This window comes from Methylorubrum thiocyanatum (assembly GCA_014138645.1).
Classification (GTDB): Bacteria; Pseudomonadota; Alphaproteobacteria; order Rhizobiales; family Beijerinckiaceae; genus Methylobacterium; species Methylobacterium thiocyanatum.
Window position 1 is genome coordinate 169,976 of the sequence record JACJIB010000002.1, and the last position, 55,650, is coordinate 225,625.

Sequence of the window (55,650 nt, forward strand, 5' to 3'; positions counted from 1 at the left end):
CTGGCCGGCGGCCACCTGCACGTTCTGCTCCTGCAGCGCGCTCGTGACGTCGGTGGTGGTCAGGCCGTAGGCGGCCATCTTCTGCGGGTCGATCCAGACCCGCTCGGCATACTCGTTGCCGCCGAAGATCGAGATGTCGCCGACGCCGTCCAGCCGCAGCAGCTCGTCGCGGATGTTGAGGTAGATGTAGTTGGCCAGATAGTTCTGGTCGTAGGTGCGCTTGGGCGAGAGCAGGTGCACGACCAGCATCAGGTCGGGCGAGGCCTTGCGGACGGTGACGCCGAGGTTGCGCACGTCCGGCGGCAGGCGCGGCTGCGCCACCGAGAGCCGGTTCTGCACCAGCACGTTGGCGATATCGAGGTTGGTGCCGACCTTGAAGGTCACGGTCAGCAGCATGGCGCCGTCGTTGGTCGACAACGACGTCATGTAGAGCATGTTGTCGACGCCGTTGATCTCCTGTTCCAGCGGCGTCGCGATCGTGGCCGCCACCGTCTCGGCGTTGGCGCCGGGGAAGCTCGCGCGCACGGTCACGGTCGGCGGCACGATCTCGGGATATTGCGAGACCGGCAGCTTCTCGTAGGCGACGAAGCCGAGGATCAGGAAGACGATCGACGTGACCGAGGCGAAGATCGGCCGGTCGACGAAGAAATGGGCGAAACGCATCGTTCAAACCTCTCGCCGGCCGGTGCGCGCTGGCGCGACCCGTGCGGCTTGCCGTCTGCGTCCTGGCCGGCATCCCCGGTCGGTCCGGGAGCGTCGGCGCTCGAAAATTCTCAACCTCCGCGTCCCGTCTCGCCCCCGCGACGGTGCGGCCTTACCGCGGCGTCACTTCTTCGACGGCGGCAGTTCGGTCGTCTCGGGCTTCACCTGCGCGCCGGGGCGGACCTTGGCGACGCCGTTGACGACCACGAGCTCGTCGCCCTTCAGGCCGTCGCGGACCACGCGGTAGCCGTCGACGATGGGGCCGAGCTTCACGGTCCGGGCCGCGACCTTGTCGCCTTCGCCGAGCACGTAGACGATGCGCTTGTCCTGGTTGGCCGAGACCGCCTCGTCGGGGATCAGGATGCCCTGGAAGGGCTTCGTCGCGGGCATCGAGACGATGCCGAACAGGCCCGGCTTGATGAACCCGTCCGGGTTCTCGACGGTGGCGCGCAGCAGCATCGTGCCGGTCTGGTAGTCGACCCGGTTGTCGACGAAGTCGAGCGTGCCCTTGCGGGTCGGCTTCTCCTCGCCGGACAGGGCGATCAGGACCGGGGCGCCCTTGCCGCGCTGCATCTGGCCCATGCCGATGCCGAGGCTGCCCTGGTACTTCAGGAACGAGCGCTCATCGACGTTGAAGCCGAAATAGATCGGATCGAGCGAGACGATCCGGGCCAGGATCGTCTGGTCGGTGCTGACGATGTTGCCCTCGGTGACGAGGCGCTGGCTGATCCGCCCGTTGATCGGCGATTTCACTTCCGTGAAGTCGTAGTTGAGCTGGGCGTTGCGCAGCGCGGCTTCCGCGCTGTCCACGTCGGCCTGGGCGGTCTGCGAGGCTTGGCGGCGCTGGTCGGTGACCTGCTCGGAGATGTTGCCGCCGCGCGAGAGAACCTGGGCGCGCTCCAGATCGGTCTGGGTGAAGGAGAGGCGCGCCTTGGCCGAGGTGAGCGCGGCCTGCGCCTGCTCCAGCGCCGCCTTGTAGGGGCGGCGGTCGATGACGAAGAGCACATCGCCCTTCTTCACGTTGGCGCCGTCCTGGAACTGGATCTTGTCGAGGTAGCCGGTCACGCGGGCGCGGACCTCGACGAACTCGATCGGGTCGAAGCGGCCGGTATACTGGTCCTGCTCGACGATCTCCTTCACCACCGGCTTGGCGACGGTCACGCCGGGTGGCGGCGCGCCCGGCATCTGCGCGACGGCCGGCCCGGCCCCCAGCAGCGCGGCGGCGATCAGCGGCGTGACGAGGAAAGAAGGCCTGAGACTGCGCATCATTCGGTTCCCTGCATGGCGCGGCCTAGTCCCCGCAACCTCGAGTGGGGCGTGCGCTCGCGCACATATCGCTCCGACTCGCGCGGAACTGATGCTGCGTTGCAACGCAGGCGTGCCGAAATCACGATTCAACCGGCTCGCCCGCGGCGTACCAGTCTTTGAAGGCGCCCGCGTAATGCTCGCTGAGATCAAGTCCCGCCTGCTGCGCGGCGGCGATGGCGTGGACCGAGCGCACGCCCGAGGCGCATGAGAAGACCGGCCGGCGCCCATCCGCCTCGATCAGCGCCCTCACGGCCTCCGGATCGAAGGTCGAGAGCGGGTGCGAGACCGAGCCGGGAATGCGCCCGCGGGCGAATTCATGGTCCTCGCGCACGTCGATGAGCAGCAGCGAGCCGTCCGCCAAGCCCTGCTTGACCGTCTCGCGGTCGAGGTCGACCACCTTCATCGCAATCGATCTTTCCAGAGAGTAGAGAGGGCGCCGCCGCGGGACGGGGCGGATCAAACCGGGTCCGGTTTTCTTAAGTCCTGGCGCCCGCGCGGCGCAACTGCGGCCGGCAGTGCCGCAAGTGCGGCATCGACCCGCTCGAAATGCGCGGCCCAGCTCGGCGCTTCGTAACCGGCCAGACGCCCCGCCAGCTCCGCCCGCAGCCCGGAGCCCGGCTCGCTCAGGGCCCGCACCGCCGCCGACCAGCCCGGGCCGTCGAGGGGATCGAGGAGATGGGCGAATCGCCCGCCGATCTCCCGGTGGACCGGGATGTCCGAGGCGACGACGGGCAGGCCGCTCGCCGCCGCCTCGACCACCGGCAGTCCGTAGCCTTCGATGAAGGAGGGCATCAGCAGCGCGGTGGCGCCGCGCATCAGCGCCGCGAGGCCGTGGGTCGAGAGGCCGACCACCTCGCTGACATGGGGCCGGATGGCCTCGCAGCGGTCGAGCATGTCGGCGACGTTCTCGATCTCCCAGCCGCGCCGGCCGATCAGGACGAGCCGCGGCGTGTCCGCCCCCATGCGGCCCGCCAGATCGCGCCAGAGGTTGAGCAGAAGCAGGTGATTCTTGCGCGGCTCGATGGTGCCGCAGACGAGGAAGGTCGGCCGCGCGAGGTCCGGCAAGGCCGCCGCGCCCGCGCCGTCCGAGAAGACGGGCTCGACGCCGAGGGGGGCGACGGTCACCGGCTTCGCCCCCAGGCCCCGCCGCCGCGCGTCGTCGGTGAAGCGGGCGCCGACATCGCCCGAATTGACGAGCACGTGCGCCGCGTGACGCGCCACCGTCTCCATCCGCAGGGCGTGCCGCCCGGCCTCCCCCGGCCGGCCGTATTCGGGGTGGGAGATCGGGATCAGGTCGTGGACGAAGAAGACCGGCCGCACGTCGCGCCGGGTGTAGAGCCAGTCGAAGCGCCCCGGCCGATCGAGCCGCAGATGCGAGGTGTGAAGATAGATCGTGCCCTCGGGCAGGCGCTCGACGCCGCCCGAGCGCAGCACCCGCAAGCCGGTCTCGGCCTGGAGCCGGCGCCGGTCCAGCCCGCCCTCCCCCCGACGCTTGCCGGTCTGCGGCGGCCGGTGATCGGCGGCAAGACCGACGGCAGGACCGGAACCAAGCGAGGCCGCGAGCGCCCGGTAGACCGGATCGGCCTCGGCGGCCACGTCCTCGACCCAGCCCGCCGCGACCGACTCGACGATGCCGCGGGCGGTCTCGCGGTCGAGGACGCGCGGGCCGAACGCCGTCGAGACGAGCCCGAAGCGCGTGCCCTCGGCGCCCCCGCCCAGGACGTGCCGGGCATAGGCGAGATCCACCCGGTCGATGCCCGTGGGGTTGGCGTGGCGGAGCCGGGTGATGAGGCGGGTCAGGTCGATGGCGAGGCAGGCTTGCATGGGCCGCTGCATAGACCGGATCCCGCCGTTCTGGCGACCGGCGCCGGCACGCCGTCTCCCGGTCCGTGCGAGCGGATCAGTGCGAGTGGGGCTGCGTCTCGACGCTTCGGCTCGCGATCTCGCGGGCGACCTCCAGCAGGAGCACGTCCACGAGCTGGCGCAGCCGCCGGCTGCCGCTGGCGTCGATCGCCTGGCGCGCCGCGATGAGGAGTTCGGCGGCCTCGTCGATGGCCTCGGAGGCGGCCGCCCGCTCCAGTTCGAGCAGCGTCCGCGTCTCGGCGCCGGCATCGTCGGCGTCGATCAGCGTCCCCTCTCCGCAGACCGGCTGGTGGCGCGCATCGCGATGAATCCGTCCGCGGCACAGCAGCCGGCGCGCAGGGCCCGTCGGCGAGGCGACCCATAGGTCGAGGGCGACGTCCTCCTCCTGCTCGGCGGCCTGGCGCACATCGCCGAGGAAGCGGCGGGCCTCCGGCGCGTCGAGGCCGGCCGTGGCCCGCTCGCTGCGCAGGGGGCGCCCGGCGAGGCGGACATCGCCTGCCATCAGTTCGGCGGCGCCCTCGTCGAGGATGAAGCAGCCGGTCGCCGGGTCCCATTCCCAGCTTCCGACCACTCCGGACGGTGGCAGGGTTTCCACGAATCCGGGAATGTCCGAGCGCCGGGCGTCGTTGCGTCTGTGTTTCAAGGTCCTGCTCCCCGCGCAATGCGTCAGGCCGGTGGTGTCTGGCGGTGGTGAAAGGTGCCGGTCGCACCGGTGTTCGGCGCCGCGGCGGCCGGGCCGCGGCGCGGATGGCCCGCAACGGGCGCGATGCACCCGTCGCGGGCGTGTCTCAGGAGGCGAGCCGGGCGACGCTGGCCCGCGGCGGGGCGAGTACCGAACGGATGTCGCCGCGCTTGTTCTGCAATTGGCGCAGCGACCGCCGGTCGAAGGCCGCCTCCACCGCGACGATCTCCTCGCCCTCGATCTCGTGGGGCAGGCCGAGGGGGATGGCGCGCAGATGCAACTGCAGCAGGCGCAGGATCCAGCTCGTCGGCATCTCGGAGACGAAGCTGGTGATCCCCCGCGGCAGGCCCCACTCGACGATCGCCGTCATCAGCGCGAGCGCCGTCGGGTTGAGCCGCCGGCCCGAGGTCCGCGCGCATTCGGCGACACAGATCCGGCCCCACTCGACGATGTGCGGGCCCGACGGCGCCGCTCCCTCGCAGAGCTGCGGCAGCACCATCGGCAGCAGGTAGGGCCGGGTCGTCGGCAGGAGGCGGGAATAGCCGATGACGGACTCGCTCTCATCGAGGGCGAGCAGATGGACCGCGTGCTCGTCGTCGAACTCGTCGATCTCGCGCCGGTCGGGCCGGGCGAGGTTCGACCAGCCCAGCTCCTCGACGAAGACCCGATGCCGCAGGCGGAAGGCCTGATCGATGGCACCGGCATAGTCCTGCATGTTCTCAGCGGTCACGACATGGATCATCGGAACACCTCTTCAGAAACCTGAGGTGTTCGTCCCAAATCCAAACGTGCGGCGGCACTACGAGAACCCGTAGGGTTTCGTTCGGCAAGGCTAACGCGGCCCGGAAAACAAGGCCGGCCGTACGCGCTCGCCTGAGATTCTAGGGAATCGAAGTGCCGGCATCTCTATCTTGGATTGTATGTCTAAAACAATACGGCAGATGCCGACTGTCACCAGGGGGTGATTCGACCGCTCCGCGCTTTCGGGCCGACACTCTCCCGAACGCGCCGTACGCCCGCATGACCATCATGGCTCTGCGTCATGGCTTCGCGCGTCATGCGTTCAAGCCGCGACGGTGCGTTCCGAGCGCGCGTCCGGTCCGTCTGCATTCGTTGTCCTGTGAGTCGCCCGGCAGCGATCGCGGCCGTTTGCGCTCAGACGATCAGCCCGCGCCTGAACCCCTCGGCCACCGCCTGGGTGCGCGAGACGCAGCCGAGCTTCACCCGGGCCGAGCGCAGGTGGAAATCGACGCCGTGGCGCGAAATCCCCATCAGTTCACCGATCTCCCAGTCGGTCTTGCCCTCGGCGACCCATTGCAGGCTCTCGCGCTCGCGCGGGGTCAAACCCATCCGCCGCTCGCTGGGCCCGTTGTCGATGAGCAGCGTCTGCCCGACCACGTAGGAGGCGATGAGGGTGAGCATGCCGCGCTGTCCCGGGCTGATATCGAGCTGCCGGCCGGCGAAGGTCAGGCCGCCGCGCTCCTCCTCCAGCGTCGCGAGCGGCACGGTGAAGCCGTCGCCGAGACCGAACTCGACCGCCTCGTTCATCACCTGCCGCGCCTTCGGATCCTGGAGGCCCGCCGGATCGGTCTCGGACCAGCGGAAGCCGGTCGTGCTGGACAAGGTCGCCTGCACGATCGGGTCGAAATACATGTAGCCTTTCGAAAAGTAGAGGCGGTTCCATTCGTCGGACGTGTTTTCAAGTATAACGAAGTTCTTCTGGGTTCGCGCCGGAAGCCGCTTCTGCGGGATCATCGCCGAGATGACGTATTCGATCCCCATTGCATTGAGCCGTGGCATGATCGCCCGCAGGATGTCCTCGCGCGAATGCGCTCGGTCGAGCGACTTGAGGATTTCCAACGTCAGGTCGAGCGATTTTCTGGACATGGCCGGGCGAAAAAATAACTCTCACATCACGATAAGTCGCTCGGCCGCCCTTGAGAAGGGCAACGAGAGATTTCGTTTAGGTTGCCATGCCGAGCCCGCTACGCGGTGTCCTAATGGGGAGCCCGGCCCCGCCTCGCCGACCGTACTGCTTGAGCCGGTGCTGCCAAGCAATGCGCTGGATCAAATTGCACCGGGAGACAGGCCCGGTGCGCAGGCCGCGTCCGCATCGCGCGGAAGGGCACGCAGAAGGGCGCGGAAGGGGTTGCGCTGCCCGAAGCGGACCGCTATGAGCCGCGAGCCCGTACGGGCATCGGAGTGTAGCGCAGCCCGGTAGCGCACCTGTCTGGGGGACAGGGGGTCGTCGGTTCAAGTCCGGCCACTCCGACCAACTTTTCGCGAAGACCGCCTCCGCATCGGTGGACGATCGCGCCGCACGGCCTTCCCACCGACTTCCACTCCGAGATCGCTGCCGCGTCCTTTGGGACGGCCCGGCCTCATGGCCAGGACCCGTCGGTTCGTGACCGCGGATCGGACTTGCGCAGCGTCACGATGGTCTCCCGCAGCCAGCGCTGACTCGGCACCGCGTCGTTGGAGGCATGCCAGATCATCGAGATGGAGACGTCCGGCAGCGTGATCGGCGCCGGGCTCACGGTGAGCCCCATGCTGTCGGCGAAGAAGCGCGCGAGCCGCGCATGCATCGTGGCGATGACCGGCGCCTGCCGCACCACGAAGGGCATCACCGAGAAGCGCGGCGAGGTCAGCGCGATGACCCGCTTGCGGCCGATCTTGGCCAGTGCGTCGTCCACCACGCCGTGGGCGCTCTCCACGAGGCTGGTCAGCAGGTGGGGCAGCCGCACGTAGTCGTCGAGGGAGATCGGCGCCGTCACGCCGACGAGGTCGGCGTTGAAGATGCAGAGGTAGCTCTCCTTGTTGAGGATCCGGCGCTTGTGGTGCGTCTGGCCCTGCTCGAACACGCCGATGCCGAGATCGACGCGGCCGGTATCGAGGTCGTCGAGGATGCGGTGGCGATCGACCGTGTGCAGCAGGAGCTTCACGCCGGGCGCCACCGCCTGCAGATGCGCGATGAGGGTGGGCATCAGCAGCACCTCGGTCGAGTCCGGGATGCCGAGGGTGAAGGTGATGTCGGCCGTGGCCGGATCGAAGGCGTCGGGCGGCGCGGTGATCTCTTGGATCTGCGCGAGCGCCGCCTGCACCGGCGCCATCAGCGCCAGCGCCCGCGGAGTCGGTCGCATGCCGTCGGGGCTCCGCGTCAGCAGCTCGTCCGAGAAGGTGGTCCGCAGCCGTCCCAGGGCGTGGCTCATCGCCGACTGGCTGATGCCGATCCGCCGTGCGGCCCGGGTCACGCTGCGTTCCGTCAACAGCGCGTCAAGGGCGACGAGCAGGTTGAGATCGAGCCGACCGAGATGCACGTGATCGATGCGCATTATGAAATCGATCCATTTGATTCATGGGTGTGGACCCAGCACATACAGTCTCACGAAGCGACGGGGAGCCCGCCGCCGGAAAAGAGGCTGAACACGATGTCCAAGACTCTTCGTTCGATCACCACCGCCGCCCTGGCCTTCGCCGCCCTCGGCACCCTGTCCGCCCGCGCCGGGGAGACCGCTGCCGTCCACGGCGTCAAGACGGTCGGCGCCCTCGCCCTGGAGACCCAGGGTCTGGCCACCAGCGACCTCTCGGTCCACCGCCAGGGCGGCTTCGCCCTCCCAGGTTCGGTCCAGTGGATCAAGACCCCCGTCGAGCAGGGACCGGTGCGGCAGGCCGCCTTCTAGGTGAGCCGCGTGAGCCGCGCGAACGGCCGAGACGATCCTCCGGCGCCGGACGGCGCCGGAGGTTTTTCGTGTGAGGCGGAAACGTCAGCCGTCACGCTGCGGACGCGTGGCGCTCACGGCGACGTCTGTAAGGATCTGAACCGGGCGAACCGCAGGGCCAGCATCGGCAGCACGGCGAGGTTCAGGAGCGTCGAGGTCGCCAGCCCGCCGAGGATGACCAGGGCCATCGGTCCCTCGATCTCGCGGCCCGGCTCGCCGGCGCCGAGCGCCAGAGGCAGCAGGCCGAGGCCGGTGACCAGCGAGGTCATCAGGATCGGCACCAAGCGGTCGGCGGCGCCCTCGACCGCGGCCGCCGCGTTCCAGCGGCGCCCCTCCACCAGCACCATGTGCTCGTAATGCGCGATCATCATGATGGTGTTGCGCAGCGAGATGCCGAACAGGGTCACGAACCCGACGATCGAGCCGAGCGAGACGACGGCGCCGCTCACGGCGACCGCCAGCACGCCGCCGACGAAGGCGAAGGGCAGGTTGACGAGGACGAGGGCGAGATTGGTCAGCGATCCCGTCACCATGAGGAGCAGCAGCACGATCCCGAGGCCGGCGAGGCCCGCATAGAGCGCCAGTTCCCGCCGTGCCTTCGCCTGCGTCTCGGCCGCACCGCCGAAGCCGATATCGATGCCCGAGGGCTGCGCGACCTCGCGGGCGATCTTCCGCTTCGCCGCCTCGGTGAAGGAGGCGATGTCGCGCCCCTCCACATTCGCGGTCACGACCCGCACCCGCTGCGCGCCGACATGGCCGACGGCGTAGCGGCCGGCGGTCTCGTAGATGTCCGCCACCTGGGCGAGCCGGATGTAGTTGCCGCCCTTCGTGCGCAGCGGCAGGGTGCCGAGGGTCGAGAGGCGGGTGCGCGCGGCCGGTTCGAGCACGACCACGACGTTGAACACGGCGTTGCCCTCGTAGGCTTGGCCGACGATGTCGCCCTGATAGGCGGTGCGCACGATCTCCAGCACTTCGATGGCGTCGAGGCCCCAGTGGCGCAGATCGGCCGGGCGCAGGCTCACATTGACCTGCGGCAGGCCCGGCGGCGACCGGAGCTGCACGTCGGCCGCGCCGCGCACCTCGGCGAGTTCGCGCGCCACGTCGCGGGCGGTGGCCTCGATCCGGTCGAGGTCGGTGCCGGTGACGCTGACCACGACCGGCGCGGTGAAGCCGGAGACGACCTCCTCGATCCGCTCGGTCAGGAAGGTCTTGAGCGAGAAGTTCGCGCCGGGGGTCGCCGCCATCAGCGCGCGGATACCAGCCTCCGCCCGCTCCTGCCCCTCCCCGTCGAGGCCCGGTTCGAGATCGATATGGATCTCGCTGTCGTGCGTGCCGCCGAGATCGTAGCCGGCCTCGGCGCGCCCGACCTGCTGGGCCACCGCGCGCACGCCCGGCACCGCCTTCAGCCCCGCGGTGATACGCTCGCCGAGCCGCAGGGATTCCTGCAGGGAGGTGCCTGGGACCGACGCCATGTGCAGGATCAGGTGCCCTTCCTTGAGGTCGGGCAGGAACTGGCCGCCGAAGAACGGAACCGGGATCGCCGCCGCCAGCGTCAGGGCGAGGCTGGCGGTGAAGACGAGGCGCGGGTGACGGTTGAGCCGCGCCAGGGCGCGGATATAGGCGCCGCGCACGCCGCGGCTCACCGGTGCCTCGCGGACCGGCCCGTCGGAGCGGCCGGCGAGCAGCAGGCGCGCGAGGGCGGGCGTCACGGTCAGCGCCACGGCGAGCGAGGTCAGCACGGCGAGGATGTAGGCGAGCGCCAGCGGGCCGAACAGGCGGCCGGGCACGCCGGTCAGGGCCAGCACCGGCAGGAACACCAGCAGCACCGCAAAGGTGGCGTAGGCGACCGAGACGCGCACCTCCAGGATTGCATCGAGCACCACCCGTGCGCCGGGCCGGGGCGTCTCGGCGCGGCGGTTCTCGCGCAGGCGGCGCATCACGTTCTCGACGCCGATCACCGCATCGTCCACGACCTCGCCGATGGCGATGGCGAGACCGCCCAGCGTCATGGTGTTGAGGCTCTGGCCGAACGCGCCGAGGGCCAGCACCGCGCCGATCAGGGAGAGCGGGATCGCGGTGGCGCTGATCAGCGCCGTGCGCCAGTCGGCGAGGAAGACGAACAGCACCACGACGACGAGGATGCCGCCCAGCGCGAGCGCCTGGACCACGTTGTCGGTGGCCTGCGTCACGAAGTTCGCCGGGCGGAACAGGTCGGCGCGCAGGGTGATCCCGTCACGCTCCAGGCCGGGGCGCATCTCGGCCAAGGCCGCCTCCACCTGCGCGGTCACGTCGAGGGTGTTGGCGCCGTACTGCGCGCCGACCATCAGCAGCACGCCCGGTCGGCCGTCGACCAGCGCCGCGCTGATCGCCGGCTCGGGCGCGGCGGCGACGTCGGCGACGTCGCCGAGCACCACGCTTGCCCCGCCCTCGTTGACGAGCACGGTGCGCGCCACCGCTTCCGGGGTCAGGGCTTGCCCTTCCGTCTGCAGGGTGATGCGCTGATTGACCGTGTCGACGAAGCCCGCCCCGCGCACCCCCGTGGCCTTGCGGCCGGCGGCGAGCACGTCGTTCAGGCCGATGCGGAAGCGCACCAGATCCTGCGGCCGGACTTGGATGCGCAGCGAGCGGATGTCGCCGCCATAGACCAGGACTTCGCCGACGCCGGGCGCGGCGAGCAGGCGCAGCCTCAGGCGCCAGTCGGCGACCGTGCGCAGGTCCATCAGCGAGTGCGTCGGCGAGGTCAGGCCGAGGAGGAGCACCGAACTCGTGGACGAGGTCAGCGCGGTCATGGTCGGCGGCAGGACGCCCTGGGGCAGCCGGGCGGTCACCGCGGCGAGGCGCTCGTTCACGAGCTGGCGCGCCCGGTAGATGTCGCTGCCGGTGGCGAAGGTGGCGGTGATGACCGACAGGCCCTGGATCGAGTTCGAGCGCAGGGTCGCCAGCCCCGGCAGGCCGCTGACCGCGACCTCCAGAGCCTGCGTCACCAGCACCTCGACCTGCTCCGGATTGAGGCCGGGCGCCTCGGTCTGCACCGTCACCGTGGGTGGGGCGAATTCCGGAAAGACGTCGTACTTGGCCGATCCGAGGGCGACGATGCCGTAGATGGCGATCGCCAGGACCAGCGCCAGGACGATGCCGGGCCGGCGCACCGCGAAGACGACCAGGGCGGCCTGGAGGCCCGAGGGGGCAGGCCCCGGCGGGGCCGGAGCCGGCGCGTCGTCGCGCATCGGTCGGGAGTCGGGCCGTCGGTCGGGCCGTCGGTCGAGCATGCTCAGTCGTCGTCCGCGTCGGCGGCCTGGATCTGACCCTTCAACTCCTCGGAGAGCACCGCCTGCGGTCCGGTCACGACGATCTCGGCCTCGGGGCCGAGGTCGTCGACGACGTAGGCGTCCGCCGAGATCGGCGCGTCGGCCTTGAGGGGATGGCGGGCGAAGGCGTCGTCGCCGACGCTCCGGTAGATCCAGGCATTGCCCTGCCAGTGCACCACCGCGCTCTCCGGCACCGCGATGCCGGTGGTCTCGCGCTCCGAGGTGAGGAAGGCGAGCGTGCTCATGCCGGGCAGGAGCCCGCTGTCGCCGGCCACGGTGTAGAAGGAACTGACGCCCTGGATGCGCTGGTCGGTCCGGGTCGCGGGCGAGACGTAGCGGAGCGCCACGCGCTCGCTCTGGGGCGGCACCTCGGCGGAGGCCGTGGCCGGCGGCGCCTTCAGGGTCTCGCCGGGCGGCAGCGTCACCTGCACGAGGAAGTCCGTGCGCTCGATCAGCCGGGTGATGACGGCTGAGCGCTCGATGATCGCCCGTCCGATCACCGTGCCCCATTCCTGCTGCGCGGTGGCCGCCAGCGTCCGGACCTGCGACTGCGCCGCGGCGAGTGCCGCCTCGTCGGTGCGGAAGGTGCCCTCGGCCGTCTCCAGTTGGACCTGGGTCGCGTACGGGCCGAGGCTGCGCGCCCGGACGAAGGCCGCGCGCGAGACGCCCGCCTTCGCCTCTGCGGTCTGCAACTGGGCCTTGGCGCTGGCATAGCTGTTGGTGAGTTCGGTGACCCGGGCGAGGTCGAGGACGGAGCCGAAGGCCTGCACCTCGATCCGGTGGGAGGCCTGGACGTGCCGTGCCGTGGCGACGCCGATCCGCGCCCGCTCCTCGTCGCTCAGCCGGACGACGGCGCGCCCGCCCTCGACCGCGACCCGCACCGACGGGCGGCCTTGCGCCGCCGGCTGGTGCGCCGCGGGCGTCGTGGCCCGGGACAGCCTGTCGTGGAGGTCGGAAAGGCTCGGACCGGCCGCCACGCGCAGGCCGTTGCCGGCCTCCGTCAGCATGAGCGCACCCAGCACGCCCACGCCGAGCGCCAGCCCCACGGGCAGGACGACCCGCCGCCGCATCTCTACGCCTCCACAGCCCCCGCGTTCTCCGCGCGATTTGCCACTTTTGCCCGGTTTGTTCGGCGTGGTCCACCCGGTTCTTGTGCCGGGTCGCTGCGCACCGGCGGCGCGGATCGGGAACGGTCGGCGGGTGCGGTCGGATACGTCGGTGTCGCCCCCGCACGTGAGCCGCCGCATGACCCGATTCCGCCCGATCGCCCTTCTCGCCGTCCTCCTCTTCGCGGTTGCTGCGATCACGGTCGTCGTGCTGCGCGCCACGAGCGATGCGCCGAGTACGGCGCGGGACACGGCCAAGGCCGGGACGACCCCGGCCTGCGACCCTCCCACACCCGGCGCGGAGCCCCGCTCACCCGACTGTCCCCAGTCCGCTCCGCCCACGGCGCGCACGCCGTGAGACCGGCGGACGATCCTTCGCCCGGTCTTGGTGTTGGTCCTGGTCTCGGCCTGGCACTGGACAGACCGGCGCAATCTGCTGATGAAGGGGCGTTCCGATCAAGTGGGGCTCAAAACCCGTGCGCACGGTGAAGAAGATACTGAGGAGGGCCAAGCTTGCGGCCCTGACGACGCGGCGGGCGCCGTCCTCGATCGTCCGTACGCCGTTGCCGGGCTTCGATCCGATCTATTACCTGTACTGGTATCCGGACGTGCGCGTGTTCCCACAGGGGCCGCTCGTCCACTACATCCATTACGGCTGGCGGGAGGGCCGCGACCCGAGCGCGGGCTTCAGCACCGAAGGCTACCTGAAGGCCAATCCCGACGTGCGCGAGAGCGGCTGTAACCCCCTCGTTCACTTCGTCGAATCCGGCCTGTCGGAGGGGCGGCAAGGCTGGCAGAAGAATCCGGACGCGCCGCCGCCGAAGCCGCATCCGCTGGATTACCATTCGGGCAAGCTTCTGCCGCCGCCGAACCGCGCTCCCGGCGCCTGAGTCGCCGCGGGCCTGCTGCTTGTCGGAGCCGAGCCGCCTCTGAAACGGCACCCGGCGCCTGTCCCGTTGACGGAGGGAGCCGGCTATGGCTCTAGGCGTCATCGCGTCCCATGAGGGTTGTATTCCGTCATGTCCGAAGGTGATACGCTGGCAAAGGCCCTGGCCGATGTCCGGCAGCGGATGAATGATCTCCAGGCCGAGTACGACCGTGTCTCCGTCGAGCTGGCCAAGCTTCGGGTCGCGGAGAAGTCGCTCGCGGCGATCGTCGAGGGGACGCCCCTCGAGGCTGTGATGGGTGGCGCGACGGCCGCTGCGCCGGCCTATCCGGGCGAGGCGCGTCCGGCACGCGGCGGCGGGCGGGGCAGCCGCGGGCCGCGGGCCAACTCGGCCAAGGGGCGGCTCAAGGCCCTCCTCGAGGGCGCCGGACCGCAGGGTCTGTCGCATGCCGAGATCGCGCGGCGCCTGCCCGACGTCGCGCCCAACACCCTCAACACCTATCTCAGCGTCATGGCCAATAGCGGCGAGGCCTTGCGCCGGGGCGACTTCTATGCCGCCGGAGCGCCCGACCGTGCCGCCGACGAGGCGCCGGAGGACGAGGCCGAGCCGCAGGATCCCGCCGACCGGGACGAGGAATCCGACGCGGCCGAGTGAGGCCGCGTCCACCACCTCCTCGGCATCAATCGGGGAGTGCGAACACCACGAGGGCGTCGCCGGTGCCGAAGCCGGACGCCTTGGTGAAGGAGGCGCCGCCTGCGGCCACGGCCACGTATTGGCGCCCCTCGACCGTATAGGTCACCGGCGGCCCGCCGATTCCCGCCCCGCACTGGAAGCGCCACAGGATCTCGCCGGTCTTCGCGTCGTGGGCGTCGAGATGCCCGTCCTCCTCACCCGAGAAGACGAGGCCGCCCGCGGTGGCGAGCGTGCCGCCGGAGAGGCGGCTTCCCGCCTTGCGCGACCACGCCACCGCTCCGCCCCCGGCGAGATCGACCGCGGTGAGCGTCGAGAAGGAGGGCTCCCCCTTCGCCTCGCCGGTCTCGGTGTAGCGGACCTCGCCGCGTCCGCCCGACGTCGGCGCGGTCTTCACCGTGTAGGTCGCTGCCCCGTGCCGCACCTGGGCGAAGGCGAGGCCGCTGCCCGCGTCGAAGGCCACCGGATGCCAGGACACCGCGCCGAGGGGGCCGGGGCTTACCACCGTGCCCTCCGGGCTCGGGGGCACGAACAGGTTCTTGTGCGTGATGAGGGGGGCGGATTTGCCGAGAAGCCGCCCGTCGGTGCGGTCGTGGACGTAGATCCAGCCGAGCTTGCTCGCCTGCGCCACCGCCTTCACCGGCCCTTTCTCGGTGGGATAGTCGAGCAGGAAGGGCGGGCTCGCCACGTCGTAGCCCCACTCCTCGTGCGGCACCTGCTGGAAGTGCCAACGCAAGCTGCCGGTCTTCACGTCGAGGGCGACGAGGCTCATCGTGTAGAGGTTGTCGCCGGGACGCGTCAGGCCGAAATTCTGCGGCGCCGGGTTGCCAATGCCGAGATAGATCAGGCCGAGATCGGCGTCGTAGGCCGGCGTCATCCAGAGCGAGCCGCCGCCGACCTTCCACGCCTCCCGGTGCGCGGGGGCCGCGGCCTTCTCCGCGGCGATGTCGCGGTGGAGCGGCAGGCCGTCCGCGGTCTTCTCCGCGAAGCCGCCCTCCCAGCCGTCGGCCTTGGTGACGTACCAGCGCCAGCGCTCCTCGCCGGTCTTCGCGTCGTAGGCCGCGAGCCAGCCGCGCCGGCCGTAGCCGCCCTCGATCCCGACCACCGCACCGCCGTCGAGGCCACCCTTCTCATCCTCGACATGGAGGCCGTAGCCCGCCCCCGTCACCCCGACGATGACGAGCCCGTCGGCCACGAGCGGCGGCATCTTGAAACCCAGACGGCTCGATCCCTGGACCGGCTTGTCGCTCAAGGTTGCGGCAAGCGCCGAGGCGGTCTCGGTCTCCCCCTCCTCCGGTCGCACCGCCTCCCGGTCCCAGACCAGCCGGCCGGTCTTCGCGTCGAGCGCGATGACGCGCCCGTCCATGGTCGCTTCGAAGACGAGGCCGCCCGACACCGCCACGCCGCGATTCGAGGGCGGTCCGAAGATCTTCTCCGTGCGCGCCTTGTGGGTGTAGGTCCACAGCGCCTTGCCGGATTTGGCCTCCAGCGCCGCCACGTGGTTGCCCGTGGTCGAGACATACATCACGCCATCGATCACCACCGGCTCGGCCTGGAAGTAGCCGGTGACGCCGGTCTGGAAGAGCCAGGCCGGGCGCAGGCGGGCGACGTTGCCGCGGTCGATCTGCGCCAGCGGCGAGTGGTGGGTGTTGCCCGCGTCGCGGCCGAAGGCCGGCCAGTCGCCGGAGACCTGCGCGGCCTCCTGGGCCGAGGTGCCGGTCGTCGGTAGCAGGACGGGAACGAGGAAGATCAGCGCAGCGGTCAGGCCGCCGGTTCCCCGGTCACAATGCGCGTGTCCAACCGCTGCAAGCGTATTCCTACGGCGTTTCACTCCGGTCCTCCCCTTCTTCGTTCGGTGATTGTGGTGGCGCGTCGATCGAAGCGAAGGACCCGGCGTTCCGGCCGCACGTTTTTTTCGGACCTATCATCCGTCTTCGTTGTTATTCCGGCACACAATGACCCTCAACGCGCTTCGTGATGCATTCCGAGCCGGGTCATCTTACGCAGACGAGAGGACTTGATGCGAACTCTGATCCTGGCCGCGACCCTGGCCTTTGCCGGACCCGCCTTGGCCCAGACCACGGCCCCGACGGCGCCCCGTTCGGGTGCGCCGATCACCGCCGGTCAGAACAACACCGGGGCCGACACCAACGTCACGATCCCGCGCGGCAGCACCGGAGCGGATACGGTGCAGACCGATTCGGCGGCCGGCGGCAACGCCAACCAGCCCTCGCGCGCGGTGCCGCAGGGCAGCGGCGGCGGCGGAAGCGGCAGCGCCGGCGGCAACTGAGCCGCGAAGACGGGCCGGGGCCGGCGCTCGCGCCGAGCCCGGCTCACCCCCGACTGACGCCCGCCTCAACCGCGCGGGGCCATCCGCAGTTCGAACTGCGCGCCCTTGCCCGGCCTCAGCGTCAGTGTCCCGTCGAGCTGGCGTGCGAGATTGCCGATCACGCGCATGCCGAGGCTGGCTCGCGCCTTTAGCGGGTCGAAGCCCGGCGGCAGGCCGACGCCGTCGTCACAGACCGAGACGGTCAGCCCACCATCCGCACGCATCGCAGCTTCGACGCGGATCTCGCCTTGCCCGTCCGGATAGGCGTACTTGATCGCGTTGGTGACGAGTTCATTCACGAACAGGCCGAGCGGGATCGCCAGATCGGCCGGCATCGTCACGGTCGCCGCGCGGCAGCGCAGGGCGTGGGCACCCGCGCTCTCGGTCAGCTTCTCGCATAGGGCTTCGAGGAAGCCGGCGACGTCGATCTGCGTGAGGTCCGGCTGGCGCCAGAGCTGGTCGTGGACCTGCGCCACCGCCTCGACGCGGGCGCGGGCGTCGGCCAACGCGCTCTTCACGTTCTCATTCTCGGCGCCGCGGGCCTGGAGCGCGAGCAGTCCGGCTACCACGGCGAGGCTGTTCTTGACCCGATGGCTCATCTCACGGCTCAGGAGGTCCTGCCGTTCGAGCGCGACCTTGAGCTGGGCCTCCGAGCGCTGGCGCTCGATGGCGCTGCCGAGCAGGTTGGCGAAGCCCTGCATGAAGGCGATGTCGGCGGGGCCGAACACACCCTCGCGGGTGTCGTCCACCTCCAGCACGCCGTAATGGCCCTCTCGGTTGGTGATGAGCACGTTCACGGCCCGACGGATGCCGTGGCGCGCCATCAGCTCCGGCGTGCGAAAGCGGGTCTCGTCCTCCAGATGGTTGGAGATGACGGGCCGGCCGGTCTTCAGGGCGTAGCCCGCGGGCGAGGCGAGGTCGGCACCGACCACCGCCCGGCCGACGCAGTCCGCCTCCCAGCCGACACCGGCGCAGACGAGGAGCACGTCCTGAGCCGGCTGATATTCGAGCGCCTTGCAGAACTGCGCCTGCATGCCCTCGGCGCAGAGTTCGGTCGCCCGTTGCAGCAGCGGCACCAGTTCGGTGGCGCGCAGCGCCTCGACGCCGAAATCGGACAGGATCGCCTGCTGGCGCAGCCGGAGGTCGAGCGCCTCCGGCGAGATCTCGGTCATAGGGTCGTCTCGGAATTCCCGGAATGCGGGGCGGCGCGCGAACGATGCACGGTCGCAGGCGACGGTGTCGGCAATATGGGAAGGTTGGGTGCCCCATGAAAAATGGAAAGGCCCGGTCGCGCCGAGCCCTTCCATTCCGGGATTTTGCCGACAGCGTTGACGGGCAGGACGCCGTCGGCGCCCCGCCCTGGCCTCATGCTCAGGGCTTGGCGTCGAGGAGCTTTTCCGCGCGGGTCACAGCGGCCTCGCAGCCCTTGGCGTCGCCCTTGCCGTCGGCGGTGCGGGCCTCCTCCAGGGCGACCCGGGCCTGCTGGGCCTGATCGCCGCCCTTGCCGGCCTCGGCCGATTTCTCCGGGGGCGCCTCGCGCTTGTCGGTCTGGCCGCCGGTCCCGGTCTGGCCCTCGCCCTCGCGGTGGGCCGCGACGGTCTTGCTGCCGGTCGAGGCCGCGATCGACTCCGAGGCCTCGGACTTCGCCCGCCCGTCGAGCTTGGCGATCCGGTCGGAGCAGGGCGAGGCCAGCGCGGGCCCGGCCAGCAGGAGCCCGGTCAGCGACAGGCCGAGGGTGAGACGCGCGGTGGGAGTCATGAAGTGGGGGTCCTCGTACAACACAGGTGCCTGTGAAAGTCGCGAGGCGCCCGAGAGTTGCGCCGATCCTTCGCCCTCCCCCCGGAGGGGGAGGGCTTTCACTTGGCTCAGGAGCTGAGCTGGTCGCGCAGCGGCAGCTCGCGCACCCGGCGCCCCGTCGCGGCGAAGACCGCGTTGGCGATCGCCGGCGCGACCGGGGGGACGCCCGGCTCGCCGACGCCGCCGAGGGGGGCGTTGTAGTCGTTCGAGGGCACGAGATGGACCCGCACCACCTTCGGCGCGGCGTCGATGCGCAGAACCTCGTAGCCGTCGTAGTTCGCCTGCTCGGCCCGGCCGTTCTTGAAGGTGATCTTCGAGGTGAGCGCGAGGCCCATCCCCATCACCACGGCACCTTCCATCTGCGAACGGACACGCTCCGGGTTCACCTGCGGCCCGCAATCGACGGCGATGTCGATGGCGTGGACCTTCACCTGGCCCTTGTCGTCTACCTCAACCTCGGCCGCGACCGCGGTGTAGGTCACGAAGCTGTAGTGTCCGGCGATGCCCAGCCCCCGGCCCTTCTCCAGCTTGCGGCCCCACTTGGCGCCGTCGGCCACCGTCTCGATGACGCGGCGCAGGCGGCCGGTATCGACGGGGTAGCGCTTCGGATCCTCGCCGTAGTTCCAGACGTCGCCGATCTCGGTCGGGTCGATCTTTCGCGCGGGGCCGATCAGCTCCAGCAGATAATCCTTCGGGTCGCGCCCCGCGGCGTGGGCGAGTTCGGCCACGAAGGATTGGATCGCGAAGGCGTGCGGGATGTTCGAGACCGAGCGGAACCAGCCGATCCGGGTATGGGCGGAGGCTTCCGGGTTCTCGAAGCGCAGGTTCTTCAGCGCCAGCGGGTTGTTGACGAGGCCCATGCCCAGCTCGAACGGCAGCTCGTGCTTGGGGTCGGGCGCGAAGATCGAGCCGATCGTCGGCGCCACCGAGCGGTGGAGCCACGCCACCGGCATGCCCTTGTCGTCGACGCCCGCCTCGATCCGCTCGACCGAGATGGTGTGGTAGTAGCTGTGCTGGATGTCGTCCTCACGGGTCCAGACCAGCTTCACCGGCTGACCGTCCACCGCCTGCGAGCAGAGCGCCGCCTCGACCACGTAATCGGGCTTCGACTTGCGGCCGAAGCCGCCGCCGAGCAGCGTCACGTTCACCCGCACCTTGTCGGCGGGCAGGTTGAGGCGCTTCACGACGCGGTCATGGGCGGCCTGCGGACCCTGGGTGCAGGCCCAGATCTCGCAAGCGCCGTCCTTGATGCGCGCAACGGCGGCCGGGGGCTCCATCGGCGCCTGGGCGAGGTGGGGCACGAAGTACTCCGCCTCGAACTTCGCCTTGGCGGTCTTCATCGCCGCATCGACGTCGCCCGCGACCCGCACGACCTTGCCGGGTTTGCGCGCGGCGGCTTCGAGTTCCTTGCGGAAGGCGTCGGTGTCGTAGCCCGCGTTCGGGCCGTCGTCCCAGGTCACCTTGAGGGCCTCGCGGCCCTTCATCGCCGCCCAGGTGTTCTTGGCGATGACCGCGATGCCGCCGAGCGGCATGAACTCGGACGGGATCTCGCCGCCCTCGATCTTGACGATCTTGACCACGCCCGGGACCTTCTTGGCCTCGGTGTCGTCGAACGAGACGACCTTGCCGCCGTAGACCGCGGGGCGCGCGACGACGGCGTACAGCATGCCGTCGAGCTTCACGTCGAGGGCGTAGATCGCCTGGCCGGTGGTGATGTCGCGGTTGTCGATGAGGCCGATCTTGCCCTTGCCGATGTAGCGGAAGGCCTCCGGCTTCTTGAGCTGCACGCTCTCGCGGGCCGGGATCGGCAGGGCGGCGGCCGCCTCGGCGACGTCGCCGTAGCCCAGCGTGCGGCCGGACTTGGCATGGGTCAGGACGTGACCCTCGGCCTTCACCTCGGAGGCCGGCACGCCCCATTGCTTGGCGGCGGCCTGGATCAGCATCAGCCGCGCGGCGGCACCCGCATGGCGGAAATGCTGGAAGAAGTGGCGCAGCGAACGCGAGCCGTCGGTGTCCTGGTTGCCGAAATGGGTCTCCTCACCCCAGGCCTGGACCACCTTCACCTTCGACCAGTCGGCCTCCAGCTCGTCGGCGACGGTGAAGGCGATCGAGGTGCGAACGCCCTGGCCCATCTCGGAGCGATGGTTGGTGACGGTGACGGTGCCGTCCTTGGCGATGGCGACGAACACCTTCGGGTCGTCGCGCCAGCCGTTGGGCATGCCGTCGGCGCCGAATTTCTTGGCCTTCTGCTCTTCCGTCTGGCCTTCGTCCGCCTTGGCGCGGTCCGAGAGCGAGAGGGCGAGCACGAGGGCGCCCATGCCGCCGAGGATGCCGCGGCGGCTGACATTGTCGAGCCGGACCGGGCCGGCATCGTTCTGGGAGGCGGCGAGTTCGGCCATCAGCTTGGCTTCGTGAATCACAGGCGATCTCCCTTGGTGGCGGGCGCCGTCTGGCCGGCAGCCTGATGGATCGCGGCGCGGATGCGCGGATAGGTGCCGCAGCGGCAGATGTTGCCGCTCATGTTCTCGTCGATCTGCTGATCGGTCGGCTTCGGGCTGTCCTTCAGGAGGGACGCCGCCTGCATGATCTGGCCGGTCTGGCAGTAGCCGCACTGGGCGACGTTGAGATCGCGCCATGCGACCTGGACCGGGTGGTTGCCGTCGGGCGAAAGGCCCTCGATCGTCGTGATCTCCTGGCCTTCCGCCGCGGAGACGGGGGTGATGCAGGCCCGCGCGGCGGTGCCGCCGAGATGGACCGTGCAGGCGCCGCACTGGGCGATGCCGCAACCGAACTTGGTGCCGGTGAGACCGAGTTCGTCACGCAGGTACCAGAGCAACGGCATCTCGGGATCGCCGTCGAAGCTGCGTTCGGCTCCGTTGACCGTGAGTTTTATCATCGCTGCCATCTGCCGTTTTCAGAATGGAAGGCGCACGAGCGGTGCCTGAGCCCGCCCGGCAGCCGGATCGATCTGCCGTTCCCCAATGGATACCGTACCGGGACCGGTCCGAAGCCCGGCGAGCGGGTGGATCGGTGCCGTGGCGGCCGGTTCACGGGCGATGCCGTCCGGCTCTTGGTTCGCGCCTGTCGTCGGTCGCGGGCGCGGCGGGATCGCTGCGCCACGACAATGCGGAGGCCGGGTTTCGGCCTCGACTGCATTTCTTATCTGGAATTAATCAGAACTGGGAGGCTCTGGCAATCGCACGACTCGGTCGTGTCCGATGCTTTGGTGCCCCAAACCCGGGTTCGGGCGCGTTGCAGGCGCGAGCCCGCAACCGTCTGTGCGATCCCGCACACGAACGTTGCAGCAAATGCAGTTCCCAGCCGCCCTACCCCCTCCGACGGACAGGGTCGGCCCGTACGCTCTCGGGCAGGGCCGCGTACCAAGCGGCATAGGGCGTGTTGGCGATCATGCGCCGGTTCTGATCGGGCGCGCCGTCCGTCCACCAGACCGGTCCGCGCTCGCCGAGTCCGTGCTTGGCGGCATCCACCGCCGCGCGGGCGCGGACGAGCGCCGCTTCGTCGCCGCACCGCTTGGCGGCGCGCACCGCGCGGCGGGCATCCATCAGCTCGCGGACGAGCCGGTCGCGCTGCACGGGTTCGAGGTCGGGCCGGTGTCGCCGCCACAGGCGCCCGTGCACGACGATGTAGCGCCCGTCCGGCGTTTCCAGCACCCGCATCGCCGCTCCTCCGCGCTGATCCTCAGGCGTCCCCACCCGACGCCGCGCCGCCCTCGTCCCTCCGGTCCGCGATCCGCGCCCGATGCGGCGGTGGGCGTCGAGCGAGGCCAGCCGAGGCGACGACGCCGCTCCCGAGGGATGGTTCCGGGGATCGCCTCACGCGAAGTCGCCCACCGTGTCGGCGACGACGTCGGGCGCCGTCACCGAGGCGTAGCCCGCCTGCCAGAGGCGGTGCTCGTCCGAGCCCTCCGGGTGCGGGTTGTCCTGCGCGCCCTCGCGCCGCTCGGCGGCCCCGCGGCCGTCGCGATAGGGGCGCGCGTCGGTCTCTCCCCAGTCGATGCCCTCGCCGATGCTTTCGCCGATCCCTGCGCCGGTCCCCTGGCCAGCCGCTTCGCCCGTTCTTTCCATGGTGCGCCCTCCCCTCGCCGACCGCACAAATGTAACATTGCCCGTAACGATGGCGAGGGGCGGCGCGGAACAACCGGATCGCGTCGTCGCGCCGGTGTTTCCCTTCGGGCGGAGTTCACTTAAGCCGCGCCTAGAGTGCGGTGCGACGCGCCCGCCCGCGAGCCGCCTTCTCCTCCGGGCGAGGTGGTGCAGCGGTCGTTTCGTGGAAGACACTGGGGCGGCCCGCCGGGCTGCCCGCCCTGCCGGAGACGGGACGGGGCTTCGAGCGTTTCACGCAGACCCCGTGCCGCCGGCCCGGCCGGCAGGATCACGCAACACCGAGTACGGCCCCGAGGACGCCCGATGAGTCGCCTGGACGAACTGAAGAACGACCCCGCCTTCCGCCAAGCCGCCCTCGCGGTGCGCGGCGCCGCCAGCACCCTGAGCGGCCGGGCGATGACCCACGAGGAGGCCGAGCTGCTGGTGAGCTTCGCGCTCGCCACCTACGCCAATGCCGGCGGCCTCGCCGAGCCGAGCCTGAGCCGGCTCGCCCGCTTCGCCGGCAAGGTCGAGCCCGATGCGAGCTTCGAGAGCCTCGAGAGCATGATGAAGCATTGAGGCCGTCGGGGGCGACAGCCCCCTTCCGCCGCTTCCGTCCGCCTTTAGCCGAAGGCGCCGACCTCGTGCTGGATGATCCCGGAGATCTCCCGCACCCGCTCGAACATCCGGCGGATCGGCCCGAACAGGGTGTTGTGCTCGGTCTCGTAGGTGCCGACGTCGCGCGGGCCCGGCGGCTCGCCGAAATTGAGGCCGAGCGTCGGGTCGGGCGTGACTGGGAAGATCTCATCGAGCAGCTTCAGGCATCCGTCGATGTCGAGGCGCAGGAAGCGCTCCAGAAGCATCTCCCGGGTCAGCCCGGCCTGGGGCCGGAAGCTCGGGATATGCGCCGCCAGGAACCAGATCCGGTGGATCAGCGCGAGGCGGATCGCATGGAGGAGCGCGAGCCGGGTCGACATGGCGGCGAGGTCCGGCGCCGCAGCCTGGAGCGAGAGCCCGTCGCAGGTGAGCCGCCCGAACAGGCGGCGCAGGTCGGGCGAGAGGTTCAGCCGCTCCAGCGCGGCGGCGATGGTGACGAGCTCGTCGCGGCGCGCGTCGCGCCGGGTGCGGCGGGCGCGCTCCAGCCACACCGCCGGATCGAGGGTGTCGATATAGGCGCGTAGCACGTCGAGGTCGCCGACGCTGGCGGCGTGCTGCACGAGGCGGAAGGCGCGGGAGAAGCGGACCGAGTTCGCCCGCATGTGCCGGAACAGCTCCGGCGCCCGGTGGGCGGCGCGGCCGACGCCGTGCAGCGAGTTCGCGAGATAGCCGAGCTGCTGCAGGATCGCGTTGTTGGGGATCGCCCGCATCTGCCGCGGATGGGTGATCGCGGCAGGCCCCCCGCCGTCCGACTGACGCGCCACGGGGCGCGAGCCGGTGCGGTCGATCAGGCTCGGGCCGAAGGTGCCGAGCAGCGCCGCGTAGCCGCGGTCATCGACCAGGGCTTCCATGTCCTGGCGGACGACGCGGAAGAACTCGGCCGCGAAGTCCGCCTCCTCGTAGATGGGGTCGGCGGCCGGCGCGGCGGTTCGGTCGTTGAGCGCATAATCGGCGAAGGCGTCGTCCTCGGCGAGCGCATCGGCGAAGACGTGCTCGGCGATGCGCGCCACCGAGGCGCCCGCGAGCTCGGGCGAGCCGAACATCAGGTAGCCGTCGGAGCCCTGGAAGCTCGATTCGAGCCGCTCGCGGATGCCGGCCGTGGCGTTGCGCTGACGGGAATCCTCCGGCGCGAGATAGGCGAGGCGGTCGCGCAGGCTGGTCGGGTGGGCGCCGCGGCCGATCGACTCGCCGTGGGTGTCGAAGATCACGAGTTCGATGTCGGAGAGCCCGTTCTGCGTCATCAATTCGGTGATGCGCAGGCGCAGCCGCTCGATCCAGAAGGTCGCGGCCAGCTGGCCGACATAGCGCCCGGAATCCGAGTAGCCGAACTGCACCGAGAGCCGGCCGAGGCGCTTGAGATGGGCACGCCAGTGCGGGTTGCGCAGAGCATCGTCGAGAACGCGGATGCCCTGTTCGAGGGCGCTCGCGGTCTCGAACAGCGGCGTGATCTCGAGCTTGTCCGAGATGCCGTAATGGCGCGCGAGCCAGAGGGCGGCGAGCAGGGTGTAGCCGGTCTCGGTCTCGGCGATGAGGAAGCGCACCGGGTGGGTGCCGTCGACATGCTTGAGGATCTGGGTGATCGTCATCATCAACCGCGCGGCCGAGGCCCGCTCGGCGGCGAGCGCCCCGAAATCGACGGGCACGGGGCGCGCGTCGTTCAGCAGCGTGTTGATCGCCGAGAGATGCGAGCGCCGCTGCGCCGCGTCGGTCGGCTCGCCCTCCAGGTCGATGACCCGGCGCACCGCGTTGTGGATCTGGCTGGCGTTGAGCCGGAAATGCGGCAGCGCGTTCGACAGGCCGTGGGCGGCGACGCCGGAGCGCAGCACGGCGATGGCGCGGCGGTCGGCCTCCGCCTCGGCGGCGCCGAGCGCTGCGGCGAGGCCGGCGAGGATCGGCCCGGCATCGGTCTGGGCCCGCTCGCGCTCGATGATGAGGGCGAGCGCGAAGCGGTGGACCGCCTCCAGGGACGGCTTGGTGCCGAGCAGCGGCGCACCCGCGAGCTGGCGCTCGACGGCGTCGCGTGCGCTCGCGGTCAGCTCGCGCACGACGCGGGTGGCGGGGATGTCGGGCAGGTCGCGCAGGATCCGGTCGAACTGCATGCGCTTCGAGATCAGCCGGTAGCGCATGGTGTCCCACCACCCGATATCGGTGCGACCGTCGGTGTCGCAGCCGACCCAGCTCGCGATAGCCAGCGGCTTGGGCACCAGCTCGGTCCAGCGATCCGGCCAGCGGGCGCGGGCGGCATCGAGAATCGCGCCGTTGAGGACGTCGATCGCCGCGCGGCCGTGGTTGGCGGCCACGCAGGCCTGCTCGAACTCGTCGTCGAGGCTGATCTGCGGATCGGGCCGGGTCGAGCGGGCGGCGGCCTCGCCGATGATCGGCGCGCGCCGGTCGGCGTCGGGAAGCGAGGCGGCCCGCGCGATCAGCTCGGCCACGGCCCGCGGCATGCCGAAGGTGGGATGGGCCGTGAACACCGCAGCGAAGGCGGTGTGGCCGACGCGATCACGCAACGTCTCGAAATCGCCCGAGCCCCGCGCCACCGCCGCAACCAGGCGGTTGGCGAGTTCGACCGCCGGCGCCGCCTCCCCCGTGGCGGCGTCGGCGTCAAGGCCGACATAGCTGCGCAAGCGCTCGGCCCGGGCCGTCAGCGCCCGCCGCCGCAGGGTCGTGAGCAGGGCGTCGAGATCCGCTTCGCCGATCTCGTCCCGGTCGAGCCGGCGGGTTATGGCGAGCGTCACGGCCAGAACGGGGTTGCGGAACGGATCCTCGCTCGCCTGCTCGCGGGTGCGGGCGACGAGATCGAGCAGTTCGGCCTCTAGGTCGCGCTCCGCCGGCCGCGCGGGCGGGGCGGTGGAGGTCTGCACCGGGGGCTGCGGCGGGCCGGAATGGGGGTCTTCGAGGGGCATCGAGCGTTCCTGGGCGTGAGCGGCCGGTGACCGTCGGGCGGCGTCGAGCACGCGGTTCTCACCCTTCGTCCCGCGACGCAAGGACCGTTCCTGAAAAGGGGGCGTGTCCCCAGCACGTGCAAGCGCCCGCGATCCGGTCTAGGGTCGGCCCGAACATGGAAACCCTGGTGATCCTGGCCGCGGTGGCGGCGACCCTGCTCGCCTGCGTCTTCGTGGCGACGCTTTCCAAGGGGCCGCGCCGTCCACCGCTGCGCCTTCCCCGCGAGGAGGAATGGGCGGATAACGCGGACGCCGTCTCGAAGGCGCTGACTCCACCCCAGGCGAGCCCGATCGACCGCGGCGCGCAGGTCCTCGACGCCCGGGTGATCGGGGACCCGGCCGGCGGAGGTCCCGTCATCGAGGGCGAGATCGTCGACGCCCGCGACGGCGAGCCCCGTACGGCCCCGGAACCAGCGCCCCGAACGTTCGATGTGGAAGAACTCGACAGCCGGATGCTCGACCAACTCCTCGACCAGCAGAGCCGCGAATTGAAGCAAGCCCAGCGGGAGCAGGCTCCCCTTCAGGACGGCCCGCCCCCGTCCGGGTCCACGGACGGGACGACGCGATGACGCGGATCGCCCTGCTCGCCGCCGCGGCCTGGATCGCCCTCGCCCCCGCGGCCCTGGCCCAGGAAGAGGCCGCGCCCGCACCGGCTCCCTCGGAGGCCGAGGCCGCGCCGGAGGCGCCCAAACGCAAGCCGCGGCCGAAGCCGCGCCCGAAGCCTCAGGCCAAACCTGCCGAGAAGCCTTCGGAGAAATCGGCGGAAAAGGCCGCCGATCCGGCGACCGCGGAGGCGAAATCCTCGGTCGAGGCGGCCGCGAATCCGATTCCGTCCGCGCCCCCCTCCGCGCTTCCATCCTCTGGCCCGTCTCCTTCCGCGATGAACTTCGCGGCGCCGCCGGTCGCCTGCGATCCGGGCCAGGCCGTGCACTATCAGGGCACGAAGAACATCGAGCTGTGGGTGACGCGCAGCGGTGCCATCACCCTCGACAATCCCCTGCGCCCGCTCACGCCCGACGTGACCCGCGTGCTTCAGGTCGTGGTCGCCGGCAAGGTCGCCACCGCCTACGGGCCCGACTTCCTGTCCCTGCGCCGGGGGGCATCCCCGGCCACGCTGGAGGGGACCATCGGCGGAAAAATCCGCTGGGACGCTTCCCTGGCGGCCCTTCCCGATACTCTGCCGATCAACGCCGAGACCGGCGAACTGCTGACCGAGCTTCGCTTCCGCGAATGCGGCGCGGCCCCATCCGGCAAGCTCCTGCCGCCCCCGAAGGCCCGCCGCACGGCACCGACCGCCGAAGCCGTCGCGGCCGAGGCGGAGAAAGCGGAGAAGGCTGCCAAGGCGGCGACGAAAGCTGCGGAGAAGGCGGCCGCGAAAGCCGCAGGCTCGCGGTTGCCCGGCACCGCACCGCCGGCCGCGGACCTGCCCCCGCCGCGCACGCCGGGTCTGCATCTGCCCCAGGGAGCGATTCCCTGAGCGAGCGCCCGGGCGGTCCGTCCGCCGTCCTCGTGGTGGGCGGGGCCGGCGCCTTCGGAGCGCGGCTCGTCGCCGGGCTCGCCGCCACCACCGACCTTCCGGTGATCGTCGCCGGCCGCGACCTTGCCCGGGCGGAGGCGGTGGCGCGCACCGTGCCGGAGGGCCGCGGGCGGGCGGTCCGCCTCGACACGGCAAGGGTGGGGGCTTCGGAACTGCGGGCCGTCGGCGCGGGCATCGTGGTGGACGCCGCCGGGCCGTTCCAGGGCGGCGCGCCGGTGCTCGCCCGTGCGGCCATCGAGGCCGGCCTGCCCTATCTCGATCTCGCCGACGGGCGCGACTTCGTGGCGGCCTTTCCCGCCCTCGACGCGGCGGCGCGGGCAAATGGCGTCGTCGCATTGACCGGCGCCAGCTCGACCCCCGCCCTGTCGAACGCGGCGCTCGACGCGCTCACCGAAGGCTGGCGCGCGGTCGAGACCGTGCGGGTCGCCATCGTGCCGGGCAACCGGGCGCCCCGCGGCCTCTCGGTGATGCGGGCGATCCTGTCCTATGCCGGGCAGCCGGTGCGGGTGCTGCGGGCCGGTGCGTGGCAGAGCCGGCCCGGCTGGGGATTGATGAGCCGGATCACCGTGCCGGGCCTCGGCCGGCGCTTCGCCAGCCTGTGCGAGACGCCCGACCTCGACATCCTGCCCGCCCGCTTTCCCGCCCTGCGCACGGCCCTGTTCCGGGCGGGGCTCGAACTGCCGGCGCTGCATCTCGGCCTGAGCCTCGCGAGCCTGCCGGTGCGGTGGCGCCTGCTGCCCTCGCTCGTGCCCTTCGCCCGTCCCTTCCTGGCGATGGCCGGCGGGCTCGACCGCTTCGGCAGCGACCGCGGCGGCATGAGCGTCGAGGCGCTGGGCCGTGACGCCGCCGGGCGGCCGACCCGGGCCGTGTGGAGCCTCGTCGCCGAGGCCGGCGACGGGCCCTACGTCCCGACGCTTCCCGCCCTCGCCGCGATCCGCCGGCTCACCGAGCCGTCCGCTGCGCCGATCCCGCCCGGTGCCCGCCCCTGCACCGGCGTGCTGCCGCTCGCCGCGATCGAAGCGGAGATGGCCCGCCTCGCCATCCGCACCCGCCGCGACACCGATCATCCCGCGCCGCTGTTCGAGCGCGCGCTCGGGACCGGCTTCGCGGGAATGCCGGAGGCGGTGCGCGCCCTGCACGGCTCGGTCGGCGACGGCGCGTTCCGCGGCCGGGCCGAGGTCTTGCGCGGGCGCGGGGCCGCGGTCGCCCTCGTCGCCGGGCTGTTCCGGTTGCCGCCCGCCATGGCAGACGGACCGATCCGCGTCACCATGGAGCCCGACCCTGAGGCCGGCGAGGAGCGCTGGACCCGCTCGTTCCCGGGCCGCCGCTTCGCCAGCCGGATGCGGCTCGCCGGCCCCGGCGGGCGCGGGCGGGTGCGGGAGTGGTTCGGCCCGTTCGCGATGGACCTCGCGGTCAGCGCCCATCCGGCCGGGCTCGACATGGCGGTGACGGGCTGGCGGCTCGGGCCGCTGCCGCTGCCGCGGGCCTTGCGCCCGACGACGCAGGCGAGCGAGCGGGTGGATGCGCAGGGCCGCTTCCGCTTCGACGTGGCCCTGTTCCTGCCATTCGTCGGACTGCTCGTGCATTACCGGGGCTGGTTGATCCGCGACGTCGCGAGAGAGGAAGAGACCCCATGACGAACGGGCTGACGGCCGCGCAGGTGATCGATGCCCTCGGGCTCCAGCCCCATCCGGAGGGCGGGCATTACCGCGAGACGTTCCGCGATCCCCGCACCGTGGACGGCCGCTCGGTCGGCACCGCGATCTACTATCTGCTCGGGGTCGGCGAGACCTCGGCCTGGCACCGGGTGGATGCGGCCGAGATCTGGCACTGGCATGCCGGTGCGCCGATGGTGATCACGATGAGCCCCAACGGCCACGACGCCTCCGCCCACCACCTAGGCCCCGATCTCCTGCGCGGCCAGCGCCCGCAGCTCGTGGTGCCGGCGGGGCACTGGCAGACGGCGACCAGCCTCGGCGCCTGGACGCTTGTCGGCTGCACCGTCTCCCCGGGCTTCGAGTTCGCCGGCTTCGAGATGGCGCCCGAGGACTGGCGTCCGACCCCGCGGAGCTGACGGCCGGGCGCGGGCGGCTGTCGGACGGCATCATGCCGCAGTCCGGCTGCGACGGATCGGACGTTGCCCGGTCAGGGCCCTCACCGCGGACCCGCTGCCCGGAGCCGTTCGTTTGCACGATCCCTCGAAGTCCCGCCGCCTGTTCCTCGCCGGAGGGGCCGCCGGTCTCGGTGCCGCCATCGCCGGAGGCCGGGCCGCTGCGCAGGCCGATCGGGGTCCGATCCCGACCGGGCCGGTCGGGCGCCCGGAACCGAAGCTCGAGGAGGAGCCGCCGCTGCCGCTCGATCGCCGGCTGGGCTGGGCGGTGGTCGGCCTCGGGGACTATGCTCAGGGCTACGTCCTGCCCGCCCTCGCCCGTGCCCGACGCTCCCGGGCGGTCGCGCTCGTCTCGGGCAATCCCGAGAAGGCGAAGCGCGTGGCCGCCCGCTACGGCGTGGGGGAGACCGCGCTCTACGGCTACGATACGATGGGGCGGCTCGCCGGGAACGACGCGGTCGGCGTCGTCTACATCGTCACCGCCAATGCGACCCATGCCGAACTGACGGTGAAGGCGTTCGAGGCGGGCAAGCACGTCTTCTGCGAAAAGCCGATGGCGAATTCGCCGGCCGAGTGCCAGCGGATGATCGACGCCGCCAAGGCCGCCGGCCGCAAGCTGATGATCGCCTACCGGGCGCATTGGGAGCCGCACAATCTCCGCGCCAAGGCGATGCTCGATTCGGGGGAATTGGGACAGGTGTGGTTCGCGTCCTCCGACCATCACCGGCCCCTCGATCCGTCGCTGCCCCGCGACCAGTGGCGGATGAAGCGGGACGTGGCCGGCGGCGGCTCCCTCGTCGATATCGGCATCTACAGCCTCAACGGGCTGCAATGGTTCCTGGGCGAGAGCCCGAATGCCGTCGCGGCGACGATGCAGGCGCCCCCCGGCGATCCGCGCTTCGCCGAGGTCGAGAACGTGTTCAGCGCCGAACTCGCCTTCCCCTCGGGCCGGCGGGCGACGATCTCCTCGGGCTACACCGCCAGCAAGAAGCGCATCGACCTGTGGGGCGACCGGCTCGTCGCGACCCTCGATCCGGCCACAGCCTATCAGGGCAACCGCCTCGTGGTCTCGAATGCGAAGAAGGCCGAGGAGATCCTGACCGAGGAGACCAGCGCCGCCCAGTTCACCGGCGAGATCGACCACTTCTCGCAGGCCGTGACCGAGGGCACCGAGGTGCGCACGCCCGGCGAGATGGGCCTGCGCGACATACGCCTGATCGAGGCCCTCTACCGCGCCGCCCGCGAGCGCCGCTGGCTCGACCTCAACCCGGACATGACCGTGCGCGAGGCCTGAGACGCGCAACATCCGAGCGAAGGCCGGTTCCGCCATCCCGAAGGGATCGACCGGATCTGGTATGACACGCAGCGGAGCCGACCGATGCCGTTCCTCATCGCCGCCGCGGCCGCCGTCGCCGGCATCCTCAACACGGTGCAGTCGGGCGCCAACGCCTCGCTCAACAAGGCGCTCTGCCAGCCGATCCTCGCGGCCCTCGTGGTCACCGCGGCCAATGTCGCGGTCTACCTCGCCGCCGCACCCTTCGTCGGGATCGGCTGGCCGGGGAGCCAGCGGTTCGCCGGCGTGCCGTGGTGGGCGTGGCTCGGCGGGGCGATGGGGGCGACCTACGTGCTCGCCACGATCTTCATCGCCGAACGGCTCGGCGCCGCGGTGTTCACCGGCATCACCGTGACGGCGGCCATCGTCACCTCGGTCGTGCTCGACCATTACGGCTGGGTCGGGTTCGCCCAGCACACCGCCGACCCCTGGCGCATCCTCGGCTGCGCGCTGATGATCGGCGGCCTCGCCCTCGTCTGCCTGCGCTGATGCGGCGGCCCTTCCCGGTCGGGGACGAGGCCGCCCGTCCGCGTCACGCCGAGATCGGCCAGGAGCCGCGCGTCGAGGCCCGCCAGCGCCTCCGTAATCGCGCCGCGATGGGCCGCGCGCCGCGCCGTCCGTCGGCGATGCCAGCCCGCGAAAAGGCCGCTGAATCCCCGGCGCAGGGTGTCTGCGTACCGCCCGATCATCGTCGCCTCCCTTCTGGCCGCAGCGATGATGCGGCGGGTCGTGCGGTGAGTCGAACGAATTGATCTCACGCCAACGATGAGCGATGCTCATCATGGCATCGTGCCGCCGGAGCCGGATCGTGGGCGCGCTCTATTCGTCGAACCTCGATCTCGACCTCGTCCGCACCTTCGTGACGATCTGCGAAGCCGGTACCTTCGCCCGCGCCGCCGAGCGGGTCGGGCGCACACCCTCGGCGGTCAGCCTTCAGGTGAAGCGGCTTGAGGAGCGCCTGGGTCGGGCGCTGTTCCTGCGCCAGCCCCGCGCAGTGGTGCCGACCGCCGACGGCGAGGCGCTGCTCGGGCTCGGCCGGCGCCTGCTGGCCGTGAACGACGAGGTGGTGGCCTTCTTCGATGCGCCGCCGATGGAGGGGCGGGTGCGGTTCGGCGCGCCCAACGATTCCGGCCTGTTCGCCCTGCCGGCGATGCTGCGCCGCTTCGCCGCCACCCATCCGCAGGTCGAGGTGGATGTCCGGCTCGACGCCAGCCGCCTGCTGGTGGAGGCGGTGGCGCAGGGCGATCTCGACCTCGTGCTCTATACGGGCCATTGCCCGTCGAACCGCCCGGCGCAGGTCGTCCACTCGCAGGATCTGGTCTGGATCGGCCTGCGCGGCGGCCTCGCCGAGGCGCGCCGGCCCCTGCCGCTGGCCCTCTGCCAGAGCGGCTGCACGTGGCGGGCGGCGGCGCTCGATGCGCTCGATGGGGCGGGCATCGCCTACCGGATCGCCTATACCAGCGAGCATTGCCAGGGGCAGATCGCGGCGGTGGAGGCCGACCTCGCGGTGGCGCCGCTGCCCGCGAGCGTCGCCGGCCCGCCCTTCCAGCGGATCGCATCCCTGCCGCCGCTCGGCAGCTACGACGTGCTGACGCGCCTGCGCGACGGCGCCGGGCCGGCGGCGCGGGCGCTCGCGGGCCATGTCGCGGACAGTTTTCGCGAGGTCCCCGGCCTCGCGAGCCGGCTCTTCGCCTGACCCGTCAGAGCGTCACGAGGATCTTCCCGAACACCTTTCGCGATTCCAGGCGCTCCAGGCCCTGGGCGAAGTCGGCGAGCGGCAGCACCGTATCGATGACGGGCGTGAGGCCCTCGGCCATCTTGTCGAGGCTCTCGCGCATGTTGGCGATGCGGCAGCCGAACGAGCCGGTGATGCGGTATTGCTGCTGGAACAGCTGCATCAGGTTCATCTGAACCGAGACGCCCGAGGTCGAGCCGCAGGTGACGAGCCGCCCGCCCCGCTTCAGGCAGAGAAGCGAGCCGTTCCACGTCTCGGGCCCGACATGCTCGAACACCACGTCCACGCCCTTGCGCTTGGTCAGGCGGCGAACCTCGCCCTCGAAGCGCTCCTCGCGGTAGTTGATGACGTGGTCCGCGCCGAGCGCCCGCGCCTTCTCGCCCTTCGCGTCGTCGCCCACCGTGGTGTAGACGGTGCAGCCGATCGCCTTGGCCATCTTGATCGCCGCCGTGCCGATGCCCGAGCCGCCGGCCTGGATGAGGATCGACTCGCCGGGCTCCAGCCGCGCATTGTCGAACAGCATGTGCTGGACCGTGCCGAAGGCGATGCCGGCGCAGGCCGCCTGGACGTGGTCGACGCCCCCCGGCACCTTCACCACGAGGCGGGCCGGCAGGTTCACCCGCTCGCGGGCGAAGCCGTCGAGATGGAAGCCCATCACGCCCGAGACGTCCTCGCACAGGTTGTCGCGTCCCTCCCGGCAGGCACGGCATCGTCCGCAGGTCAGCGCGCCGTAGGGCACGACCGGATCGCCGACGGAGAGCCCCTCGACGCCCTCGCCGACGGCCGCGATCTCGCCCGCCGCCTCGGCGCCGACGGTGAGCGGCAGCTTGCGCTTGGCGAACGCCATTCCGCGAAACCCCCACACGTCGATGAAGTTGAGGCCGACCGCGCGCACCCGGATCTGCACTTCGCCCGGGCCCGGGGCGGGGGGCGGCTCGACCTCGGTGAGGCGCAGGTCGCGGTCGCCGAAGAGCTGGAGGGCTTGCATCAGGAGTGATCTCGTCCGCGGAAGGAAGGAGCCCGATCGTCCCGGATGGCTTCCGGCCGGGCAGGCTGGGACCTCCGTATCGCGAAACGGCCGGGCCGTGGAAGGCTGTGACCGAAGGGCCCTATCGAACTGGGGACAGGCAACCCGGCGGGTGCTCCTCTCGCGCTGCGACGACCTTTCGCGTTCGACCCTACCCCGGTCTTTCCGATACTGTGCCAGACCTGCAAAGAACGATGGGGTGACTTTTTCCTGCAGTCGTGTCTATGCGGCGGTAGGTGCGAAAAGAAATGACAGATTGGCCGCGCGGCGAAGGCATGGCGAAGCAGATCCGTGTCCATGACTGGGCACGGACGCCGCTCGGGCCAATCGAGGATTGGTCGCAGGGCTTGAAGACGGTCGTCGAGCTGATGCTCGGCTCACCCCTGCTGGCTGCCATCGCTTGGGGGCCAGACCTAACCGTGCTCTACAACGACGGATTCGAGGCCATCAACGCCGCCCGAGTCCACGCTCCGCTGGGACGGCCCTTCAGTGATGTCTGGCCGACGGCGGAGGGCGAGGAGATCGCCCGGCAGCTCCGCCGTGGGGAGGCGCGACACACGATCGACCGTTTCTGGCAATTGCCCGCGCGGCCGGAGCGGCCCTTCGGCTGGTTCACGTTGAGCTGGACGCCTATTCGGGACGAGGCTGGCGGCGTCCTCGGCGCCTATCTCTCGACAATCGAGACGACCGACCGGATCCTAGCCGAGCGTGCCCTGCGGGAGCGCGAGGAGCAGCAGGCCTTCGTGCTCGGCCTCAGCGACGCGCTGCGTCCCCTCGCCGATCCGCTCGAAGTCCAGGCCGTCGCCTGCCGGCTTCTGGGCGAACACCTTCAGGCGGATTACACCTACTACCTCGACCTGTACGAGGCCGAGGGCTTCGCGGTCATCGCACAGGACTTCGCACGCGCCGGTCTTCCCTCGCGGGCGGGGTCATATCCGCTCGATCTCGTCGACTGGGCAATACCCCATCATGAGCAGGGCCAGCCGATCGCGATCACCGATGTGCGGACGTCGCCTATGGTCCCGGACCACTGCCGGGAAAGGGTGCTGGCCGACCGGGTCGTGAGCCTGCTCGGCATTCCGCTGCTGAAGGAGGGCCGCCTCGTCGGTGCGCTCGCCGTCTCCATGACGACACCGCGGGAATGGACCCCTGCGGAGATCACGCTGGCCACCGAGATCGGCGAGCGCACCTGGGCGACGATGGAGCGGGCCCGTGCGGAGAAGACGGCGCGCGAGGCCGACATCCGCCTGCGCACCATGGCCGATGCGGCCCCGGTCCTGATCTGGGACGTGCATTCGAGCGGCACGATCTTCGTCAACGACCACTATCTCGACTTCTTCGGTGTCGCCTCCGATGCCGTCGGAGCGCATGTCTGGGAGAGGTTCCTGCATCCCGAGGATGCCGAACGGCACCTGGCCGTCTTCCGGGAGGCGTTCAGGCAGCGCCGATCGTTCACCGACGAGGCCCGGCTCCGCCGCGCCGACGGGCAGTATCGCTGGCTGAGCAGCTCCGGCCGGCCGTTGGAGGACGGCCGCTTCGTCGGCGTCTCGATCGATGTCACCGAACGCCGCCTCGCCGAAGAGCGCGTCAGGCGCAACAACGCCGTCCTCCAGGCGATCAACCTCATCTTCAGCGAGACGCTGGGCGCCTCCTCGGAGGAGGAACTGGCGCGCATCTCCCTCGATGTCGCCGAGGAACTGACCGGCAGCGCCATCGGCTTCATGGGCGAGATCGACGCGGCGACCGGGCGCCTCGACGGCCTGTTCTTCAGCGACCGGAGCCGGGCCCGCCACGCCGCGCGAGCGCCGGAAGGGGGGAGCAGCCTGCCGCTGGACGCGCTGTCGCTGGAACTCGCGGTCAACGGCATCTACGGGCGCGTGCTGCAGGACGGCGCGGGCTTCATCGTCAACGATCCCGTCCCACATCCGAACCGCAGCGGTGCCTCGCTCGCCCACGTGCCGCTGACGGCCTTCCTCGGCGTGCCGCTGAAGCAGGGTGACCGGACGCGGGGCCTGATCGGGCTCGGCAACCGCGAGGGTGGCTACCGGCCGGAGGATCTGGAGGCCGCGGAGGCGCTGGCACCCGCGATCTGGCACGCCCTGCGGGCCAAGCGCGCCGAGTTGCGCCTGCGCGAGAGCGAGGAGCGGTTCCGGCAATTCGCCGAGGCGTCCTCCGACGTCCTCTGGATCCGCGACGCGGAGACGCTCAAGATGGAGTTCGTCAGCCCGGCGCTGCGGACGGTCTATGGCCTCGAAACGGACGTGCTCGGAAGCGACGTCCAGCGATGGGCCGGCCACATGCTGCCGGAGGATCGCGGGCGCGCCCTGCAGAACCTACAACGGGTTGCCGCCGGTCAATCGCTGCTGAACGAGTTCCGCATCAAGCGCCCGAGCGACGGGGCCTTCCGCTGGATCCGCAGCACGCTGTTCCCCCTGCGCGACGAGCAGGGCCGTGTGCGGCGCATCGGTGGCCTCTCCTCCGACATGACCGAGGCCAAGCTGCTGACCGGGCATCAGGCCGTGCTCATGGCCGAGTTGCAGCACAGGGTGCGCAACATCATGGCGGTGACCCGCTCGATCGTCGCCCGCACCGGCGAGCGGGCGGAGAGCGTGTCCGAGTACGCGTCCCTCGTCGGAGGGCGGCTCCTGACGCTGGCCCGCGTTCAGGCGCTGCTGACCCGCTCCGCCAATGCCGGCGTGCCCGTGGCCACTATCGTCCACGACGAGATCGATGCCCAAGCCCTGCGCGAGGACCAGTACGACCTGTCCGGACCCGAGGTCGAGCTGTCGCCGAAGGCGGCGGAGATCCTGACGCTCGCGGTCCACGAACTGGCGACCAACGCCCTGAAATACGGGGCGCTATCGGTGCCGGAGGGCCGGGTGCGGGTGCGCTGGACCTTGTTCGACAAGCGCGGCGAGTCGTGGCTCGGCTTCGATTGGGCGGAGGATGGTGTGCCGGGCGCGGAGACCCGCAACGACGATCGAACCGAGCATCCCTCGATGACGCGCCGCGGCTTCGGCCGTGAACTGATCGAGGGGCGTCTGCCTTACGAACTGGGTGGACGCGGCCGCCTGGAAATCGGCCCGGAGGGCGCGCGTTGCCGCCTCGAGTTTCCGCTGCGCGACGGGGCCAGCATCCTGGAGACCGATGCCCCGCAGCGCGCGACCGTATCCGGAGGAGCGCTCGACATGACCGGTGAAGCAGACCTGAGCGGCCACCGCATCCTCGTTGTGGAGGACGACTACTATCTCGCCACCGACACGGCGCGTGCCCTTCAGGGGGCGGGAGCGGAAGTCATCGGTCCCTGCCCGAGCGAGGAGGCGGCCCGCGACGCCCTCGAAGAGGGAGCGCCCGCAGCTGCGCTGGTGGACATCAACCTGGGCTCGGGGCCGTCCTTCGCCCTGGCGGCGCTGCTGCGGGAGCGCGGCGTGCCGTTCGTGTTCATCACGGGCTACGACGAGGGTGTGATCCCGCCGGATTTCGCCGATGTCGAACGCCTGCAGAAGCCGGTCGAGCTGAAGCGGGTCGTTCAATTCGTCGCCGAGACGCTGCTGCCGCCGAGTTAGCACCTCGCCCGAACGGTGGAGTCGGGCTTTCAGGACGATGCACGATCGACGACAAAAGCCGTTCAATCCGGCGTCAGGTAGCGCCGCCGGGCCCAGCCGAGGGTACGCTCGAACCTGACTCGGCACCATGTGAGCCCGCTCGGCGTCGCATTGGTGCAGCCGAAGCCGAGCACCCGGCGTCCGGCCGGGATCTGCCCGAGAGCCGGCGCACCCGCATCCGGCGCCTCGCGGATCGTCAGGCTGTCGTCCCGCGGCAGGCCCTCGACCCGGAAGGTCTCGGCGCCCCGCGCGGACACGCCCCCGGCAAGCAGCAGGGCGACGGCGAGGGCGGGCAGGCAGCGGGGCATGGCGGACCGCGTCAGGTGCGATGGATGCCCATCATTGCGGTCAGGCCGCCGTCGACGGGGAGAACCGCGCCGGTGATGTAGGCCCCGCCCTCCCCGATCAGGAAGGCGGCCATCGCCGCGACCTCCTCCGGCCGCGCGAACCGGCCGAGCGGGATCTGGCGCTCGATGCCCTCGCGGTGGCTGGCATAGGCCGCCAGCATCTCGGTGTCGATGAAGCCGGGCGCGATGACGTTGACCGTCACCCCGCGCTTGGCCGATTCGACGGCCAGCGTCCGGCAATAGGCGATTAGGGCGCCCTTGGTCGCCGCATAGGCCGCGTTGCCGGCATTGGCCTGGAGCGCGGCCACCGAGCCGATGGCGACGATGCGGCCCGACCGCGCCCGGATCATCCCGCGCACCAGCGCCTTGGCGATCCGGGTCATCGACCAGAAGTTCACCTGCATCGCTGCCTCGGCCCGCTCGCGGTCGAGCATGGCCGCGAGCGCATCCGCCGACTGGCCGGCATTGTGGACGTAGCCGTAGAAACCTTGCCCCTCGATCGTTTCGCAGAATGCTTCAATCGCGTCGCGGTCCGACAGGTCGAGGGCGTGGGCGGTGACGCGCGCCTCTCCATGCGTCCGCACCAGCTCGTCGGCGAGCGCCCCGGCGCGCTCCGGCGAGGAGCGGTAGGTGAAGGTCACGTCGTAACCGGCGGATGCCAGGGCGCGAACAGTCGCCGCGCCGAGCCCGGAGGCGCCGCCGACGACGAGGACGGATTTCCTCTCCTCACTCATGCGGGCTCGTCTCCGAGGACGAGGCAGGTGTTCTGCCCGCCGAAGCCGAAGGAATTCGACAGCACCCGCGCGACGCGGGCGTCGCGGGCGGTCCCCACCACGTCGAGCAGCAGCGCCGGGTCGGGCAGAGCGTAGTTGATCGTCGGCGGGATGCGCCCGTGCCGGATCGTCAGCAGCGAAACCACCGCTTCGATGGCCCCGGCCGCGGTGAGCGTATGGCCGATCATCGACTTGTTGGAGGAGATCGGCAGGCTCCCGATCCGCTCGCCGAACACCGCCGAGCAGCCGAGCGCCTCCATCTTGTCGTTCTCCGGCGTCGAGGTGCCGTGCGCGTTGACATGGTCGATCGCCTCGGGCGCGACGCCCGCATCGTCCAGCGCCGCGCGCATCGCCGCGATGACCGGTGCGCCGTCCGGGCTGGAGCGGGTGCGATGGAAGCCGTCGCCCTTCTCGCCGCAGCCGAGCACGTAGCCGAGGATTTTCGCCCCCCGCGACCTGGCGGATTCGGCGCTTTCCAAGACCAGGGCGGCGGCGCCCTCGCCCATGACGAAGCCGTCGCGATTCTTCGAGAACGGCTTCGAGGCCCCCTCCGGCGGGTCGTTCTGGGTCGAGAGCGCCGAGAGCAGCGAGAAGCGGATCAGCGATTCCGGGTTCACCGAGCCGTCGGTGCCGATGCACAGCGCGGCGTCCATCTCGCCCCGGCGGATCGCCTCGACGCCGAGTTGGATCGCGGTGGCGCCCGACGAGCAGGCGGTGGAAAGCGAGATCGGCGAGCCGCGGGTGCCGAAGCGGTCGGCGAGCCGGTCGGCCACCGTGCCGAAGATGAACAGGTCGTGCCACGCGTCGAAGCGGCGGGTCGCGGCGGCCTGCTGGAGGCCGGCATAGGTCACCGCCTCCGGCTCGCCCGCGGCCTCCGCCAGCGCCTGGCGCTGCGGCCATTCCATCTCGACCGGCGGCACCGCCACGAACAGCCCGCCGGGAAAGCCCGCGCCGATCCCGGCCTGGGTCACGGCCTCCTCCGCCGCCACCATGGCGAAGCGCTCCGACAGGAGCGGCGCCACCAGCGGGTCGGTGTCGAGGAAATCGACGGTGCCGGCGATCCGGGTCCGCAGGCCCTCGGTGGGGAAGCGGGAGATGGCGCGGATGCCGGAGCGGCCGGCGGTCAGCGCGTCCCAGTTCTCGGCGACGCCGCGGCCGAGCGAGGTGACGATGCCGAGACCTGTCACCGCGACGAGCGGACGTCCCTGGGCGTCGTGGGTGGAGGAGGAGCGCGGTTCTGCCATCGGGGCCTCAGACCATCTTCTCGGCCGGCCCGCATCCGGACCGCCGCGACGGCGATCTCCGGACCGGCAGCCTCATTCCTGCATCCTCCCGATGAAGCGGTGACCGCTTCATCGGGAGGCGCACTAGACCTTTACGACCCGGATCACGCCCTCGCCGCGGCGGTGGCCGACGGAGGTGACCGCCACCTCGCGCGCCGAGCCGACCGCGCAGAGCGCTGCCGCCAGAGCCGCGCCGAACGGGGCCGCGACCTCCATCGGGTGGCCCACCACGTCGCCCGTGGCGCGGATGCCCGCGCCCGGCAGCGCCGCGTGGATCCCGGCGATCTCCTCCGCGGCGAGATCGGATAGGCCGGTGGCGCCGGAGAGCACCACGTCCGGCCGCTCGACCCCGGCCTCGCCGATGAGCCGGGTCAGGCTCGCCTGGACGCTTCCCGGCGCGCGGGCCACCCGGTCGTTGGCCACCGGCATCAGCCGGGCCAGCGCCCGGGCGCCGCGGGCGGCGGCATGCTCGGCCGCTTCCAGAACGAGGAAGGCGGCGGCGCTGCCGAGCACGAAGCCGCCATTGCCGTCGCCTCCGCGTTCGAAGACCGGGCGGTAGGCCGGTTTCAGCAGGAAGCCGCCCATCTCGTGGATGACCATCACGTCCGGACGCTCGGCGTTGTAGGAGCCGCCGACCATCATGGTCTCGACCTGACCCGAGGCGATCCGGGCATGGGCGATGCGCAGGGCATCGACGCCGCTCGACTCCTCGCCCATGAAGGTGCGCGAGGCCCCCGTGACGCCGTGGACGATGCTGATATTGCCCGCGAGCAGATTCGAGAGCTGCGCCAGGAACAGGGTCGGCCGCAGGTCGTTCAGCAGCCGCTCGTTGAGGAAGGCGCCGGCCTCGTTCGTCCCGCGCAGGCCCGTGAGGATCGCCCCGTCGACGGCGTAGTCGCGCTCGCCGCCGCCCGCGGCCACCACGAGCGGGAGCGCCGACTTGAAGCCCGCATCGTCCTTCACGCCGGCCGAATCGAGGGCGAGCCCGGCGGCGTAGACCCCGAGCCGCTGCCACCCCTCCATCTGGCGCTGATCCGACTTCTTCGGGATCTGCGCGTCAAGGGCGAGCGGCGCGACCGGGTGCACCGGATAAGGCGCGAAGGTCTCGGCATCCGTGCGCGGCGGCGCGTGGGAGGCGAAGGCGCTCAGATGCGCCTCGATGCCCTCGCCGGCGCAGGAGACGAGGCCGATCCCGGTGACGACGACGTCACGGGCCTGGACGTCACGGGCCTGCGGACGGCTCACGGCTGGGCTCCATCCAGAAGGCCGATCTTCCGGGCGCGCTCGCGCATCGGCGCATCGAGGCCGGCCGGGAACGGCATGGTGCGGAACCGCAGTTCCGCGTCGCAGAGCGCCTTGCCCTCGTGGCGGATGGCGGCCTTCGTCACCGCGTAGCCCGAGCCGTCGTGCTCAAGGCTCGCCGTGATGTCGAGGGCGGCGCCGGGGCCGACGAAGGAGCGAAAGCGCGCCTTGTCCACCGCCATCAGGAACGGCATCTGCGCGAAGTCGAGATGGGCCAGCACGAGGTAGCCGGAGGCCTGGGCCATGGTCTCGGTCAGCAGGACGCCCGGCACCAGCGGATGGCCGGGAAAATGCCCCTCGAAGACCGGGCTCGCCTCCGGCACGAGCGCCCGCGCCTCGATGCGGCCGGCGGCGCGGTCGAGCCGCACCACGGAATCGATCATCTCGAAATATTCGAGCCGCATCGCGCGCGAATCCCCGATGCCCGGCGGATCAGGCCTTGGCGGCCTTCTCGGCGACCAGCGCGTCGATGCGCGCGCAGAGGTTCTTCAGCACGAAATACTGCTCGGCCGGGACCTTGCCCTCGTTGACCTCCTGGGTCCAACGCTCCAGCGGCAGCTTGATCCCGAAGGCCTTGTCGACCGCGAAGGCGATGTCGAGGAAGGCGAGCGAATCGATGCCGAGATCGTCGATGGCGTGGCTCTCGGGGGTGATCTTGTCGCGCGGGATGTCCGCCGTCTCGGCGATGATGTCCGCGACGCGGTCGAAGGTGGCGGTCTCGTTCGACATTAGGGCTGGCCGCTTTCTCGATTCTTCATGTCCGGCGTCGCCGACCCCTCACGCGGCACGCCCCCATGGCGCCCGAGCCGGTCCGCGGCCCCGCTTCGCCGCCGGTTCCCGATGGCGCTACTGAAAAGATCGCGACCCCTTACACGAAGCGGTGGAGCGCGGGCAACCTCGGGCATCGCAGAGCGGCCCGGCCGGTCTCCCGCGCGCCTCTCCCCGCTGCCCTTCAGCCGGCCGAGCGGCTGAGGTCGAGCGCCGGGGCGCGGGTATCCGCCCCCTGCCGCGGCCGCTCGCGGCCGCTGCGGCGGCCCTCCAGCGGGAGCGTCCGCTTGCGCCCCGGCACGCGCGGGCGCACCAGCTCGCCGAGCGCCACGAAGCGGTCGTTATGGCGCTGGCCCGCATCCTGGATGCCGAAACCCAGGGCGAAGGAGCGGGCGAGATCCGCATCCGCCGTGACGCCGTAACGCTCCAGCGCGGCCAGGAAGACACGGCGGAAGCTCACCGGCGCGCACCACGCCTTCTCGGCGAGCTGCATCGGCCACGTCCAGAGACCATCGCCGCGGCGGCTGGCGATCTCCTCGCGGGCGATGAAGTAGCCGCTCGCCGCATGTTCGAGGCCGTCGTCGCGGAGGCACCAGTCCCGGTCGGGGGAGGCGTTCTGCGCCGCAGGAGCCGGCCGGTCGATCACGTCGTCGTCGAAGCCGATCTCGATCATGGAAGCCTCCTGCCTTGCTCCGCCGCGAGGGCGGCGAATCGGTCCGGAACGTTCCATGAACAGTGCGTCCGGGCGCCGGAGAGGTCAAGCCTTTGTTCGCAGTTCGTTCCGATTGCGGAGGCTGTGCAGGGTTGCCGAGGGCGGCATGTGAAACGGCGCTCTCCGGGTAAGGTGGAGAGCCAAGGCCGGTCCGCCGAACCCGCTTCGTCATGCTCAGGCAACCCGGACGGGGTGTAGCCAAGTCTGATCGTGGCCGGACGGGATTGAAGCAGCCATGGCTCGGCCGGCCGAACGCAGTCGAGCGGTCTCGTTCTTAAGGTTTCGGCGGCATGGTGCCGGCCGTGACGATTCGGTGCCGGAGCGCTTCCCCAGATCATGGTCGCCTTGCCGAATGTCCCGACGCTGGGCCTGTGCAGCATTCTGTCGAGCCTCGCCTTCTTCGGTGTCTTCCTGTGTCTCTGGGGCGGGCGGCGCGATGAAACCTATTTCCTGCACTGGGCCGGTGGCTCGCTGAGCTACGCTCTCGCGATTTTCTGCTTCAATCATCTCGCGCCGTCGCCGCTGCAGACCGGACTGCTCTACGGCGTGCTCTCGGCCAGCACGCTGGCAGTGCTGACGGGCGTGCGCCGCTTCGACGGGCGGCCCCCGTTCCGTCCGTGGATGCTGCTGCCGATTCTGGTCGCGAGCCTCGGCTACATCCTGCCGGCTCTCACCCTCGGGCCGGACGATGCGGCGTGCCGGATCGGCGGCACTTTCGGCAGCCTGCTGACCATGGCCGTCGCCGGGAGCAGCCTTGCCCTCGGCCGAGCGTCCCGGCCATCGCCGGGACGGCGCATCGCGGGGGCGGCGCTGCTGGCCTACATTCCCGGCTTCGTCGCGGCGATGGTGGCGGAAGCCGTGGGCGGCGCGGAGGTCAACATGGCGGCCCTGATCCCGCTCCTCTCCGACCAATTGCTGCTCGCCGTCCTCAATCTCGGCCTCATCACCATGCCGGGGGAGCGGGCCCAGGCGGAGTTGCGCGAGGCGGCCCGGCGCGACTTCCTGACCGGCGCCTGGAACCGGGCCGGCCTCGCTGCTCTCGCTCCGCGTCTGCTGCGGCCGGGCACGGCGGTGATCGTCCTCGACGTCGATCACTTCAAGGCGATCAACGACGGTCACGGCCACGCCGCCGGCGACCGCGTGCTCACGGCGCTCGCGGGCAGCGTCCAAACCGTCATTCCCGAGCCCGATGCCAGCCTTGTCCGCCTCGGCGGCGACGAGTTCGTCCTGCTCGTGGCCGACCGGAGCCCGGCCGAGGCGCGCTGGATCGCCGACGAGATCCGCCAGAGATCCGGGCGGGGGAACGGCCTTCCGGCCTGGACGATCAGCCTCGGCATCGCCGCGGTCGAGCCGGGCGAGACCGACTTTTCGGCAGCCATCGAGCGGGCCGACCGCTCGCTCTACCGGGCCAAGGCCGAGGGGCGCGACCGCGCGGCCTGACGCCGGCCCTGGATTGCGGCTCGAACCGCCATAGGTTGCCCGCGCCGCCACAGCGGCGGAACGGAGCGAGGCGGCGATGCGCCCGAGCGATCAGACGGAGCCCGAGGCCGCCCGCATCCAGAGGGTGCTGCGCGCCCTCTTGGTCGCGGCCTTGCTGGGGCTCGGCCTCTATATCCTGCACGGGTTCCTGCGGGCGCTGGTCTGGGCGCTGGTGCTCGCCATCGCCCTGTGGCCGCTCTTCAACCGCGCCCGCCACCGCTTCCCGCCGGGGCGGCACAACATCCTCTGGCCGGCCATCTTCACCGGCCTCGTCGCCGGGCTCCTGCTGCTGCCCATCGCCGGGCTGGCGGTCGAGGCGGGCCGCGAGGCGCACGACCTTCTGGCCTATGCCCGCGAGGCCGAGCGCAACGGGATCCCCGTCCCGGACTTCGTCGCCCACCTGCCCTATGGGGCTGCGGCCGTCACCGAGTGGTGGAACGCCCACCTCGCCCATGCGGGTCTGGCGCATGAAGTGACCGAGCGCCTCAACACCACCTCGAACCGCGATCTGACCCGCACCCTCGGGGCTGGGCTGGTGCACCGGGTGGTGTTGTTCGGCTTCTGCCTGCTGGCGCTGTTCTTCCTCTTCCGCGAGGGCGATGCGGTGGTCGCCCAGTCGCTGCGGGCGAGCCAGCGCCTGTTCGGGCCCCGCGGCGAGCGGGTGGCGCGCCAGATGGTGGCCTCCGTCCACGGTACCGTGGACGGGCTCGTCCTCGTCGGGATCGGCGAGGGTTTCCTGCTCGGGATCGTCTACGCGCTGGCCGGCGTGCCGCATCCGGTGCTGTTCGGGGCGCTCACCGCGGTCGCCGCGATGATCCCCTTCGGCGCGCCCCTGGCCTTCGGCCTCGCCGCCGTGCTGCTCCTGGCGGGCGGGGCGGTGGTTCCCGCCGCGATCGTGGTGGCGGCCGGCTTCGTCATCACGTTTGTGGCCGACCACTTCGTGCGCCCGGCGCTGATCGGCGGCACCACCCGCCTGCCCTTCCTGTGGGTGCTGCTCGGCATCCTCGGCGGCGTCGAGACCTTCGGCCTGCTCGGGCTGTTCGTCGGCCCGGCGGTGATGGCCGCGCTGATCCTGCTGTGGCGGGAACTGACGGAGGGGCCGGAGGCGTCGGCCTGACCCCTCAGTGCTTCAGCGGCCGGCCGAGCTTGCGCGCCAGGATCCGCTGCGGGCTCTTCTCCGGATCCGCTTGGTCGGCGACCGCGATGTAGGCGGTCTGCTCCAGCATGTAGCGCCCGCCCATGGCGCCGTGCATCACGAGGTCGGAAAAGGTCACCCAGGTCTCGCCGGGCTGGAAGCGCACATCCGCCTGCGGCGCGTTGGCCTGGTAGTCCAGGTCGCGCTTCAGGGCGTCGTGGAGGTGCAGCATCAGGTGGTCGTATTCCGAGCGCTTGGCCTTGGTGATCTTCAGCGCGGCGAGCAGGCTCGCCGAGAGGCCCGAATAGCCCGGCAGCTTCGGCAGGAACTTCTCCGCCATCGAACCGAAATCCTCGCCGACCCGCCACAGCCGCGGCTGACCCTCGGCGTTGATGTTGCGGAAGATGCGCAGGATGCGCCGCTCGCCGATCGGGTTCGAGGGGAAGGCATCGACATGCATGCGCGTGTCGTCGCGCCGCCAGCTCAGCTTGCGCTTGTCGACGTCGAACGGCCGGTAGGACGTCCCCGCGAGCGAGACCTTGTTGCGATAGGCCGGGAGATAGGTGTCGATCAGATTTTCCGCGAAGCGCCGGTAGCGCACCAGCATGTCACGCAGGCGCGCCTGCTCCTCCTCGCTGCCGGCCCCGCCGCGCAGCGCGGCGGTCTCGTTGCGGATCGCGACGTTCTTGGCCTTGCCGTCGGCGAAGGGGCGCTCGACGAAGCGCTGCTCGAAGGCGTCGAGGGGGAAGTCGAGGTCGCGGAAGACGAGGACCGAGCCGCTCTCGAGCGCTTCGACGAGGCCGGGCGCGCCCGGCACCGCCTCGGAGCGGGAGACGGGAAGGACGGGGCTGATCATGGCTGATGGTGTCCGCACGATACGATGGTGCGCGGTGTACCCGACCGGCTCGTGCCCTGCCAACACGTGAAGCGGGCCGGACGAACCGCCCGTCTGCGACCGTTTTCCCGGAGCGTAACGGCGCAGGACGGCGGACGGCGCGGTTCGTGCGAGGGGGCGGTCGCCGCGGCCGATCGCCCGGCCCGGCCGTTTTGCGGTGGACGAGGCGGTCTCCCCGCTTGCCCCGCCTCGCACAGGCGCGTCTCCTCGAAACGGCAACCTGAGGCCCGGGCGCGGCGTTCTCCTGCCGACGTCCGCCCCTGGACGAGGAACCGGCCATGGCGACGCTGAAGGAATTCGAGGAGTCCCTGCGCGAGCACGGCATGCACATGGCGCTCGCCCTGCTGGAGCGCCTGCGCGAGCGCGACCGCCAGACCCGCACCATCCGCCCGGCCCGCCGCATCACCGGCCAGAAGATGACCCCGGACCTCGCCCGCGCGATCCTGGAATTGCACGCCTCCACCGGCATGACCCAGCAGGAGATCGCCTTCAAGGTCGGGGTGAACCAGGGCCGGGTCAACGAGGTGATCAAGCGCGGCAAGTGGCTCGACGACGACCCCCACGCCCCCGAGGCGGTCGCCCGCGACAAGGCCAAGGCGCGGATGCGCGCCGACCCCAAACCGCAGGCGAAGCCGCGCCCGAAGCCGTCCGCGCGCAGGGAAGCCCCCCGGGCGGCCAAGCGGCCGGCGGCGCCCCAGGGGCAGCTCGCCTTCGGGGACCTGTAGGGCGATGGCCGGGACGGGCGAGGCGCTCTGCCGGGTGGTGCGCCCCGGCGAGCCTTTCACCGGCCGCCAAGGCCTGTCCTACGCGCCCGGCATCTCGGCGGAAACGGCGGGGGCCACGGGCATCCATCTCCAGATGGTGACGATCCCGCCCGGTGCGCGGGCCAAGGCGCACAAGCACGAGGGTCACGAGACCGCGATCTACGCGCTCGCGGGCACCTCCTGCACGTGGTGGGGCGAGCGCCTGGAGCACCACACCGAACTGAAGCCCGGCGAGTATTTCTACATCCCGGCCGGCGTGCCGCACCTGCCCTACAATCCGAGCGCCACGGAACCCTGCACGGCGATCATCGCCCGCACCGATCCGAACGAGCAGGAGAGCGTGGTGCTGCTGCCGGAGCTCGACGGGATCCATCCGTGACCGGCGCGGTTGAGGGGGCAGTTCCCCTCGCGCCGGACCCTGTTCATGCGACGCGTTCTCGTGTCCCTGCTCCTCTCGTGGGCCGTGCTCGCCGCCGGCCTCTCGCCGGCCCTGGCGCAGCGCCCCTCGACCACGAACCTCACCTGTGCCCAGGCCCGCACCGTGGTGGCGCGGCAGGGCGCGGCGGTGCTCGGCACCGGCGGGCCGACCTTCGACCGCTTCGTGCGCGACCGCTCGTTCTGCGAGGCGACCGAGATCGGCCGACGCGCTTTCGTGCCGACCCGCGACAATCCGGGCTGCTTCGTCGGATACACCTGCTACGAGCCCGGTCCCGGCGACCGGTTCGGGGATTTCTAGAGCATCGTTTTGAAAGGTGGCCGCCGGCTTTCGGAAGACGACGATGCGAAACAAAGAGTCGAGAGCACCCACGCGAAAACGCCCCGGCCTGTTCGGCCGGGGCGCGCCTCTGTGGGGTCAGACTGGCGCTTGAGCGCTTACGCGGCCTGCTGGACCGAGCCCTCGATCACCGGCTGGCTCGATGGGCGGCTGGCGATCTCGATGCGGCGCGGCTTCTTCGCCTCCGGGACCTCGCGGACGAGATCGACATGGAGGAGGCCGTTCTCAAGCGCGGCGCCGGTCACCTGGACGTGGTCGGCGAGCTGGAAGCGGCGCTCGAAGGCGCGGGCGGCGATGCCCTGATAGAGGACTTCGGCGGACTTGCCCTCGGCGGGCTTGCGCTCGCCCTTGATGGTGAGGGCGTTCTCCTTCACCTCGATCGACAGGTCGGCCTCGGTGAAGCCGGCGACCGCGACGGTGACGCGGTAGACGTTCTCGCCGGTGCGCTCGATGTTGTAGGGCGGGTAGGTCGGAGCAGACTCGGTACTCACGAAACCGTCGAGGGCCGAAAACAGGCGGTCGAAACCGACGGTGGAACGGTACAGGGGGGCCAGATCGAACTGACGCATCACATATCCTCCAGAAGAAGCAACATGCTCGATGTATTCGGGTCCGCCCGTGGGCCGGACCGTCGCACCGCCGTCTCGGCCGGTGCATTGATGATATTGGTGGGCCCGGAAAACCGTGCAAGAGCCTGCTTGCGAGGATTTTGCATGAGCTTTGCGAAAAATTTTTCAGAGGCGCGACCACCGTGCTGAGCCTGCGACCCACCCCCGGCAATCCGGTGCCGCCCGGCGCCCGCCTCGTGCCGGTCGAGACCGCCGACGGCGTCTCCCTGCGGGCCGCCACGTGGCAGCCGACGACGCGCAGCGTGAAGGGCACGGTCTGCCTGCTGCAGGGCCGGGCCGAGTTCATCGAGAAGTACTTCGAGACGATCTCGGACCTGCGCGCCCGCGGCTTCTGCGTCGTCGCCTTCGACTGGCGCGGCCAGGGCGATTCCGGTCGGCAGGTGCGGGACGCCCACAAGGGCCATGTCCGCCACTTCGACGACTATCGTCTCGACCTCAAGGCGATCACCGAAACCGTGCTGGTGCCGATGATGCCCGAGCCGTATTTCGGGCTCGCCCATTCCATGGGCGGGGCGGTGGCGCTGACGATCGCGGCGGAGGGCCGGCTGCCGTTCCGGCGGCTCGTGACAGTGGCACCGATGCTGGCGATCCGCATGGTGCGTTGGCCGGCGGGCGCCTCTCTGCTGGCGCGCGGCCTCCACCGTCTGGGGCTCGGGCGGTGCTACATCCCGTTCGGCAAGGCCGTCTCGATCGCGACGAAACCGTTTGCCGGCAACCGCCTCTCGACCGATCCGGCGCGCTACGCCCGCAACGCGGCGGCTGCCCGCGAGGTCGGTGCCGGGGCGGTCGGCGATCCGACCATCGCCTGGCTCGCCTCCGCCTTCCGGGCGATGCGCCGGCTGGAGGATCCGGCGACGGTCCGGCGCATCCGCACGCCCTGCCTGATCGTTGCCGCCGGGGCCGACCCCGTCTGCAGCACGCCGGCGGTCGAGCGCTTCGCCGCGCGGCTCAAGACCGGCCACCTGATCGTGCTGCCGGGCGCCCGCCACGAGATCCTGACCGAGTGCGACGCCGTCCGCACCGATTTCTGGGCGGCCTTCGACGCCTTCATTCCCGGCCACGGGGCGCACGGCGTCGCGGAGGAGGCATCGCACCCTGCCGAAGTCGGCTGAGGGTGCGACGGCCGTGGGCAGACCCCTGCAGGCCCTCTCCGCTCTGAAGGCACTTGTGCTGAGCTACGTCGTGGGCTTCGCCGCGCTCGCCGTGCTGTTGCTGCCTTCCCTGGGCGGGTGGGGCATCATCCTCTCCCTCGGCGGCGTGAGCATCGCGTTGCCGTCGCGCGCGGTGGCGGCGCCGGCCCTCCTCCGGCGCAGGGAAACGCGCAGCCACAGCCGGTTCGCGCTGACCATCGAACCGACCCGCCGCCCGAGGAACTGAACCGCCTCCGCGCTGCCTCAGACCGGCGGCGGTCGCCCCTCGCACCCGGATCGATCGGCAGGCCGCAGTTTGCGCCGCGGGACGCGTGGAGACCTCTTGCGCCGTAGGCGCGTGGCGATCGCGTCATCCGGTTCGCCGACAGGCAATCCGGGCACGCCGGACCCGCAGGTCTGAAGCGTTCTCGATCGGAATGGGTTGCTCGCCTTCCCTGCACGGTTTGTTTCCACGTCGGATCGGCTCTGCATTCAATGGTAATCCCCGGAATCCGGGTCGATGTCGAATTTTTGTTCCTTTCCGTAGGTCGTCGCGCACTGTTTTCTATCGGTACGAATTCTGATGCGCATTGTCTCAAGCACACCAATTTCGATTCGAGGCGATTTTCTCATCTATCGCCTGTCTGATCTGAAAATGCACAATCAAACAAGTTAAAATCCTAATTTATCAGTCAATCGCTCGGGAGCATCTCCAAAATAGATTGCAATCCATCGGGGCTCTAGTTGGTCGAACGCAGAGTCGGCGTGTCGCAAATGGACTTAGAGTTGCTGGACGCGCCCGAACGGCGATCCGGACGCAGCTCGGATGGAGAAGACGAGTATGACGAAGATTTCCGTCACCTGGGCAAATGGATCCTCGATCAACTTGGCCGGGAGCAAGGCGAGTCTGATCCTCGCGACGGCACAGGCGGCTGCCGACTCGTGGGCCAAGCACATCCAAGGTGAGAGCACGATCGAGATCGCGCTCGGGATCGGCAATGTCGGCGGCGGCAGTTACATTGCCAACGGCGGCCCTAAACAGGTCTGGAGCGGGGGCTGGTGGGCCACCGCCATCCTCGAGGCCCGCGAGGGATATGACGCGAACGGCGGCACGCCGGAAGGCATAGTCACACTCGGCGAGCACAGGCTCGGCGATTTGTTCTACGATCCGGCAGGGGTTGCGGGTGTTCCGCGCAACAAGATCGATGCCCTGACCCTTTTCAAGCACGAGATCGGCCACGCGCTGGGCTTCATCGATTTCCCTGCCACGAAAGCGGCCAACGGGGCGCTCGTCTTCAATGGCGAGAACACGCGGACGGTTCTCGGTGGTCCGGCCCTGCTCGATGGAAGCCGGTCGCACGTGGTGGGACGCGAGGATCTCATGGATCCCTATTCCAATTGGGGCGGGCGGTCCGGCATCTCGGATCTCGACTTGGCCATGCTTCAGGACAAGGGGATGCCGATCGCGACCGAGCGGACCGACAAGATCTGGCTCGGCAACCGGGCCGACACCTTTTTCGGCTATGGCGGTGACGACTGGATCGACGGCGGCCGGGGCGACGACAAGCTCTTCGGCGGCCTGGGCAACGACACGCTCAGCGGCGGGGATGGGAACGACGCGCTGGACGGGGGCGAGGGCAACGACACGCTCAGCGGCGGAAATGGGAGCGACACGCTGGATGGGGGCGCTGGCACCGATAGGGTCGTGTTCGCGGGCCGGAGTCAGGACTACGTTGCGCTCTACGGCGCGACCGGCGCCCTCGCCCTCAAGCATCTCGCCTCCGGCAGCATCGATACGCTGACCTCGATCGAGACGCTGACCTTCGACGACACCGTGCTCGGCGTGCCGGGCCTCCTCGCCCACCTGCAACAGCGCTACGGGACGGCGCAGGCCGGCAAGGCGCCCTACGAGATGGCCCTGAACGCCGCCTCGGACGAGGCCTACCGCGCCGAAATCCCCGAGATCGACGGCGCATTCAGCGTGACCGCGCGGGTGACGTTCGACGACGTCGCCGGCGGCTACTTCCAGCGCGTCTTCGATACCGGCAACGGCGCGGGCCGCGACAACATCTGGCTCGGTCAGGTCGGCAACAGCCGGGACATGGCCTTCGAGATCCTCGATGGCGCGATCAAGCATCGCATCACCGCCAAGGACGTCATCAAGCAGGGCGTCGAGGCGCAATGGACCGCCGGCGTCGACGAGCGGGGCTGGATGTCGCTCTACAAGGACGGCGTGCTCGTTGCCGAGGGTCAGGGGGCGGTGCCGCGCGACGTGACGCGCACGAATGATTTCGTGGGCAAATCCAACTGGGCGCATGACACGGCCCTGAAGGGCAGCATCTACGACCTGACCTTCAAGGACGACCTGCCCGACATCCACGGTGCCTTCACCGCCAGCGCGACGGTCCGGTTCGATGATCTCGATGCCGGCGCGTGGCAGCGTGTCTACGACATCGGCAACGGTCCCAACGCCGACAACGTCTTCCTCAGCCAGATCGGCACCTCCAAAGACATGCAGTTCACGATCATGAACGGCAGCAAGTCCGCCAGCATCGTGGCCAAGGGTGCGATCGTCGAGGGCGAGGAAGCGACCTGGACGACCAACGTCAACGAGACCGGCTGGATGCGCCTGTTCAAGGACGGCGCGCTCCTGGCCGAGGGACAGGGCATCGTCCCGAAGGACGTCGCACGGATCAACGAGTTCGTCGGCAAGTCCAACTGGCAGGCGGACAAACCGCTCGTCGGTGAGGTGAGCGACCTGACGATCACGCCGTTCCAGGGGATCCCGGAGATCGACGGCGCCTTCAAGATGTTCGCCGAGGTCCGCTTCGACGATCTCTCCCACGGGAATTACCAGCGCGTCTTCGATACCGGCAACGGTCCGTGGAGCGACAACATCTGGCTCGGCCAGGTCGCCAACGGTGACGACATGGCCTTCGAGATCTTCACGGGCAGCACGAAGCACCGGATCACGGCGGCGGACGCCATCGTCGAGGGTGAGATGGCGAAGTGGCAGGCCAGCGTGGACGAGGCCGGCTACATGCGCCTGATCAAGAACGACAAGGTCGTGGCCGAGGGGCAGGGCGCAGTTCCGCTGGATGTGCTGCGCACGAACGATCTGGTCGGCCACTCCAACTGGTCGTGGGATACCGCGCTGGTCGGACAGGTGAAGGATCTGATCTTCGCCTGATCCGGGGCCCGCTCGATCGAAGCGGACACCGTCTCAGCAAGCCGGCGCGGCCCTTAAGGCGAAGACCCGATCCGCTCTCCCGAAGGGATCGAGCGGATCGGGGATGAGCCCGGCCGCTGATCGCCGGGGGCGTGACCCACGCCCCCGGCATCCCTCGCTCTTGGGAGCGGCCCCTAAGGGTTGAGCCGCCTCAGAGCGGCGTCATGGAGGCGGCGGTCGCCCGCCGCGACGATCCGGCCGCCGCCGGTCGCCGGACCGCCGTCCCAAGTCGTGACGACCCCGCCCGCACCCTCGACGATGGGGATCAGCGCGACGATGTCGTAGGGCTTCAAGCCTGCCTCGACCACGAGGTCGATCTGGCCCGCGGCCAGCATGCAGTAGGCGTAGCAGTCGGCGCCGTAGCGCGACATCTTCACCTCCGCCTCGACCGCCCGGAAGCGTTCGGCCTCCTCGCCTTCCGCGAACAGGCGCGGATCGGTGGTGGCGAGGATGGCGTCGCCGAGCGCCTCGCTGCGGCGGGTGTGGAGGCGGCGTTCGCCCTTGGGGCTGCGCACGCTCGCGGTCTTGCCGTCGCCGAGGAAACGCTCGCCGAGATAGGGCTGGTGCATCAGGCCGCGCACCGCCGCGCCGTGATGGGTCAGCCCGATCAGGGTGCCCCAGGTCGGCAGGCCGCTGATGAAGGCGCGGGTGCCGTCGATGGGATCGAGCACCCAGACGCATTCCGCATCCGCCCGCTCGGAGCCGAACTCCTCGCCGAGAATGCCGTGGTTCGGCAGCCGGTCCTTGATCATCCGCCGCATCACGGCCTCCGCCGCGCGGTCGGCCTCGGTGACCGGATCGAAGGCGCGCCCCGTCCCGTGGGACTTGTCGTCCAGGCCGAAATGCGCCCGGAAGAACGGCAGGATCGCCGCTCCGGACTGGGTGGCGAGATCTTCCATGAACTGGGCGAGATCGACGACGCTCATCGGGGGGCAGCCTTCCGTTGACGGCTTCAGACGAAGCCGTCGTGCGGCCGATCCGTCAAGCCGGCTCGGGCAGGGCCTGCCGCGGCGGCGCGGCCGCGTCCCGCATTCCCGAGGCATCCGGGGCACCGTTCTGGCGGGCGAGCGCGAGGATCGTCTCGATCAGGTCGCGCAGCGAGGTGACGTGGTCGTCCGCCCCGAGCTTGGCCCGCAACGCGTCGTCGGCGAGCATCGGCTCGTCGAGGCGCCACAGCCCGGCGACGACGGGGACGCGATCGACCTTCTGGCGCAGCCGCCCGACGAGGCGGCGCAGATGCGTCGGCTCGCCCGAGAGCGCCAGCGAGATCACGCAGACCGCCTGGGCCGGGCCCGGATTCCATTCGCCGATGCGCACCCGGGCGACCTCGGCGAAGGGCACCTGCCGCGTGCCGAAGCCGCGCTTGCGCAGGAGCTGGTCGGCGATGGCGGTCGCCGCGCCGTCGAGGAAGCCGCGGCCGGAGACGAGGAGCACCGCACCGTCCGCGCGCCACGCCTCGGGCAGGTCGTCGGGATCGGAGCGGGGAATCGGATCGCTCTTGCAGGCGCTCTCCCCCTCACCCGCTCCTGCGGAGATCAGGCGTCCGGGCTTGGAATCGGGATCGGGCACCGCGTCCTCGCGATCCTCCAGATCCTCCACCAGGGCGGTGATCGAGGCGCGGATCTCGTCCTTCTGGTCGGGGGTGAGCACGCCGCGGGCGGCGTCGCGGGCGGCGAGTTCCAGGCCCTTGAGGACCACGTCGTCGTAATAGGCCGAGAGCGAGCATTCCTGCAGGATCAGCTCGGCATGCTCCTGCGCCTCTTCCGGGTCGTCGGCGAGCATGCGCTGGTAGAAATTCTCGATCGGCGTGAGGGCCGGGCGGTTGCTGAACAGCACGTCCAGGAATTCGAGCCGGTCGACATGGCGCCCGAGCACGACGAGGCAGACGGTGAGCGGCGTCGAGAGCAGCAGTCCCACCGGTCCCCACAGCCAGGTCCAGAACAACGCCGAGACCAGAACCGAGAACGGCGAGAGCCCGGTGGAGTGTCCGTAGACCAGCGGCTCGATGATCTGCCCGACGATGGGCTCGACGATGGCGAAGAGCAGGAAGGTCGCCACCACCATGCTCCAGCCCGGATCGACGGCGGCGGCGAGCGCGATCGGCAGCACCGCGGAGAGGAAGGCGCCGATATAGGGCACGAAGCGCATCACCAGCGCGAAGATGCCCCACAGCACCGGGCTCGGCACGCCGATGATCCAGAGGCCGACGCCGATGACGACGCCGAAGGCCGAGTTGAGGGCGAGCTGGCCGAGGAAGTAGCGTGAGAGCCGCCGCGCGGCATCGTCCATGGCCACGGTGGTGCGGTGGAGGTCGCTGGATCCGGCGAGCCGGATCAGCCGGTCGCGCAGGTCTTCCCGTTGCATCAGGATGAACAGCAGCACCACGATGACGATGCCGGCGGTGGCGAGCGGTTGCGCCACCGGAGAGAGCACGGTGGTGGCGAGTTCGAGCGGGCTCGGGCGCCGCTCCTCCACCTGCACCAGCATCGGCTTCGGCGGTTCCGGCTCGGTCTTGCGGGTGCTGTCGCGGGCCGCCTGCTCGCGGCGGGCCTTCTCGGCCGCCTCCTTGTTCTCCTCGCCGCCCTGGTGGATCGCCCGGTTGATGTTGGCGATGTAGTCCATCGTCCGGCCGAGCGTGCCCTCCCGCAGCCCCTCGACCTTGCGCTCGATGGTCCGCTGGTAGCGCGGCACGTCCTGGGCGAGTTCGGCGACCTGCACGCCGATCACGGTGGCGAGCGCGGCGATGATGCCGGCCGCCAACAGCACCGAGACCAGGACGGCGACCGCCCGTCCCAGGCGCAGCCGCCGCAGGAAATTCACCAGCGGCCCGAGCACGAAGGAGAGCAGCACCGCGATGGCGATGGGGATCAGCACCTCGCGGCCGAGAAAGAGGCCCGCGACGATGATCGCGAACACGATCATCGAGGAGGCGAGCGGGCCTTTGGGCGCCTCGGCGGCGGGAACACGCGTCGGGCGCGGGGGCACG

At 70.6% G+C, this 55,650-nt stretch carries 52 protein-coding genes and 1 tRNA gene (2 of these 53 only partly in view); 23 read left to right on the plus strand and 30 right to left on the minus strand.

Features of this window, described 5'->3' with window-relative positions; genetic code table 11:
* The 7 genes from HNR51_RS04540 to HNR51_RS04570 all read right to left on the minus strand — a co-directional run.
* Positions 1–663, minus strand: the 5' portion of a protein-coding gene (locus HNR51_RS04540) for an efflux RND transporter permease subunit (RefSeq protein WP_182554115.1). Its footprint begins 2,562 nt before the window's first position; only the first 663 of its 3,225 coding nucleotides appear in the window; it begins with the start codon at positions 661–663; the stop codon falls past the left edge of the window.
* Positions 664–825: 162 nt separating this feature from the next.
* A complete protein-coding gene (locus HNR51_RS04545; protein WP_182554116.1) occupies positions 826–1,968 on the minus strand; it encodes an efflux RND transporter periplasmic adaptor subunit in 1,143 nt (380 codons plus the stop codon).
* 121 nt (positions 1,969–2,089) lie between these two features.
* Positions 2,090–2,413 carry a rhodanese-like domain-containing protein gene (locus tag HNR51_RS04550; protein ID WP_141954055.1) on the minus strand — a complete coding sequence of 108 codons (324 nt, stop codon included), beginning with the start codon at positions 2,411–2,413 and terminating at the stop codon, positions 2,090–2,092.
* A gap of 53 nt (positions 2,414–2,466) precedes the next feature.
* Positions 2,467–3,846 carry a glycosyltransferase family 4 protein gene (locus tag HNR51_RS04555; protein WP_182554117.1) on the minus strand — a complete coding sequence of 460 codons (1,380 nt, stop codon included), beginning with the start codon at positions 3,844–3,846 and terminating at the stop codon, positions 2,467–2,469.
* Positions 3,847–3,910: 64 nt separating this feature from the next.
* Complete coding sequence (locus HNR51_RS04560) at positions 3,911–4,516, minus strand: hypothetical protein (protein WP_239681460.1); 606 nt, start codon at positions 4,514–4,516, stop codon at positions 3,911–3,913.
* A gap of 145 nt (positions 4,517–4,661) precedes the next feature.
* Complete coding sequence (locus HNR51_RS04565) at positions 4,662–5,297, minus strand: acyl-homoserine-lactone synthase (protein WP_012456722.1); 636 nt, start codon at positions 5,295–5,297, stop codon at positions 4,662–4,664.
* A gap of 413 nt (positions 5,298–5,710) precedes the next feature.
* Positions 5,711–6,442 (minus strand): LuxR family transcriptional regulator, encoded by a 732-nt coding sequence (locus tag HNR51_RS04570; protein ID WP_012456723.1) that lies wholly within the window; start codon positions 6,440–6,442, stop codon positions 5,711–5,713.
* 311 nt (positions 6,443–6,753) lie between these two features.
* Between HNR51_RS04570 and HNR51_RS04575 the strand changes: the two genes are divergently transcribed.
* Positions 6,754–6,830: transfer RNA gene (locus HNR51_RS04575), tRNA-Pro, on the plus strand.
* Between the two features lie 106 nt (positions 6,831–6,936).
* Here the strand turns inward: HNR51_RS04575 and HNR51_RS04580 are convergent.
* A complete protein-coding gene (locus HNR51_RS04580) occupies positions 6,937–7,887 on the minus strand; it encodes a LysR family transcriptional regulator (RefSeq protein WP_182554118.1) in 951 nt (316 codons plus the stop codon).
* Between the two features lie 96 nt (positions 7,888–7,983).
* Between HNR51_RS04580 and HNR51_RS04585 the strand changes: the two genes are divergently transcribed.
* Positions 7,984–8,235 carry a hypothetical protein gene (locus HNR51_RS04585; protein ID WP_182554119.1) on the plus strand — a complete coding sequence of 84 codons (252 nt, stop codon included), beginning with the start codon at positions 7,984–7,986 and terminating at the stop codon, positions 8,233–8,235.
* A 113-nt stretch (positions 8,236–8,348) separates the two neighbouring features.
* Here HNR51_RS04585 and HNR51_RS04590 read toward each other — a convergent pair whose 3' ends face one another.
* Together HNR51_RS04590 and HNR51_RS04595 are read right to left on the minus strand one after the other, a co-directional pair.
* The gene (locus HNR51_RS04590) at positions 8,349–11,501 is read right to left on the minus strand and encodes an efflux RND transporter permease subunit (RefSeq protein WP_373325203.1); all 3,153 of its coding nucleotides are present in this window, start codon (positions 11,499–11,501) and stop codon (positions 8,349–8,351) included.
* A 44-nt stretch (positions 11,502–11,545) separates the two neighbouring features.
* The gene (locus tag HNR51_RS04595; RefSeq protein WP_012456727.1) at positions 11,546–12,652 is read right to left on the minus strand and encodes an efflux RND transporter periplasmic adaptor subunit; all 1,107 of its coding nucleotides are present in this window, start codon (positions 12,650–12,652) and stop codon (positions 11,546–11,548) included.
* A 175-nt stretch (positions 12,653–12,827) separates the two neighbouring features.
* On the opposite strand from HNR51_RS04595, the gene HNR51_RS04600 reads away from it, so the two are divergent.
* From HNR51_RS04600 to HNR51_RS04610, 3 genes are all read left to right on the plus strand, one after another.
* Positions 12,828–13,046 (plus strand): molecular chaperone-like protein, encoded by a 219-nt coding sequence (locus HNR51_RS04600; protein ID WP_182554121.1) that lies wholly within the window; start codon positions 12,828–12,830, stop codon positions 13,044–13,046.
* A 118-nt stretch (positions 13,047–13,164) separates the two neighbouring features.
* Positions 13,165–13,578, plus strand: coding sequence for a hypothetical protein (locus tag HNR51_RS04605; RefSeq protein ID WP_182554122.1), 414 nt, complete (start codon positions 13,165–13,167; stop codon positions 13,576–13,578).
* Positions 13,579–13,707: 129 nt separating this feature from the next.
* A complete protein-coding gene (locus tag HNR51_RS04610; protein WP_012456730.1) occupies positions 13,708–14,229 on the plus strand; it encodes a hypothetical protein in 522 nt (173 codons plus the stop codon).
* 25 nt (positions 14,230–14,254) lie between these two features.
* On the opposite strand, the gene HNR51_RS04615 is transcribed toward HNR51_RS04610, so the two are convergent.
* On the minus strand, positions 14,255–16,096 hold the full coding sequence (locus HNR51_RS04615; protein ID WP_182554123.1) for a pyrroloquinoline quinone-dependent dehydrogenase: 1,842 nt from the start codon (positions 16,094–16,096) through the stop codon (positions 14,255–14,257).
* Between the two features lie 189 nt (positions 16,097–16,285).
* Between HNR51_RS04615 and HNR51_RS04620 the strand changes: the two genes are divergently transcribed.
* Positions 16,286–16,555 (plus strand): hypothetical protein, encoded by a 270-nt coding sequence (locus HNR51_RS04620; protein WP_012456732.1) that lies wholly within the window; start codon positions 16,286–16,288, stop codon positions 16,553–16,555.
* Positions 16,556–16,620: 65 nt separating this feature from the next.
* Here the strand turns inward: HNR51_RS04620 and HNR51_RS04625 are convergent, their stop codons facing one another.
* The 6 genes from HNR51_RS04625 to HNR51_RS04650 form a co-directional block, all read right to left on the minus strand.
* Positions 16,621–17,766 (minus strand): sensor histidine kinase, encoded by a 1,146-nt coding sequence (locus HNR51_RS04625; protein WP_182554124.1) that lies wholly within the window; start codon positions 17,764–17,766, stop codon positions 16,621–16,623.
* Between the two features lie 199 nt (positions 17,767–17,965).
* Entirely contained in the window at positions 17,966–18,352 is a 387-nt protein-coding gene (locus HNR51_RS04630; RefSeq protein ID WP_012456734.1) for a hypothetical protein, read from the minus strand.
* A gap of 107 nt (positions 18,353–18,459) precedes the next feature.
* Complete coding sequence (locus tag HNR51_RS04635; protein WP_182554125.1) at positions 18,460–20,811, minus strand: xanthine dehydrogenase family protein molybdopterin-binding subunit; 2,352 nt, start codon at positions 20,809–20,811, stop codon at positions 18,460–18,462.
* The gene (locus tag HNR51_RS04640) at positions 20,808–21,287 is read right to left on the minus strand and encodes a (2Fe-2S)-binding protein (protein ID WP_141955063.1); all 480 of its coding nucleotides are present in this window, start codon (positions 21,285–21,287) and stop codon (positions 20,808–20,810) included. Before HNR51_RS04640 ends, HNR51_RS04635 begins: the two co-directional genes overlap by 4 nt.
* A gap of 430 nt (positions 21,288–21,717) precedes the next feature.
* Entirely contained in the window at positions 21,718–22,068 is a 351-nt protein-coding gene (locus HNR51_RS04645) for a hypothetical protein (RefSeq protein WP_182554126.1), read from the minus strand.
* Between the two features lie 156 nt (positions 22,069–22,224).
* Positions 22,225–22,476 (minus strand): hypothetical protein, encoded by a 252-nt coding sequence (locus tag HNR51_RS04650; RefSeq protein WP_182554127.1) that lies wholly within the window; start codon positions 22,474–22,476, stop codon positions 22,225–22,227.
* Between the two features lie 342 nt (positions 22,477–22,818).
* Between HNR51_RS04650 and HNR51_RS04655 the strand changes: the two genes are divergently transcribed.
* Positions 22,819–23,073, plus strand: a complete 255-nt coding sequence (locus HNR51_RS04655; RefSeq protein ID WP_012456739.1) for a hypothetical protein — start codon at positions 22,819–22,821, stop codon at positions 23,071–23,073.
* A 44-nt stretch (positions 23,074–23,117) separates the two neighbouring features.
* Here the strand turns inward: HNR51_RS04655 and HNR51_RS04660 are convergent, their stop codons facing one another.
* A complete protein-coding gene (locus HNR51_RS04660; RefSeq protein ID WP_182554128.1) occupies positions 23,118–26,057 on the minus strand; it encodes a phosphoenolpyruvate carboxylase in 2,940 nt (979 codons plus the stop codon).
* 155 nt (positions 26,058–26,212) lie between these two features.
* Between HNR51_RS04660 and HNR51_RS04665 the strand changes: the two genes are divergently transcribed.
* The 7 genes from HNR51_RS04665 to HNR51_RS04695 all read left to right on the plus strand — a co-directional run bounded on the left by HNR51_RS04665 (position 26,213) and on the right by HNR51_RS04695 (position 32,772).
* On the plus strand, positions 26,213–26,665 hold the full coding sequence (locus HNR51_RS04665; RefSeq protein WP_182554129.1) for a hypothetical protein: 453 nt from the start codon (positions 26,213–26,215) through the stop codon (positions 26,663–26,665).
* Positions 26,662–27,573, plus strand: a complete 912-nt coding sequence (locus HNR51_RS04670; RefSeq protein ID WP_182554130.1) for a hypothetical protein — start codon at positions 26,662–26,664, stop codon at positions 27,571–27,573. The genes HNR51_RS04665 and HNR51_RS04670 overlap by 4 nt, the downstream gene beginning before the upstream one ends.
* A gap of 35 nt (positions 27,574–27,608) precedes the next feature.
* Entirely contained in the window at positions 27,609–29,270 is a 1,662-nt protein-coding gene (locus HNR51_RS04675; RefSeq protein ID WP_239681459.1) for a saccharopine dehydrogenase family protein, read from the plus strand.
* A complete protein-coding gene (locus HNR51_RS04680) occupies positions 29,267–29,707 on the plus strand; it encodes a cupin domain-containing protein (protein ID WP_182554132.1) in 441 nt (146 codons plus the stop codon). The genes HNR51_RS04675 and HNR51_RS04680 overlap by 4 nt, the downstream gene beginning before the upstream one ends.
* A gap of 112 nt (positions 29,708–29,819) precedes the next feature.
* Positions 29,820–31,037: a Gfo/Idh/MocA family protein gene (locus tag HNR51_RS04685; RefSeq protein WP_182554133.1), complete on the plus strand. Its 1,218-nt coding sequence runs from the start codon at positions 29,820–29,822 to the stop codon at positions 31,035–31,037.
* Between the two features lie 84 nt (positions 31,038–31,121).
* Positions 31,122–31,565 (plus strand): DMT family transporter, encoded by a 444-nt coding sequence (locus tag HNR51_RS04690; RefSeq protein WP_182554134.1) that lies wholly within the window; start codon positions 31,122–31,124, stop codon positions 31,563–31,565.
* Positions 31,566–31,884: 319 nt separating this feature from the next.
* The gene (locus HNR51_RS04695; RefSeq protein WP_182554135.1) at positions 31,885–32,772 is read left to right on the plus strand and encodes a LysR substrate-binding domain-containing protein; all 888 of its coding nucleotides are present in this window, start codon (positions 31,885–31,887) and stop codon (positions 32,770–32,772) included.
* Between the two features lie 4 nt (positions 32,773–32,776).
* Here the strand turns inward: HNR51_RS04695 and HNR51_RS04700 are convergent, their stop codons facing one another.
* Positions 32,777–33,799: a zinc-binding dehydrogenase gene (locus HNR51_RS04700; protein WP_182554136.1), complete on the minus strand. Its 1,023-nt coding sequence runs from the start codon at positions 33,797–33,799 to the stop codon at positions 32,777–32,779.
* Positions 33,800–34,113: 314 nt separating this feature from the next.
* On the opposite strand from HNR51_RS04700, the gene HNR51_RS04705 reads away from it, so the two are divergent.
* The gene (locus tag HNR51_RS04705; RefSeq protein ID WP_182554137.1) at positions 34,114–37,404 is read left to right on the plus strand and encodes a PAS domain-containing protein; all 3,291 of its coding nucleotides are present in this window, start codon (positions 34,114–34,116) and stop codon (positions 37,402–37,404) included.
* 62 nt (positions 37,405–37,466) lie between these two features.
* Here HNR51_RS04705 and HNR51_RS04710 read toward each other — a convergent pair whose 3' ends face one another.
* The 7 genes from HNR51_RS04710 to HNR51_RS04740 form a co-directional block, all read right to left on the minus strand.
* Positions 37,467–37,751 (minus strand): SH3 domain-containing protein, encoded by a 285-nt coding sequence (locus tag HNR51_RS04710; protein WP_152278724.1) that lies wholly within the window; start codon positions 37,749–37,751, stop codon positions 37,467–37,469.
* 11 nt (positions 37,752–37,762) lie between these two features.
* Complete coding sequence (locus HNR51_RS04715; protein ID WP_182554138.1) at positions 37,763–38,524, minus strand: SDR family NAD(P)-dependent oxidoreductase; 762 nt, start codon at positions 38,522–38,524, stop codon at positions 37,763–37,765.
* Positions 38,521–39,807, minus strand: a complete 1,287-nt coding sequence (locus HNR51_RS04720; protein ID WP_182554139.1) for a beta-ketoacyl-ACP synthase — start codon at positions 39,805–39,807, stop codon at positions 38,521–38,523. The genes HNR51_RS04715 and HNR51_RS04720 overlap by 4 nt, the downstream gene beginning before the upstream one ends.
* Positions 39,808–39,930: 123 nt before the next feature.
* Positions 39,931–41,091 carry a beta-ketoacyl-ACP synthase gene (locus HNR51_RS04725; protein WP_012456753.1) on the minus strand — a complete coding sequence of 387 codons (1,161 nt, stop codon included), beginning with the start codon at positions 41,089–41,091 and terminating at the stop codon, positions 39,931–39,933.
* Positions 41,088–41,552, minus strand: coding sequence for an ApeI family dehydratase (locus tag HNR51_RS04730; protein WP_012456754.1), 465 nt, complete (start codon positions 41,550–41,552; stop codon positions 41,088–41,090). The genes HNR51_RS04725 and HNR51_RS04730 overlap by 4 nt, the downstream gene beginning before the upstream one ends.
* 28 nt (positions 41,553–41,580) lie before the next feature.
* Positions 41,581–41,877, minus strand: a complete 297-nt coding sequence (locus HNR51_RS04735; RefSeq protein ID WP_003601886.1) for an acyl carrier protein — start codon at positions 41,875–41,877, stop codon at positions 41,581–41,583.
* Between the two features lie 223 nt (positions 41,878–42,100).
* Positions 42,101–42,589: a hypothetical protein gene (locus HNR51_RS04740; protein ID WP_182554140.1), complete on the minus strand. Its 489-nt coding sequence runs from the start codon at positions 42,587–42,589 to the stop codon at positions 42,101–42,103.
* A 375-nt stretch (positions 42,590–42,964) separates the two neighbouring features.
* Between HNR51_RS04740 and HNR51_RS04745 the strand changes: the two genes are divergently transcribed.
* Both HNR51_RS04745 and HNR51_RS04750 read left to right on the plus strand, forming a co-directional pair.
* Complete coding sequence (locus tag HNR51_RS04745; RefSeq protein ID WP_182554141.1) at positions 42,965–44,068, plus strand: GGDEF domain-containing protein; 1,104 nt, start codon at positions 42,965–42,967, stop codon at positions 44,066–44,068.
* Positions 44,069–44,144: 76 nt separating this feature from the next.
* Complete coding sequence (locus HNR51_RS04750; RefSeq protein WP_182554142.1) at positions 44,145–45,224, plus strand: AI-2E family transporter; 1,080 nt, start codon at positions 44,145–44,147, stop codon at positions 45,222–45,224.
* 4 nt (positions 45,225–45,228) lie between these two features.
* On the opposite strand, the gene kdoO is transcribed toward HNR51_RS04750, so the two are convergent.
* On the minus strand, positions 45,229–46,098 hold the full coding sequence (kdoO, locus tag HNR51_RS04755) for a Kdo hydroxylase KdoO (protein WP_182554143.1): 870 nt from the start codon (positions 46,096–46,098) through the stop codon (positions 45,229–45,231).
* Between the two features lie 317 nt (positions 46,099–46,415).
* Here kdoO and HNR51_RS04760 point away from each other — a divergent pair, with 317 nt between their 5' ends.
* Genes HNR51_RS04760 through HNR51_RS04770 form a run of 3 tightly spaced genes read left to right on the plus strand, consistent with a single transcriptional unit; the run spans position 46,416 to position 47,637 of the window.
* Positions 46,416–46,862, plus strand: a complete 447-nt coding sequence (locus HNR51_RS04760; RefSeq protein ID WP_063987948.1) for a hypothetical protein — start codon at positions 46,416–46,418, stop codon at positions 46,860–46,862.
* Positions 46,863–46,866: 4 nt separating this feature from the next.
* Entirely contained in the window at positions 46,867–47,280 is a 414-nt protein-coding gene (locus HNR51_RS04765; RefSeq protein ID WP_012456761.1) for a cupin domain-containing protein, read from the plus strand.
* A gap of 45 nt (positions 47,281–47,325) precedes the next feature.
* Positions 47,326–47,637, plus strand: a complete 312-nt coding sequence (locus HNR51_RS04770) for a hypothetical protein (RefSeq protein ID WP_012456762.1) — start codon at positions 47,326–47,328, stop codon at positions 47,635–47,637.
* A 137-nt stretch (positions 47,638–47,774) separates the two neighbouring features.
* Here the strand turns inward: HNR51_RS04770 and HNR51_RS04775 are convergent, their stop codons facing one another.
* Positions 47,775–48,245, minus strand: coding sequence for an Hsp20 family protein (locus HNR51_RS04775; RefSeq protein WP_012456763.1), 471 nt, complete (start codon positions 48,243–48,245; stop codon positions 47,775–47,777).
* A 182-nt stretch (positions 48,246–48,427) separates the two neighbouring features.
* Here HNR51_RS04775 and HNR51_RS04780 point away from each other — a divergent pair, with 182 nt between their 5' ends.
* From HNR51_RS04780 to HNR51_RS04790, 3 genes are all read left to right on the plus strand, one after another.
* Positions 48,428–49,417, plus strand: a complete 990-nt coding sequence (locus HNR51_RS04780) for an alpha/beta fold hydrolase (protein WP_182554144.1) — start codon at positions 48,428–48,430, stop codon at positions 49,415–49,417.
* Between the two features lie 55 nt (positions 49,418–49,472).
* A complete protein-coding gene (locus HNR51_RS04785; RefSeq protein ID WP_182554145.1) occupies positions 49,473–49,682 on the plus strand; it encodes a hypothetical protein in 210 nt (69 codons plus the stop codon).
* Between the two features lie 594 nt (positions 49,683–50,276).
* The gene (locus tag HNR51_RS04790) at positions 50,277–52,625 is read left to right on the plus strand and encodes a hemolysin (RefSeq protein ID WP_182554146.1); all 2,349 of its coding nucleotides are present in this window, start codon (positions 50,277–50,279) and stop codon (positions 52,623–52,625) included.
* Positions 52,626–52,798: 173 nt separating this feature from the next.
* On the opposite strand, the gene hisN is transcribed toward HNR51_RS04790, so the two are convergent.
* Together hisN and HNR51_RS04800 are read right to left on the minus strand one after the other, a co-directional pair.
* Positions 52,799–53,590: a histidinol-phosphatase gene (hisN, locus tag HNR51_RS04795; RefSeq protein ID WP_182554147.1), complete on the minus strand. Its 792-nt coding sequence runs from the start codon at positions 53,588–53,590 to the stop codon at positions 52,799–52,801.
* Positions 53,591–53,645: 55 nt separating this feature from the next.
* Positions 53,646–55,650: the 3' portion of an AI-2E family transporter gene (locus HNR51_RS04800; protein WP_182554148.1), read on the minus strand. The gene runs 32 nt beyond the window's last position; only the last 2,005 of its 2,037 coding nucleotides appear in the window; the start codon falls outside the window, past its right edge; it ends in the stop codon at positions 53,646–53,648.

Coding starts and splice junctions, on each gene's coding strand:
- HNR51_RS04730 (WP_012456754.1), bottom strand. CDS start 41,552: ATGCGGCTCGAATATTTCGAGATGATCGATTCCGTGGTGCGGCTCGAC.
- HNR51_RS04720 (WP_182554139.1), bottom strand. CDS start 39,807: ATGGCAGAACCGCGCTCCTCCTCCACCCACGACGCCCAGGGACGTCCG.
- HNR51_RS04645 (WP_182554126.1), bottom strand. CDS start 22,068: ATGCGGGTGCTGGAAACGCCGGACGGGCGCTACATCGTCGTGCACGGG.
- HNR51_RS04565 (WP_012456722.1), bottom strand. CDS start 5,297: ATGATCCATGTCGTGACCGCTGAGAACATGCAGGACTATGCCGGTGCC.
- HNR51_RS04620 (WP_012456732.1), top strand. CDS start 16,286: ATGCGAACTCTGATCCTGGCCGCGACCCTGGCCTTTGCCGGACCCGCC.
- HNR51_RS04580 (WP_182554118.1), bottom strand. CDS start 7,887: ATGCGCATCGATCACGTGCATCTCGGTCGGCTCGATCTCAACCTGCTC.
- HNR51_RS04690 (WP_182554134.1), top strand. CDS start 31,122: ATGCCGTTCCTCATCGCCGCCGCGGCCGCCGTCGCCGGCATCCTCAAC.
- HNR51_RS04665 (WP_182554129.1), top strand. CDS start 26,213: ATGGAAACCCTGGTGATCCTGGCCGCGGTGGCGGCGACCCTGCTCGCC.
- HNR51_RS04790 (WP_182554146.1), top strand. CDS start 50,277: ATGACGAAGATTTCCGTCACCTGGGCAAATGGATCCTCGATCAACTTG.
- HNR51_RS04545 (WP_182554116.1), bottom strand. CDS start 1,968: ATGCGCAGTCTCAGGCCTTCTTTCCTCGTCACGCCGCTGATCGCCGCC.
- HNR51_RS04770 (WP_012456762.1), top strand. CDS start 47,326: ATGCGACGCGTTCTCGTGTCCCTGCTCCTCTCGTGGGCCGTGCTCGCC.
- HNR51_RS04590 (WP_373325203.1), bottom strand. CDS start 11,501: ATGCGCGACGACGCGCCGGCTCCGGCCCCGCCGGGGCCTGCCCCCTCG.
- HNR51_RS04745 (WP_182554141.1), top strand. CDS start 42,965: ATGGTCGCCTTGCCGAATGTCCCGACGCTGGGCCTGTGCAGCATTCTG.
- HNR51_RS04640 (WP_141955063.1), bottom strand. CDS start 21,287: ATGATAAAACTCACGGTCAACGGAGCCGAACGCAGCTTCGACGGCGAT.
- kdoO (WP_182554143.1), bottom strand. CDS start 46,098: ATGATCAGCCCCGTCCTTCCCGTCTCCCGCTCCGAGGCGGTGCCGGGC.
- HNR51_RS04550 (WP_141954055.1), bottom strand. CDS start 2,413: ATGAAGGTGGTCGACCTCGACCGCGAGACGGTCAAGCAGGGCTTGGCG.
- HNR51_RS04600 (WP_182554121.1), top strand. CDS start 12,828: ATGACCCGATTCCGCCCGATCGCCCTTCTCGCCGTCCTCCTCTTCGCG.
- HNR51_RS04735 (WP_003601886.1), bottom strand. CDS start 41,877: ATGTCGAACGAGACCGCCACCTTCGACCGCGTCGCGGACATCATCGCC.
- HNR51_RS04775 (WP_012456763.1), bottom strand. CDS start 48,245: ATGCGTCAGTTCGATCTGGCCCCCCTGTACCGTTCCACCGTCGGTTTC.
- HNR51_RS04715 (WP_182554138.1), bottom strand. CDS start 38,524: ATGAGTGAGGAGAGGAAATCCGTCCTCGTCGTCGGCGGCGCCTCCGGG.
- HNR51_RS04660 (WP_182554128.1), bottom strand. CDS start 26,057: ATGCCCCTCGAAGACCCCCATTCCGGCCCGCCGCAGCCCCCGGTGCAG.
- HNR51_RS04680 (WP_182554132.1), top strand. CDS start 29,267: ATGACGAACGGGCTGACGGCCGCGCAGGTGATCGATGCCCTCGGGCTC.
- HNR51_RS04555 (WP_182554117.1), bottom strand. CDS start 3,846: ATGCAGCGGCCCATGCAAGCCTGCCTCGCCATCGACCTGACCCGCCTC.
- HNR51_RS04650 (WP_182554127.1), bottom strand. CDS start 22,476: ATGGAAAGAACGGGCGAAGCGGCTGGCCAGGGGACCGGCGCAGGGATC.
- HNR51_RS04765 (WP_012456761.1), top strand. CDS start 46,867: ATGGCCGGGACGGGCGAGGCGCTCTGCCGGGTGGTGCGCCCCGGCGAG.
- HNR51_RS04625 (WP_182554124.1), bottom strand. CDS start 17,766: ATGACCGAGATCTCGCCGGAGGCGCTCGACCTCCGGCTGCGCCAGCAG.
- HNR51_RS04595 (WP_012456727.1), bottom strand. CDS start 12,652: ATGCGGCGGCGGGTCGTCCTGCCCGTGGGGCTGGCGCTCGGCGTGGGC.
- HNR51_RS04750 (WP_182554142.1), top strand. CDS start 44,145: ATGCGCCCGAGCGATCAGACGGAGCCCGAGGCCGCCCGCATCCAGAGG.
- HNR51_RS04705 (WP_182554137.1), top strand. CDS start 34,114: ATGGCGAAGCAGATCCGTGTCCATGACTGGGCACGGACGCCGCTCGGG.
- HNR51_RS04710 (WP_152278724.1), bottom strand. CDS start 37,751: ATGCCCCGCTGCCTGCCCGCCCTCGCCGTCGCCCTGCTGCTTGCCGGG.
- HNR51_RS04585 (WP_182554119.1), top strand. CDS start 7,984: ATGTCCAAGACTCTTCGTTCGATCACCACCGCCGCCCTGGCCTTCGCC.
- HNR51_RS04630 (WP_012456734.1), bottom strand. CDS start 18,352: ATGACTCCCACCGCGCGTCTCACCCTCGGCCTGTCGCTGACCGGGCTC.
- HNR51_RS04740 (WP_182554140.1), bottom strand. CDS start 42,589: ATGATCGAGATCGGCTTCGACGACGACGTGATCGACCGGCCGGCTCCT.
- HNR51_RS04610 (WP_012456730.1), top strand. CDS start 13,708: ATGTCCGAAGGTGATACGCTGGCAAAGGCCCTGGCCGATGTCCGGCAG.
- HNR51_RS04700 (WP_182554136.1), bottom strand. CDS start 33,799: ATGCAAGCCCTCCAGCTCTTCGGCGACCGCGACCTGCGCCTCACCGAG.
- HNR51_RS04570 (WP_012456723.1), bottom strand. CDS start 6,442: ATGTCCAGAAAATCGCTCGACCTGACGTTGGAAATCCTCAAGTCGCTC.
- hisN (WP_182554147.1), bottom strand. CDS start 53,590: ATGAGCGTCGTCGATCTCGCCCAGTTCATGGAAGATCTCGCCACCCAG.
- HNR51_RS04655 (WP_012456739.1), top strand. CDS start 22,819: ATGAGTCGCCTGGACGAACTGAAGAACGACCCCGCCTTCCGCCAAGCC.
- HNR51_RS04670 (WP_182554130.1), top strand. CDS start 26,662: ATGACGCGGATCGCCCTGCTCGCCGCCGCGGCCTGGATCGCCCTCGCC.
- HNR51_RS04760 (WP_063987948.1), top strand. CDS start 46,416: ATGGCGACGCTGAAGGAATTCGAGGAGTCCCTGCGCGAGCACGGCATG.